This window comes from Maribacter spongiicola (assembly GCF_052119685.1).
Lineage (GTDB): Bacteria > Bacteroidota > Bacteroidia > Flavobacteriales > Flavobacteriaceae > Maribacter > Maribacter spongiicola_A.
In genome coordinates this window covers 57,672-115,342 of record NZ_JBGQOO010000004.1, presented here as the reverse complement: position 1 = coordinate 115,342, position 57,671 = coordinate 57,672, and the positions used below count along the sequence as shown (strand labels likewise).

General features: G+C 34.5%; 50 protein-coding genes and 1 tRNA gene (1 of these 51 only partly in view). 33 read left to right on the top strand and 18 right to left on the bottom strand.

Annotation, left to right across the window (positions count from 1 at the left end; translation table 11 throughout):
* The first annotated feature begins 35 nt into the window (after positions 1-35).
* Complete coding sequence (locus ACEN2N_RS08610; RefSeq protein WP_286813589.1) at positions 36-1,052, top strand: LacI family DNA-binding transcriptional regulator; 1,017 nt, start codon at positions 36-38, stop codon at positions 1,050-1,052.
* 1 nt (position 1,053) lies between these two features.
* Here ACEN2N_RS08610 and ACEN2N_RS08605 read toward each other — a convergent pair whose 3' ends face one another.
* Positions 1,054-2,427, bottom strand: a complete 1,374-nt coding sequence (locus ACEN2N_RS08605) for a Gfo/Idh/MocA family protein (RefSeq protein WP_441823945.1) — start codon at positions 2,425-2,427, stop codon at positions 1,054-1,056.
* A 136-nt stretch (positions 2,428-2,563) separates the two neighbouring features.
* Between ACEN2N_RS08605 and ACEN2N_RS08600 the strand changes: the two genes are divergently transcribed.
* From ACEN2N_RS08600 to ACEN2N_RS08585, 4 genes are all read left to right on the top strand, one after another.
* Entirely contained in the window at positions 2,564-3,946 is a 1,383-nt protein-coding gene (locus tag ACEN2N_RS08600; protein ID WP_441823944.1) for a sialate O-acetylesterase, read from the top strand.
* Between the two features lie 131 nt (positions 3,947-4,077).
* Positions 4,078-5,799: a GMC family oxidoreductase gene (locus ACEN2N_RS08595; RefSeq protein WP_424001070.1), complete on the top strand. Its 1,722-nt coding sequence runs from the start codon at positions 4,078-4,080 to the stop codon at positions 5,797-5,799.
* 3 nt (positions 5,800-5,802) lie between these two features.
* On the top strand, positions 5,803-6,525 hold the full coding sequence (locus ACEN2N_RS08590; RefSeq protein WP_441823943.1) for a gluconate 2-dehydrogenase subunit 3 family protein: 723 nt from the start codon (positions 5,803-5,805) through the stop codon (positions 6,523-6,525).
* A gap of 11 nt (positions 6,526-6,536) precedes the next feature.
* The gene (locus ACEN2N_RS08585; protein ID WP_441823942.1) at positions 6,537-7,361 is read left to right on the top strand and encodes a sugar phosphate isomerase/epimerase family protein; all 825 of its coding nucleotides are present in this window, start codon (positions 6,537-6,539) and stop codon (positions 7,359-7,361) included.
* 84 nt (positions 7,362-7,445) lie between these two features.
* On the opposite strand, the gene ACEN2N_RS08580 is transcribed toward ACEN2N_RS08585, so the two are convergent.
* On the bottom strand, positions 7,446-8,570 hold the full coding sequence (locus tag ACEN2N_RS08580; RefSeq protein WP_441823941.1) for a glycoside hydrolase family 130 protein: 1,125 nt from the start codon (positions 8,568-8,570) through the stop codon (positions 7,446-7,448).
* A gap of 108 nt (positions 8,571-8,678) precedes the next feature.
* Between ACEN2N_RS08580 and ACEN2N_RS08575 the strand changes: the two genes are divergently transcribed.
* The 5 genes from ACEN2N_RS08575 to ACEN2N_RS08555 all read left to right on the top strand — a co-directional run bounded on the left by ACEN2N_RS08575 (position 8,679) and on the right by ACEN2N_RS08555 (position 14,013).
* Positions 8,679-9,446, top strand: a complete 768-nt coding sequence (locus ACEN2N_RS08575; RefSeq protein ID WP_441823940.1) for a M15 family metallopeptidase — start codon at positions 8,679-8,681, stop codon at positions 9,444-9,446.
* Positions 9,447-9,461: 15 nt separating this feature from the next.
* Positions 9,462-10,373, top strand: a complete 912-nt coding sequence (locus tag ACEN2N_RS08570) for an alpha/beta hydrolase (RefSeq protein WP_441823939.1) — start codon at positions 9,462-9,464, stop codon at positions 10,371-10,373.
* Positions 10,374-10,546: 173 nt separating this feature from the next.
* Positions 10,547-10,620: transfer RNA gene (locus ACEN2N_RS08565), tRNA-Pro, on the top strand.
* A 957-nt stretch (positions 10,621-11,577) separates the two neighbouring features.
* Positions 11,578-11,754 (top strand): hypothetical protein, encoded by a 177-nt coding sequence (locus ACEN2N_RS08560; protein ID WP_441823938.1) that lies wholly within the window; start codon positions 11,578-11,580, stop codon positions 11,752-11,754.
* Positions 11,755-11,931: 177 nt separating this feature from the next.
* A complete protein-coding gene (locus ACEN2N_RS08555; protein WP_441823937.1) occupies positions 11,932-14,013 on the top strand; it encodes a tetratricopeptide repeat-containing sensor histidine kinase in 2,082 nt (693 codons plus the stop codon).
* Positions 14,014-14,371: 358 nt separating this feature from the next.
* Here ACEN2N_RS08555 and ACEN2N_RS08550 read toward each other — a convergent pair whose 3' ends face one another.
* The 4 genes from ACEN2N_RS08550 to ACEN2N_RS08535 form a co-directional block, all read right to left on the bottom strand.
* Positions 14,372-15,643, bottom strand: a complete 1,272-nt coding sequence (locus tag ACEN2N_RS08550) for an MgtC/SapB family protein (RefSeq protein WP_441823936.1) — start codon at positions 15,641-15,643, stop codon at positions 14,372-14,374.
* A gap of 11 nt (positions 15,644-15,654) precedes the next feature.
* Positions 15,655-17,337: an ABC1 kinase family protein gene (locus ACEN2N_RS08545; protein WP_441823935.1), complete on the bottom strand. Its 1,683-nt coding sequence runs from the start codon at positions 17,335-17,337 to the stop codon at positions 15,655-15,657.
* A 90-nt stretch (positions 17,338-17,427) separates the two neighbouring features.
* On the bottom strand, positions 17,428-17,646 hold the full coding sequence (locus ACEN2N_RS08540; RefSeq protein WP_441823934.1) for a hypothetical protein: 219 nt from the start codon (positions 17,644-17,646) through the stop codon (positions 17,428-17,430).
* A gap of 26 nt (positions 17,647-17,672) precedes the next feature.
* A complete protein-coding gene (locus ACEN2N_RS08535) occupies positions 17,673-18,128 on the bottom strand; it encodes a hypothetical protein (RefSeq protein WP_441823933.1) in 456 nt (151 codons plus the stop codon).
* A gap of 191 nt (positions 18,129-18,319) precedes the next feature.
* Between ACEN2N_RS08535 and ACEN2N_RS08530 the strand changes: the two genes are divergently transcribed.
* The 5 genes from ACEN2N_RS08530 to cls all read left to right on the top strand — a co-directional run bounded on the left by ACEN2N_RS08530 (position 18,320) and on the right by cls (position 23,233).
* Positions 18,320-18,478: a hypothetical protein gene (locus tag ACEN2N_RS08530; RefSeq protein WP_441823932.1), complete on the top strand. Its 159-nt coding sequence runs from the start codon at positions 18,320-18,322 to the stop codon at positions 18,476-18,478.
* Positions 18,479-18,712: 234 nt separating this feature from the next.
* Entirely contained in the window at positions 18,713-19,795 is a 1,083-nt protein-coding gene (locus tag ACEN2N_RS08525; protein ID WP_441823931.1) for an efflux RND transporter periplasmic adaptor subunit, read from the top strand.
* Positions 19,792-21,054 carry an ABC transporter permease gene (locus ACEN2N_RS08520; RefSeq protein ID WP_441824131.1) on the top strand — a complete coding sequence of 421 codons (1,263 nt, stop codon included), beginning with the start codon at positions 19,792-19,794 and terminating at the stop codon, positions 21,052-21,054. The genes ACEN2N_RS08525 and ACEN2N_RS08520 overlap by 4 nt, the downstream gene beginning before the upstream one ends.
* 10 nt (positions 21,055-21,064) lie before the next feature.
* Positions 21,065-21,754 carry an ABC transporter ATP-binding protein gene (locus ACEN2N_RS08515; protein ID WP_441823930.1) on the top strand — a complete coding sequence of 230 codons (690 nt, stop codon included), beginning with the start codon at positions 21,065-21,067 and terminating at the stop codon, positions 21,752-21,754.
* Positions 21,755-21,823: 69 nt separating this feature from the next.
* A complete protein-coding gene (gene cls / locus ACEN2N_RS08510; protein WP_441823929.1) occupies positions 21,824-23,233 on the top strand; it encodes a cardiolipin synthase in 1,410 nt (469 codons plus the stop codon).
* A gap of 9 nt (positions 23,234-23,242) precedes the next feature.
* Here cls and ACEN2N_RS08505 read toward each other — a convergent pair whose 3' ends face one another.
* The 7 genes from ACEN2N_RS08505 to ACEN2N_RS08475 all read right to left on the bottom strand — a co-directional run bounded on the left by ACEN2N_RS08505 (position 23,243) and on the right by ACEN2N_RS08475 (position 29,831).
* On the bottom strand, positions 23,243-23,881 hold the full coding sequence (locus ACEN2N_RS08505; protein WP_441823928.1) for a hypothetical protein: 639 nt from the start codon (positions 23,879-23,881) through the stop codon (positions 23,243-23,245).
* 109 nt (positions 23,882-23,990) lie between these two features.
* Entirely contained in the window at positions 23,991-25,361 is a 1,371-nt protein-coding gene (locus ACEN2N_RS08500; RefSeq protein ID WP_441823927.1) for an MBL fold metallo-hydrolase RNA specificity domain-containing protein, read from the bottom strand.
* 1 nt (position 25,362) lies between these two features.
* Complete coding sequence (locus tag ACEN2N_RS08495; RefSeq protein WP_441823926.1) at positions 25,363-26,208, bottom strand: ATP cone domain-containing protein; 846 nt, start codon at positions 26,206-26,208, stop codon at positions 25,363-25,365.
* 1 nt (position 26,209) lies between these two features.
* Positions 26,210-27,109, bottom strand: a complete 900-nt coding sequence (locus ACEN2N_RS08490; RefSeq protein ID WP_441823925.1) for a mechanosensitive ion channel family protein — start codon at positions 27,107-27,109, stop codon at positions 26,210-26,212.
* A 130-nt stretch (positions 27,110-27,239) separates the two neighbouring features.
* Positions 27,240-28,079: a universal stress protein gene (locus tag ACEN2N_RS08485; RefSeq protein ID WP_441823924.1), complete on the bottom strand. Its 840-nt coding sequence runs from the start codon at positions 28,077-28,079 to the stop codon at positions 27,240-27,242.
* A gap of 64 nt (positions 28,080-28,143) precedes the next feature.
* A complete protein-coding gene (locus ACEN2N_RS08480; protein WP_441823923.1) occupies positions 28,144-28,992 on the bottom strand; it encodes a universal stress protein in 849 nt (282 codons plus the stop codon).
* Between the two features lie 5 nt (positions 28,993-28,997).
* Complete coding sequence (locus ACEN2N_RS08475) at positions 28,998-29,831, bottom strand: universal stress protein (protein ID WP_441823922.1); 834 nt, start codon at positions 29,829-29,831, stop codon at positions 28,998-29,000.
* 109 nt (positions 29,832-29,940) lie between these two features.
* Here ACEN2N_RS08475 and ACEN2N_RS08470 point away from each other — a divergent pair, with 109 nt between their 5' ends.
* Complete coding sequence (locus ACEN2N_RS08470) at positions 29,941-30,240, top strand: thioredoxin family protein (protein WP_441823921.1); 300 nt, start codon at positions 29,941-29,943, stop codon at positions 30,238-30,240.
* Positions 30,241-30,272: 32 nt separating this feature from the next.
* Here the strand turns inward: ACEN2N_RS08470 and ACEN2N_RS08465 are convergent, their stop codons facing one another.
* The 3 genes from ACEN2N_RS08465 to ACEN2N_RS08455 are packed head-to-tail and all read right to left on the bottom strand — an operon-like array spanning position 30,273 to position 32,850.
* Complete coding sequence (locus ACEN2N_RS08465; RefSeq protein WP_441823920.1) at positions 30,273-31,112, bottom strand: universal stress protein; 840 nt, start codon at positions 31,110-31,112, stop codon at positions 30,273-30,275.
* Positions 31,113-31,145: 33 nt separating this feature from the next.
* Entirely contained in the window at positions 31,146-31,988 is an 843-nt protein-coding gene (locus ACEN2N_RS08460) for a universal stress protein (RefSeq protein ID WP_441823919.1), read from the bottom strand.
* Positions 31,989-32,004: 16 nt separating this feature from the next.
* Positions 32,005-32,850: a universal stress protein gene (locus ACEN2N_RS08455; protein ID WP_441823918.1), complete on the bottom strand. Its 846-nt coding sequence runs from the start codon at positions 32,848-32,850 to the stop codon at positions 32,005-32,007.
* A 315-nt stretch (positions 32,851-33,165) separates the two neighbouring features.
* On the opposite strand from ACEN2N_RS08455, the gene ACEN2N_RS08450 reads away from it, so the two are divergent.
* Positions 33,166-33,927, top strand: coding sequence for an SDR family NAD(P)-dependent oxidoreductase (locus ACEN2N_RS08450; protein WP_441823917.1), 762 nt, complete (start codon positions 33,166-33,168; stop codon positions 33,925-33,927).
* Between the two features lie 110 nt (positions 33,928-34,037).
* The gene (gene upp, locus ACEN2N_RS08445; RefSeq protein WP_441823916.1) at positions 34,038-34,691 is read left to right on the top strand and encodes a uracil phosphoribosyltransferase; all 654 of its coding nucleotides are present in this window, start codon (positions 34,038-34,040) and stop codon (positions 34,689-34,691) included.
* Here the strand turns inward: upp and ACEN2N_RS08440 are convergent.
* On the bottom strand, positions 34,686-37,199 hold the full coding sequence (locus tag ACEN2N_RS08440) for a cation-translocating P-type ATPase (protein ID WP_441823915.1): 2,514 nt from the start codon (positions 37,197-37,199) through the stop codon (positions 34,686-34,688). The genes upp and ACEN2N_RS08440 overlap by 6 nt on opposite strands.
* Positions 37,200-37,369: 170 nt before the next feature.
* On the opposite strand from ACEN2N_RS08440, the gene ACEN2N_RS08435 reads away from it, so the two are divergent.
* Positions 37,370-38,095 (top strand): RNA polymerase sigma factor, encoded by a 726-nt coding sequence (locus ACEN2N_RS08435; protein WP_441823914.1) that lies wholly within the window; start codon positions 37,370-37,372, stop codon positions 38,093-38,095.
* 65 nt (positions 38,096-38,160) lie between these two features.
* Here ACEN2N_RS08435 and ACEN2N_RS08430 read toward each other — a convergent pair whose 3' ends face one another.
* Positions 38,161-38,622 (bottom strand): pyridoxamine 5'-phosphate oxidase family protein, encoded by a 462-nt coding sequence (locus ACEN2N_RS08430; RefSeq protein WP_441823913.1) that lies wholly within the window; start codon positions 38,620-38,622, stop codon positions 38,161-38,163.
* A 269-nt stretch (positions 38,623-38,891) separates the two neighbouring features.
* On the opposite strand from ACEN2N_RS08430, the gene ACEN2N_RS08425 reads away from it, so the two are divergent.
* From ACEN2N_RS08425 to ACEN2N_RS08360, 14 genes are all read left to right on the top strand, one after another.
* The gene (locus ACEN2N_RS08425; RefSeq protein ID WP_441823912.1) at positions 38,892-41,156 is read left to right on the top strand and encodes an alpha-L-fucosidase; all 2,265 of its coding nucleotides are present in this window, start codon (positions 38,892-38,894) and stop codon (positions 41,154-41,156) included.
* A 287-nt stretch (positions 41,157-41,443) separates the two neighbouring features.
* The gene (locus tag ACEN2N_RS08420; RefSeq protein WP_441823911.1) at positions 41,444-43,591 is read left to right on the top strand and encodes a VIT and vWA domain-containing protein; all 2,148 of its coding nucleotides are present in this window, start codon (positions 41,444-41,446) and stop codon (positions 43,589-43,591) included.
* A 293-nt stretch (positions 43,592-43,884) separates the two neighbouring features.
* Complete coding sequence (locus ACEN2N_RS08415) at positions 43,885-44,448, top strand: hypothetical protein (protein ID WP_441823910.1); 564 nt, start codon at positions 43,885-43,887, stop codon at positions 44,446-44,448.
* 21 nt (positions 44,449-44,469) lie between these two features.
* Entirely contained in the window at positions 44,470-45,363 is an 894-nt protein-coding gene (locus ACEN2N_RS08410) for an SH3 domain-containing protein (RefSeq protein WP_441823909.1), read from the top strand.
* A gap of 9 nt (positions 45,364-45,372) precedes the next feature.
* Positions 45,373-46,404: a hypothetical protein gene (locus tag ACEN2N_RS08405; protein WP_441823908.1), complete on the top strand. Its 1,032-nt coding sequence runs from the start codon at positions 45,373-45,375 to the stop codon at positions 46,402-46,404.
* A gap of 51 nt (positions 46,405-46,455) precedes the next feature.
* Positions 46,456-49,488, top strand: coding sequence for a ligand-binding sensor domain-containing protein (locus ACEN2N_RS08400; protein ID WP_441823907.1), 3,033 nt, complete (start codon positions 46,456-46,458; stop codon positions 49,486-49,488).
* 6 nt (positions 49,489-49,494) lie between these two features.
* Positions 49,495-50,244: a LytR/AlgR family response regulator transcription factor gene (locus ACEN2N_RS08395; protein ID WP_441823906.1), complete on the top strand. Its 750-nt coding sequence runs from the start codon at positions 49,495-49,497 to the stop codon at positions 50,242-50,244.
* 111 nt (positions 50,245-50,355) lie between these two features.
* Positions 50,356-50,979, top strand: a complete 624-nt coding sequence (locus tag ACEN2N_RS08390) for a hypothetical protein (RefSeq protein WP_441823905.1) — start codon at positions 50,356-50,358, stop codon at positions 50,977-50,979.
* 322 nt (positions 50,980-51,301) lie between these two features.
* On the top strand, positions 51,302-52,942 hold the full coding sequence (locus ACEN2N_RS08385; RefSeq protein WP_441823904.1) for a TldD/PmbA family protein: 1,641 nt from the start codon (positions 51,302-51,304) through the stop codon (positions 52,940-52,942).
* A gap of 29 nt (positions 52,943-52,971) precedes the next feature.
* A complete protein-coding gene (locus ACEN2N_RS08380) occupies positions 52,972-54,288 on the top strand; it encodes a TldD/PmbA family protein (RefSeq protein ID WP_441823903.1) in 1,317 nt (438 codons plus the stop codon).
* A gap of 91 nt (positions 54,289-54,379) precedes the next feature.
* Positions 54,380-55,000, top strand: coding sequence for a DUF4159 domain-containing protein (locus ACEN2N_RS08375; protein WP_282075636.1), 621 nt, complete (start codon positions 54,380-54,382; stop codon positions 54,998-55,000).
* Positions 55,001-55,012: 12 nt separating this feature from the next.
* Positions 55,013-56,017, top strand: coding sequence for an AAA family ATPase (locus ACEN2N_RS08370; RefSeq protein WP_441823902.1), 1,005 nt, complete (start codon positions 55,013-55,015; stop codon positions 56,015-56,017).
* Positions 56,018-56,039: 22 nt separating this feature from the next.
* Positions 56,040-56,939: a DUF58 domain-containing protein gene (locus ACEN2N_RS08365; RefSeq protein ID WP_441823901.1), complete on the top strand. Its 900-nt coding sequence runs from the start codon at positions 56,040-56,042 to the stop codon at positions 56,937-56,939.
* Position 56,940: 1 nt separating this feature from the next.
* A protein-coding gene (locus tag ACEN2N_RS08360) for a BatA domain-containing protein (RefSeq protein WP_441823900.1) crosses the window boundary here: on the top strand, positions 56,941-57,671 show its 5' portion. Its footprint extends 574 nt past the window's final position; the window shows 731 of its 1,305 coding nt (coding positions 1-731); the start codon lies at positions 56,941-56,943; the stop codon falls past the right edge of the window.

Here is a 57,671-nt window from a genome sequence, read left to right as displayed (position 1 = left end):
GTCAATTTAAATCTGTTCTTTTGTAGTTATAAATTATGAAAAAAGTAACTCTAAAGGATATTGCCGGACATTTTAAGGTGTCTATTTCAACCGTTTCTAAAGCGATTAATGACAGTCATGAAATTAGTAGTGACCTTAAGCTTAAGATACAGACATATGCAAAAGAAAAGCACTATAAGCCCAATAGACTTGCACTTAATTTATTGAACCGAAGTACCAAAACTATTGGTGTGGTTGTGCCTAACATATTAAATTACTTCTTTGTCCAAGTACTGTATGGTATAGAGAAAGTAGCCAATGAAAGTGGCTATAATATCATTAGCTGTATTAGTAACGAATCTAAAGCGAAAGAAACAAAAACGCTTGAATTTTTTGACGCAGGTACTGTAGATGGCGTTATCATGTCTTTAGCGGAAGAAAGCCAGAACGAAGACAAACACGATGCATTAATAGATGTTATTAATAACGATATTCCCGTAGTTCTTTTTGATAGGGTTTCAGACAACGTACAATGCGATAAAGTTGTGGTTGATGATCTTGAGGCAGGATATAAAATTACCAAATACCTAATTAATATTGGCTGTAAAAATATCGCGGTAGTTAACCCTATATCTAGTTCAAGTGTAGGGAAATTAAGGCTTTTAGGCTATAAGAAAGCGCTAGAGGAATTTGAGATGCCTTTTGATCCTAAATTGATTATTAATCTTACGGTTAAAGATGATTTAGATTTGTTAATGTCATTTTTACTTAATTATAAAACTATAGAAGGTATTATCGGTATAGATGAACTTATTGCTGTTCAAGTATTAGAAGTAGTAAAAGCAAGAGGGTATAATGTGCCTAATGATATTTCAATTATTGGCTTTACCAACGGACAGTTGTCAAAATACGTAACTCCGTCTTTGACTATGGTAAGTCAGCATGGCAAATATATAGGTGAACTTACAGCTAAGTTGTTGATAAACAGAATTAAAAACCCCGGTTTACCATACGAAACTAAAATCGTTAAAACGAGTTTACTTGTTAGGGACTCTACTAAAAAACTACAGTAATTTATACCGTATCTGGGTGCGGGTGTTTCCATTGCCCACGATAATCGCGTTGCAATAGAGCGGTAGCTTCTGGGTCGCTCAATACTGTTCTGCTTTGTGGGTCATAGATTAAAGGTCTTTTCAAATCCATCGATAAATTTGCCAAAATACAGCTAGCTGTAGAAATATGGCCGTTTTCAATATCGGCCACTGGTGTAGTGTTGTTTTGTATGGCATTCAAGAAATCTATCATATGCCTTCGCGTAGCAGGTGCCGCATGCAGTTCAATGTCTTTTTCGGTGAGATCTTCAGGATATTTATCTTTCTCATAAACCACATCAAATCGAATAGAATCGCTGCCATCTACGGGAATAAATTCCGCTTTCATCACATCACCTTTTAGAACACCTTTTTCACCATAGATTTTAAAAGCCCACGGATAATCTGTGTCATCTGGGTTTCCCCATGTTCTATGCTGCCAATTACAATTATGGTCCTCATACTCAAATACGGCAGATTGTGTGTCAGATATGTTCGATTTTCCATCTTTTTGAACAAAAATTCCACCTTCAGAACTAATACGTTTGGGCCATCCTAAGTCAAGCATCCAACGAACGGTATCTAGCATGTGTACACACATATCACCTGTAATTCCGTTTCCATATTCTCGAAACGTACGCCACCATCTTTTGTGGGGCAGACCATCGTAAGGTCTCATAGGTGCGGGACCTGTCCACATTTCATAATCAAAGAAATTAGGCACTTCTTGCTCTGGCGGATTACCATTTGCGCGCATGTGGTAATAGCAACTCATATCTACATGACCAATAGTGCCTAGCATTCCGGTATCAATAATTTGTTTTTTAGCGGCTACAAGATGCGGAGTACTTTTTCGCTGTGTACCCACTTGAACCACTTTGTTATATTTTCTAGCAGCAGCGACCATTGCTTCACCTTCCATAACATCTACGCTAATCGGTTTTTGAACATAAACGTGAGCTCCAGATTTTAGTGCTTCAATACACGTTAATGCATGCCAATGATCTGGCGTACCAATAAGTACAATATCTAGACTATTGCTTTCTAGCATGGTTCTATAGTCAGTGTAGAGTTTAGGCTTCTTTTTATTTTTTTGCCGCTCAGAAACTAATTGTGCCGCAGTGTTTAGTTGATTTGTATCAACATCACAAAGTGAAACCACTTCTACATTTGCTACTTGTATAAGACGTAATAAATCGCTCGTACCATACCAACCAGTGCCAATAAGAGCTACTTTTTTAGGCTTTTCGTTTGCGAAAAACTGGATTCCGAAGGCGGGTAAAGAAGTAAATAGTAGCGATGCCGATGCTGCTTTAATAAAATTTCGACGCTTTAGTAATGTTGGTTGGTTAGACATGTTGGTTTTTAGGGGCTAATGAATATGGTAATTATAAGAGTCAAGATAGTAAATCCTTTAAAAATAAAACTCAATGTTTGTGAATTTGTTAATGTGAGGCATATTTAGTTATATTTAAATCAAAATTTTATCAATTATGATGAATTTACGTTTTAACCTGATGATACTGTGCCTATTGGTAACAACTTTTGCCAAAGCTGAGATTACACTACCTAAGATATTTTCAAATGAAATGGTATTGCAACGAGAGAGTGATGTGTTGTTGTATGGTTGGGCAGATCCCAACGAAGAATTTACGATTTATACAAGTTGGAACGATGAAAGCCTTGCCGTCAAAACAGGCAATGATGCAAAATGGGAAATCAATGTAAAAACACCTGCTGCAGGCGGACCGTTTCAAATAATCTTTAAAGGAAAACAAAACGAAATTACCTTGAAAGATATTTTGATAGGTGAGGTGTGGCTTTGCTCTGGGCAAAGTAATATGGAGTGGAGTGCAAACAGCAAAATTGCGAACAGAGATTTTGAAGTCGATAATGCCAATTACCCAAATATCCGATTGTTTACGGTAGCGAAGAGAACTGCAGAATATCCACAAGAAGATGTGGCAGGTACTTGGGTTGCTTGTTCACCTGAAACCATGCAAGATTTTAGTGCAGTTGCGTATTTTTTTGCAAGAAAAGTTCAAAAAGAATTGAATATTCCGATAGGATTAATAGATAACGCATGGGGAGCTTCAAGTGCTGAAGTGTGGACACCAGAGTCTGTTTTTGAAGCACACCCTGAATTGGTCGAAGCTCACAAAAAAATAGAGCCTAACAAATGGGTATCGGTAGAGAAGTCATCTTTGTATAACGGTATGGTAGCCCCGTTGACGAAGTTTAAAATAGGCGGCACGATTTGGTATCAAGGAGAATCAAATACTGCGAATGCCAAAAGCTACCAAAAGCTTTTTACGAATATGATTACTTCTTGGCGAGCAGAATGGAAAGATGATTTTCCATTTTATTATGTTCAAATAGCGCCATTTAAATATGATCACGAATTTGCTGGCGGCATAGTTCGAGATCAGCAACGAAAGGCAATGTCACTAGAAAATACAGCCATGGCAATGACGAGTGATATTTGTACAATCGAAGATATTCACCCATTAAACAAACAAGATGTAGGTTTGAGATTAGCGAATATTGCACTTAAAAATCACTACAGGTTATTACAAGATCAAGAAGTTTATGGTCCGTTATACGATTCTTTTGAAGTAGACGGCAATCAATTAAAAGTGAAGTTCAGCAATGCTGACGGATTAAATAATAAAGGAAAGAAAATAACACTTTTTGAAGTTTCGAATGCTGTGGGAGAATGGTTTCCTGCGAAAGCAAAATTGAAGAATAATGAAATAGTAGTAAGCTCAAAGGAAGCAAAAAATCCGACTGGGGTACGATATGCTTTTAAAAGTACAGATGTAGGTACTTTGTTCAATGCCGCAGGTTTGCCGGCTTCAACTTTTGTAAGCGAATAACAATATTGCTAAAAACGGACTATTGTGCTTATAAAGTGTCCGTCCGTCCAGTAACGATGGTTATTCAGCTAAAAACACAGGTTCTTATTTTAATAAATAGTTAAATTGTAATCAATAACTAATTTCAAATTATGCAGATAAAGGAATCCTCAGAAATCTTTGATGTAATCATTGTAGGTTCAGGAGCTGGTGGTGGTATGGCTACCAAACAATTGGCAGATGCAGGTTTAAACGTAGCTGTTGTTGAAGCGGGTCCGTTTTTTGACCCAGCTGATCCAAAGACCATGACGCAATTAAAACAACCATATGATTCTCCAAGAAGAGGGGCAGGTACAGATAGAGCTTTTGGTGAATGGGATATGTCATGGGGAGATTGGGAAGTAGAAGGAGAACCATATACACATGCAGAAGGAACTGAGTTTAAGTGGTGGCGTGCAAGAATGCTCGGAGGACGAACTAATCATTGGGGGCGTATTTCTTTACGTTTCGGACCAAAAGATTTTAAAGGGAAAACCCGTGATGGCCATGGAGATGACTGGCCAATAGGATACGAAGATGTTAAACCATATTACGATAAATTAGACAAGTTAATTGGTGTTTTTGGCACCAATGAAGGCAGAGAAAACGATCCTGACGGATTCTTTCTTCCTCCCCCGAAACCAAGATTGCACGAATTATTTTATATCAATGGCGCAAAGAAGTCAAACATACCGGTGATACCAGGTAGACTTTCGATGTTGACCAAAAGAATAAATGAAGATCGTGGGGTTTGTTTCTATTGCGGGCAATGTGGCAGATCATGTCAAATATATGCCGATTTCTCATCAGGTAGTTGTTTGATCTTTCCGGCACAAAAAAGTGGTGGTAAAGTAAAACTATTTGTAAATGCCATGGTGCGTGAAGTTACCACCAATGCTGAAGGTAAGGCAACAGGCGTATCGTACATCAACAAAGAAGATAGAAAAGAATATAAGCTTAGAGGTAAAGTAGTAGTATTAGCAGCATCTGCATGTAGTTCTGCACGAATACTTTTAAACTCTAAAAGTAAGCAACACCCTAACGGACTAGGTAATAGTAGTAATCTAGTAGGTAGGTATTTACATGATTCTACAGGATCTGGAGCTGCAGGTGTAATACCGGGCTTATTAAATAGAAAGACCTCTTACAACGAAGATGGTGTAGGTGGTATGCACGTATACTCACCATGGTGGGGCGATAATTCTAAACTGAATTTTCCAAGAGGATATCATATAGAGGTATGGGGCGGCATGAGTCAGCCAAACTACGGTTTTGGTTGGGATCCAAATGCATTGAACCAGTACTTCGGATTAAAATCTGGAGGATATGGAGAAAGCTTACGTGATGATGTAAAGAAGTACTACGGTGCCGTAATAGGTTTTGGTGGTCGTGGAGAAGCAATCGCTTACAAAGATAATTACTGTGAAATTGACCCTACAACGGTAGATCAATTCGGTATACCAGTTTTGAAGTTCAACTATAAGCATTCAGAATACGAAGTGAATCAGGCGAAGCATATGCAAGATTCTTTTGAGGAGATTATTCATAATATGGGTGGTCATTACTTAGGTGAAAAGCCAGGTAAGGATAAAGATTACGGATTGAACAAACCAGGTGAGATTATTCACGAAGTAGGTACCACTAGAATGGGAGATGATCCTAAAACATCGGTGACCAATAAGTTTCAGCAGTTACATGATGCCGACAATGTATTTATAGTAGATGCAGGTGTTTTTGTATCTCAAGCAGATAAAAACTGTACTTGGACGATTATGGCCCTTTCATGGAGAGCATCAGATTATATCATTGAACAATTAAAGGCACAAAATATTTAGATTATGGATAGAAGAAAGAGTTTACAAACTTTAATACTCGGTGGTGCTGCGGCAACTTCTGGGCTAGTCTTCAATTCATGTAAGACTGAAAATGGTGAATCTGTAGATGAGGTGATTTCAACCAGCAGCGATAAGTTTTTTGGTAGAACGCCAGAAGAATTGAATCGTATAGAAAAATTAAATGCAGAGCAATTGTTTAACGAGCATGAAATGGAAACTATTGCAGCTTTAAGTGTAGTGATACTTCCACCAAAAGAGCCACATGGTGGTCCTATAGAGGCAGAAGTGCCAGCGCTTGTAGAATTTATGGGTAAAGATATTCCAGAAATGGCTCCTACACTTTTAGGTGGTTTAATGTGGTTAGATCATAAAAGTAATACGGAGTTTGGTACTGAATTTAAGTCGGCTACTTTAGAGCAGAAAAAACAGATTTGCGATGAAATCTGCTGGCATGATATCGAGAAACCACTAAGCGAGCAACCATTAGAAATTCAATTTTTCTATACCATGCGTGGCTTGACCGTTACGGGGTATTATACTTCTAAAGTTGGTATTGCAGATTTAGGATATAAAGGAAATTCACCTAATGTTTGGGATGGTGTACCGCAAGATGTACTTGACCAGCATGGTGTTGCCTATGACCCAGAATGGATTGCAAAATGCGTAGACCAAAGTCAACGTAACGTTATGGCAGAGTGGGATGACGAAGGAAATTTACTTACATAATTAATATCTCGATGATAAAAAAAGTAATGATTGCCACTATCTTTTTGGGTAGTAGTTTTTTAGCGCAAGCCCAAGAGGTAGGTTTACAGTTATATAGTCTTAGAAATCAATTTAAAATGGATGTTTCTAACACCCTAGGATTGATCAATGAATGGGGATTAACCAAAATCGAAGGTGGCGAAACTTATGATATGCCATTGGAAGATTTTAAAGCTTTATTAGCAGAAAATGATCTAGAGATGGTCAGTGTAGGTGCAGGCTTTGACGATTTAGAAAATGATGTAGATAAGGTTATAAAAAATGCCAAAGATTTCGGTGCTACATATGTAATGTGCGCATGGGTACCTCACGATGATAACAAATGGGATCTAGAAGAAACAAAACACGCCACAGAAGTTTTCAATAAGGCAGGAAAGAAGCTGAAAGAAAACGGACTCGTACTGGCGTATCACCCACATGGGTATGAATTTAGACCTTATGAAAATGGTACTTTATTCGATTACATGGCTAACAATGCAACTCATTTTACATTTGAATTAGATGTTTTTTGGGCACAACATGGAGGTGCAGATCCGCTAGCGCTAATGAAGAAATATCCAAAGAAAATTACATTATTACATCTAAAGGATATGGAAAAAGGTATTGAAGGAAATAATACCGGTCATGAAGAAGATGATACCAATGTTGTTTTAGGAACAGGGCAAATAGATATTGCCGGAGTAGTTGCTGAAGCTAAGAAATTAGGCATTGAATATATGTTCATAGAAGATGAGTCTAAGAATGTAGTCACTCAAGTACCTAAAAGCTTAGTTTATCTAAGTCAACTTGAAGAATAGAACCAATTACCAATACCAACCATTAGTCCCTATTTCATTTTTGAAGCAGGGGCTTTTTTTATTTAAATAAGTAGTATAATTTATTTATTCCTTAACTGCTAAGCCAACCATAGAATCTGCTGTTCCATAATACAGAAACCATTTGTCATTGAAATATACCAAGCCTTCAATAAAAGTTGTTCCAGCTTTATATTGACCACTTATTTCGTGCGGTAGACTAGGACAGATGAAAGGAGTATCTAATCGCTTTATCAATTTTGTAGGATCATTTTTATCAAATAAAGCTTGACCACCACAATATGTACCTTCTGGGAACTTACTTGTTGCTCCCTCACCACTTAAGTTTTTTCCGTTATATAATAATAAAATACCATGTTCTGTATATAAAGCAGGTGGTCCAGGTTCGGTTAAGTGACTATCGAATTCATTTAAAGATGGCGTAAAACTATGTAGTAATTCATCTTTTTCATTTAATGTAGGTTCCCAATCCACACCATTTATAGAAGTAGCAAGGTTCACAAACAATTCGCCCCAATACATTAAATACTTACCATTTATTTTTTTTGCAATTAGTCTGCCATTAATCAACTCGGTAACAATTGATCCAGATTTGCTCCATTCGTCCAAAAACTTACCGTCGTAAGCATCTTCAAACACAGGACCTTGTTTTGTCCATTCTTTAAGGTCGGTAGATGTAGCGCTAGATAAACGGGCAATATCTTTGTTCCAACTTGTATAGAGCATAATATACGTACCGTCAGGTGTTTCTATAATGCGTGGGTCTTCAATACCACCAGGTTGATCATATTGAGAAAATTCGTCATTGTCAGGGAAAAGTACAGGAGTAGGGTGTTTGGTGAAATTTATACCATCAACACTATAGGCTAAACCTATTCGAGAAGTTCTATGCCCTAAAATAGCTTTAGGATTATCTTCTGCCCTAAATAGCAGAAATACAGTGTCGTTTTTTACTATTGCACCCGGATTAAAAACATCGGCTTTTTGCCATTGAACCTCTTTTTTAGAAATAGGATCTAAGAAAGTATAAGAAGAATCTGCTTGCATTATAGGGTTCTTATCTGTTTTTTCAAAACCTAATAACCAAGGCGATTCTACTGCTTCGGTTGTTGTAGTAAATGATTTCTTTTCATTTTTACAGGAGACACAAAAAATAGCAAGGGTTAAAATTAGGAATAGGTTGTTGTTCATGGTTTTTAGTTAAATTGCTGTAATTAAAGGTTTAAGTAAGGTAGACAAATTTCTATCAGAATGAACACTATTTAGTATAATATATTGAACACCAAAAGAGTATAGAAAATGAGTTCGTTGATTATTTTAAAATACAACTATTTAAGCTATAAGTGCTTGCTTATTATCATCATCAGTTTCTTATTCTTACAATCTTGTAAGGACAATGCTAAATCTGTAAAAGCAGAAACGGCAACTACTGATGTAGAAATTAACGAAGATTCTATTTCCAAAATAGAACCAATAGCCATAAAAATTGAGAAGCAAGTTACACCGTTGACTTCTTTAAAAGATACAACATTTGTACGCTTAGCAGATTATAGCAATGGTTTTGCCTATGATTTACGATACGCAACCGATAATAATTTTTTAAAGGAAAAAGTATACGATTGTGCAGAATGCTATACAAGAGTAAAAACTGTAAAGGCTTTATTAAAAGCTAATGAAGAGTTTAAAAAGAGCGGAGTAAAAATAAAGTTTTATGATTGCTACAGACCTAATTCTGTACAATACAAAATGTGGAAAATAGTACCTAATCCGCAATATGTTGCCAACCCCGTAAAAGGTTCTATACATAATAAAGGTGGTGCGGTAGATATAACTTTGGTTACTTTAGAAGGGGAGGAGCTGGATATGGGAACTGATTTTGATTTTTTTGGAAAAAGGGCCTATCACGATAATTTTGACTTACCAAAAGAAATTCTTGATAATAGGAAACTATTAAAAAGCACCATGGAAAAATATGGGTTTTGGTCTACCAGAACAGAATGGTGGCACTATAACTTACAAGGAGCATCGCATGACCCTATCGCTAATTTTAAATGGAATTGTGAATAGTATAAATTATATGATATGAAAAACACACTATTGCTGTTATTGTTGCTAATGGTAAACAGCTTCTTTGCTCAAGATACTATTATGCAGTTATGGCCTAAAGATAAAATACCTAATCACTTAAAAAGTGTGGAAAAAGAAATGCATGAGCAAAATGAAATTTTGCGAATTAGTAAAGTTCAAGTCCCAACAATTGAGGTGTATTTACCATCAAAACGAGATGCTACAGGAGAGGCGGTTTTAATTTTTCCTGGCGGAGGGTATGGAATATTAGCCTATGATTGGGAAGGTACAGATATTGCAAAATTTTTGAACAGTAAGGGTATTGCAGGTATAGTGGTAAAATATCGTTTACCATCAGATATTTCGCAAACCGAAAAAAAGTACGTACCACTTTTAGATGCTCAAAGAGCGGTAAGGCTTGTTCGCGGTAATGCTGAAAAGTTTAATATAGAGCCGAATAAAATAGGAATTATTGGATTTTCAGCTGGCGGTCATTTAGCATCTACATTGGGAACGCATTTTAACGAAAAAGTGTATAAAGATGTTGATGATATTGATAAAGAAAGTGCACGTCCAGATTTTATGGCATTGATGTATCCTGTAATATCATTTGGCGAAATGACACATCAAGGTTCAAAGAAGAATTTGATAGGGGAAAACCCAACCACCGAATTAGTCAATTATTTCTCAAATGAAAAACAAGTTACAGAGCAAACGCCACCAACTTTTTTACTCCACGCTACAGATGACACCGTAGTACCTGTAGAAAATAGCTTGTTATTCTATAAAGCAGTAAAGAATAAAGGAGTTTCTGCAACGATGCATATTTACCCAAAAGGCGGTCACGGCTTCGGGTTAGGCTTGCATGATGAGCATTTGAAAGATTGGGGTGAGCGAATGATAGACTGGATGATTTCTTTGAGATAGTATTTCAAGTTTTGATAAAAGATCGATTCTAATCTTCAAAACTTCTCTATTTTTGCAATCAGAATTTTCGGGATGTAGCCCTTCGACTTCGCTCAGGATAAACTGCACTACAGTTCATTTTAAGGTGTTGAAAAACTACGTAATATTTTGGAGATTAATTTCCATTTAAATTTCGGGATGTAGCGCAGTCCGGTAGCGCACTCGGCTGGGGGTCGAGTGGTCGCAGGTTCAAATCCTGTCATCCCGACTGAATAAGAAAATGAACTGTGATAACAGTTCATTTTTTGTTTCCAAAAACGTCATAAACATAGTTTATGAAAGTGGTTAGGAACAAAAAATGAAAAGGCGATAGCCTTTATTTTGTTATTTGCAACGAGGGTTCATTAGGATTATCTAAAATTCAATTCTGTCTAGTTTTTGTAAACGATTGGGAACAAAAAATGAAAAGGCGATAGCCTTTATTTTGTTATTTGCAACGAGGGTTCATTAGGATTATCTAAATCCTTTTCTGTCTTGTTTTTGTAAAAGATTGGGAACAAAAAATGAAAAGGAGGTAACATTCATTTTGTTATTTGCAACGAAGGTTTATTAGGATTATCTAAATCCAATTCTGTCTAGTTTTTGTAAACGATTGGGAACAAAAAATGAAAAGGCGATACTAGTTTTTTAATATTTCAAATAAAAAGACAATTACAACAACATGAGGTGTACTCAATTATAATTGATTCTATTTTAAAATAGTTTGTGTAACGTAGTATTTAGGTTACGTTTTAGGGAAAGTGAAAAACAGGATACCAATAGCCAATAAGAAGTATTCTACCTAATTTGGATATGAATATGAGCTTAATAAAGTATAAACAGGGGTTGAAGGAAAATACATTTTAATATGTGATATTATTATGGAGTCTCGCTTTATTTATATAAGCGATAATTACAAAAAGTGAGTAGGGGAATTTTGTTGCTTAATTAATTGTTTATAAGGTAATTAAGTTATTTTATTTAAGGATGAAAGTGCTGTGAAAATCAATAATGATATATAACATATAGGTATTCCTTAATCAGTTTTAGGGCATTTTGCTTTAACTATAAACTGCCGTACCGATGCCACTAAAACAATTAGTATTGCACTACCAGTAAATATGAAGAAAATGAGATTCGATTTTTAAGCAAATGCGAAATAAAGGGAAGTATAAAACATATTAGGATGATTAAACAGGCGGGCACAGCCCCAAATTTGGGGCACCCATTAGGTATGTCAGGTACAAGAATTTTACAAGTGACTATTAATGAATTGATTCGGTCTGGTGGACGGTATGCATTAGCTACCTTGTGTGTTGTTATGGGTTATGTGACTATTCTTGAAAACTGTTTTAAAAAATAGAATTAAATTTAATGATCTTATAATTTAAAATCAATATTAGTTAAACTACATAAATGTAGTATTTAACCTACAGAAAAGGTTTAATGGACAACTATAATTAGTATAGGCAATGATGAATGATAACTTTGTATAAAGTATAAAGTATAAAGTATAAAGTAAAAAAAGAAAACACCATTCATGCTACTAGGTAAAAGTTCAATTGAAATAAATTATTTAGGTTTAAAGATTATACTGATGCTATGTTTGTGGCTTCCGTCTATAAATTCAAATGCCCAAATTGTTTCAAATGATAGTACAAGCACTAAACTGAAAGCTTTTAGAGCAACTCCAAATTATAAACAGGATACCCTCTACATAGATTTTTTATATGAACTAGCGAGAAAAAGTGCAATCTATGATTTAGACAGTCTGTCCAAGTTGGCAAAGGAGACTATTGATCTAAGCAAATCTATAAATTATACAAAGGGAGAGGCGATAGGCTATCTAAGCATGGGGTCATATTATTCAGAAACTGGGCAACGCGAAAAGGCCATTGAAAGTTTCTCAAAGGCTCTTGATAAAGCTAAATCCATAAATGAAATAACACATATATTGAGGGCTAAAAACCTTCTAGCTATTGAATATGAATACAATGAAGAATATGCAAAGGCTTTACGGGAGTATTTAGAAGGTATTGAGCTAGCAAAACAAACCAAATCTTATAACAATCTTTCTACTTTATATGTAAATATTTCCAATTTATACAGCAGTCAAAAAGAAATGCAGCAATGTATCTATTTTTTGAAACTAGCACAGGAAAACAATAAATTAGTAAATGACGATTATATTAAAGGTTTGACCTTGGCTAATTTGGCAGCAAGCTATATTGATATCAATGATTTGGAAACCGCTGGTAGTTACGTTGATGAAAGTATTTCCATTTTTGATAAAATTAATTTAGAAAGTTGGCAAATGTATGCTTATGAATTAAAAGCTATAATTTATAACCAACAAAACCAACCCAGTTTAGCATTACAGTGGTTTAAGAAAAGTGAAAAAATTCATGAGTCCATAGATCAAACCAGATATAAAATACCACTATATAATGGTATTGCTAAAGCTTATTACAAATTAGAAGATTTTAAAACTTCTGAAGGTTATGCCTTAAAGGCGTTAGAAATATCAAAAACCATGAATCTTCTAGAGGATCGTGATATAACTCTTCAAATTCTATATGATATTAATAAGACGGTTAATGCGCCAATAAAGGCATTGACCTATTTAGAAGACTTGAAAACATTATCTGACACACTAAACATCAAAAAGAACGAAAGGGAGCTACGTATATTAAAATCCAATCTTGAATTTGACCAAGAAAAAGAAAGATATATTATAGAAAACGAAAAGAAAGTTGCCCAACAAAAATATTATTTCTATGCTGCTCTTTTTGTTCTTTTATCTGCATTGGTAATCATCTTTATTCTTAGAAGAAATAATACTGTTCAAAATCGATTAAATAATAAACTTACCCAACAATCTATTCAATTAAAGAAAAAAGAAACCTTCTTAAGAAATTCTAACAATACAAAAAGTAGATTATTCTCGATTATTGCCCATGACTTAAAAGGACCTATAAACTCATTTAAATCTATGTTTGATTTGGTGAATTCTGGTGATATGAGTTCTTCTGATTTTATGAATTTTGCACCATCGATGTCGAAAAACATAAACAATATTTCATTTACGCTTGATAATTTACTTTCCTGGGGTCAATCTCAAATGGATGGTATGGTAACCAAACAAGAAGTTACAAATATCAAATCTATAGTTGATGAAAACATTGGGTTACTTTCAAAAAGTTTTAGTCAAAAATCAATAATAGTCGAAAGTAAAATTGATAATCACGTTTTGACATGGTCAGATAAAAATCAAATAGGAATTGTCATTAGAAATATTCTTAGTAATGCCTTAAAATTCACCCCTGAAAATGGTACGATTAAGATTGGAGCTAATGATAAGAATGAATTTTGGGAAATTTGGTTTCAAGATACTGGGGTGGGTTTAACTAAAGAATCACTTGAGAAAATATTCTTCAAGGAAGAAACATTTACCACTTACGGCACTAATAACGAGAAAGGTACCGGCTTAGGGCTAATGTTATGTAAAGAAATGGTTGAAAAAAATGAAGGGAGCCTTAGGGCTGAAAGCATTGTGGGTAAGGGCACTTGCTTTTACTGTACTATTCCAAAAGCCATCGATAAATTAAAAGATTTAACCTAGTGGAATTTCCGATTAAGTTTTTATCTAGCGTTTCATTATTCATTTCTTATTTAGTAAAACGTTAGAAAGCATGGGTAGCGTACCAGCACATCTCCAGGTCAAAACTTTCTGTATAGATAAATTCAGAATCAATATATTTCTTCTTCTAATTAATTGGTTTAGTGAATTATGATTATTATTCAGCATGGTATTATTAATTCTAATATTTATGACGATTAAATATTCATACGATCACTTAAGCCAATATTAGTTTTTTAAAAAACTTCGTAAATAAAATTTGGCAGAACATTAATGTACTCTATCTACTATTTCTTTCTTGTAGTGAAACCTGAAAAGGTACTTCCGTAATTAAATTACCTCAATTAGCAATCACAGCATATAAAACGCCAATTACTATAATACCTGTAAAAGTATAGCCCACTAATTTACCGGCGACTTTTGAACCTTTAAATATCGTAATGCCCAACTTAACAAGCATGTTACTCATGACGGCGGTGACAATAACAGAAGATGCTAGCTTTATTTTTTCTGAGTCAGATGCAAATTTCGTAAGGCTAATAGTTATAGCATCGGTATCTGCCAAACCAGCAATTAGGGCTGAATAATACAGTCCGCTTTCTCCAAAGAATTGATTACTGTAAAAAACTGCAAAAAGAATGACAACATAAATAAAACCGAACCCGATTGCATTAAGAAGGTTCATTGGGTTGCCAAGGTTAATATTCGTGTCCGGTTTATTGGTATCCTCTTTGATTAGAACAAGAGATATTACAAAGCAAATTACAGAGAATACAGCAAAAGGTATGGCTACGTACATGAAGAGTGCACTATTGAATATGAAGGTCAATAATGCGAGTCGCGGAAACATAATTGCCGAGGCAATGATGATACCGGCGGCATATTTTTTAGACAGTTCAGGAGATTCAATGCTTCGCGATGCATAGCTCCAAGTTACCGCGGTACTTGAAATGAGTCCGCCGAGAATAGCGGTTAATAGAATTCCCTTTTTAGAACCTACAAATTTGACCAGAAAATAACCAATGAAGTTTAAGAAAGATACAATCACTATAATAGACCCAATTTCAAACGGATTAATCAATTCATTAGAGCCGTAATTATAATTGGGTAAAAAGGGTAAAATCAATAAAGCGATAATAGAAAATTTTATTAAGGCAAAAAGTTCGTCTGATGTAATATTTCTAATAACGGTATGAAAACGTGTTTTAAGAGAAAGTAATGTCACAATAATTACAGCAGTAGCAACCGCATTTCTATAATATTCTGCAGATACCATTAACCCTAATATAAGGGTTGCAATCAAAGCTATGTTGGTGGTAAAACTTCTTTCGTATGCTGCAGTCTCTTTATTTAAATGATTGAATCCTAAAAAGAAAATGAAGGCACCTAAACCAATAATAGGCAACCAAGTTGTGTAGATTTCGGTAAGGCTACCTAATGTAAAACCTAAAATAGCCACAATAGGGAATGCTCGTATACCTGCAAAGCCCTTATCTTCTTTTAGGTTATTATATTCTCGCTCGAGTCCGAGAATAAGACCTATGCCCAAACTAATAAGCACCCCTAGAATATACGGGTCTAATACTTTTATTATTTTATCAACTTCATCCATGTATTTACCGTTTAAAATTGATCATTTCTGAAAATAGAAATGATAATATAAAAACCTAATATAGCAGATAGCACAAACCCAATAGCACCCAAAAGGGGTATTCCATTGATTAACGGTGGCATTTTTGCCATTACCAATAATGATGAACCTATTGAAAGTGCAGCGATGATCACTGAGAATACCAAACGGTTTACAGCCTTACTTGTAGCAGTCTGAAATTCTTTAAGACCTTTATGTTCGTGTACAATTTCTAACTTGCCATCTTTTATTTTTTTTATGATGGTGTTTATATCGTCGGGCAGTGTATCTGCTAAGGCATTTATATCTTTTAAACGGTTCAGGTTCTTTTTAAACAGGTATTTTAAACTAAATCTTTTTCTTAAAATCTTTGCGGTATAAGGTTCTAGATTTTTGGTGATATTAAATTCGGGATCAAGTTTAAGACCGACACCTTCAATAAGAACAATACCTCTTATGAGCATATATAGATAGTGGGGAATTATAATTTTATTCTCATATAGCACAATTTTAAACTGCGATAAGGTATCGCCGAGTTTAATATTTTGAATGGCAGTATTGCTAATACCTTCTAATAATTGATAAAGGTCTTGTTCTAGTTTTTTATAATCGGGTATGTTAGTTCTAATAGCAATTTTCTCAAGTAAAGTGATTATTTTTTTAACGTCTTTACTTAAGAAATAGAGTAAAAGGTCATTTATAGATTCTTTTTCGTTAGATAGAATAGTACCCATCATTCCGAAATCTAAAAAGCATATTTGTCCGCTTTCCGGAAGTATAAATATATTACCAGGATGCGGGTCTGCGTGAAAAAAACCAAAATCTAATATCTGTTCAATATAAAGGTCTACACCAATTTTAGCAACCGCTTTTGGGTTTATATTAGCTGCAATCAATGCTTCAACATTAGATACTTTAATGCCATCTATAAACTCCATACAAATAATTTTATCTGTAGAAAGTTCTTTATAAACTTCTGGAACATGAATAAACTCGTTACCCGCAAAATTTTGGGCAAAACGTTTTGTGTTATCTATTTCTCTTGCAAACTGAAGTTCTTCTTTAATACTGCGTTCAAAAGATTCTATAATACGAATAGGTTGTAAAGCTTTTGCCTGTGTGCTGTATTTTTCAAGACTATCTGCGACCTGCTTCATTACCATAAGATCAGCTTCAATAATCTCGGTGATATTTGGTCTTTGAATTTTTAAAATTACCTCATTACCATTTACGAGTTGCGCTAGATGTACCTGTGCCAATGATGCTGCTGCTAAAGGCTCTAATTCAATTGTAGTAAAATACTTGAATTTTTCAATACCTAATTCTTCTTCAATAGTAGTTACAACATCGAAGTCTTTAAGTTTGGGTACATGATCTTGTAATTTTTCTAGCTCTTCTATCAACTCAATAGGAAGCATGTCTTCGCGAGTACTAAAAATTTGTCCGAGTTTTACATAGGTGGGTCCTAGTTCCTCTAGTACCATTCTTATACGTTCATATTTAGAAAAGGAAAGATTTGTTTTCGTCTCCGGATGTTTTTCTAAATATGAATTGGGAATTATTTTTAGGATAGGACTATGTGATAGCACATCTTCAAACCCATATTTAACCAATACGTTAAATAGGGTAGCATAGCGCTTTATTTCTTGTTGAGTAGGAATTCTTAAAATGGCCATGGTATTTGGTATATTACGCTGTTTTATTTCAAATTAAGCATTTGGAATAATAGGAATTTTAGCTGTAGAAAACTTTTAAGAATAAGATAATTAGTATATCGAACTCTTATGCTCGTCTAAATAATGATATAACATTTGTTTCAAGCTTTCTAAATATTCTTGCATAACAACCTTATTCATATGTGGATGTTGACTCACAGGCAAGGTCATAGGGTTTTCATCTAATGAACGATATAGTTCTGGATAGTTGGTTTCTATATTGGTAGTTAGCGCTGTAATTTCATTTAATACTTTGTGTAATTGCTTCATCTTTTATTTATTTAGAAAATATATTTTTAAGTTACCAGACCTAATCGTTTTACCATTTCTTCACCATTAATAACATGTTCGGTGATAGCGAAAACTTCTTTTCGATTTGCCCTGAATTGTTTTACGAATAGTGTTAGGTCATCTTCGAGTTGCTCATGTTCAGTTCTAAAAGTATGAGAATCATAAGCAAAAGGGTTATCTATTAACTCAGCTAAATGATGTAGGTGTCTATCGATTTGTTTTGCCAAAGTATCACATTTCTTATCTGTATCAATAAGGCTTACTTCAATTTCTCGAACCATATCAATATTATCTTTCTTGGCGATCCACATAAAGTATTTATCTATTAAATGATGTAAAAACTTTAAGTCTTCATTGTAGAAAGCCATATCTGATTTCCAATGTTCGGTCAATGCATAGAGCGATTTCCAGTCAGATTCATGTATATAATTGTCTTTAGGTCTATTTCTATAATTGCTCATGTTTTCACGTATTAGTTTATCTATAAAGTTATAATCCTATTGGTTGAAAATTTATGACCAAAATCATGAATGGTTAAAGCATGCATGATTGTTACGCTATAAAGAAAAAATCTAAGAAAAAGGCAAGTTCTGTAAAGAAGAAAGAAATAAAGAGAAAGACTAACTCAAGTAATTTTAAATTAGGTCAAAAGATGAAAGCAGCGATTAAACAAGTTACAAAATCAGCTAAAAAAATAGATGATTTAAAGTACAAGTTGAAGAAAGCTAAAAAGAAAAATGCAAATAAAAGTACAATCAAAAGAATAAAAAGCAAGCTAAGCGTCTCTGTTAAAAAACGAAAAGTAAGCTGAAAAAACTTAGAAAATTTTTTACATCATATAGAAAAACCGAAATGGAAATTTTGGTTTTTTTATGCTCTGTATTTAATAGTTTCCTTTAAATATATAGTAAACGATACTAAAGTATTAGAGAACTTCATTTACAAAACACTAACGTATTTATGAGATGATTCTTCTACGCATGATTTTACTCATATTATACCTGAAAGATTTCCTGTTATTTTGAATTGTAATAATCTATAATTCATGCGATATCTGAACATTAGTGTACTGTTTCTTCTATTTCTTTCTTGCGGAGAGAAACAAGAAAAGGTGCTTCCGCAAAAATCTCAATTGATATCTTCAGTATATGCGTCAGCCACTATTCAACCAGATAGCATATATCAAGTTTACGCCGTTGTGGCCGGTATTTTAGATGATAACCTAGTAGAAGAAGGAGATTTGGTTAAGAAAGGAGACGCTATTTTACAGGTGAATAACCGCACTCCTCTATTAAATTCAGAAAATGCGTATTTAACCTTACAGCAGTCCAAAGAAAATTTTCAAGGAAATGCTGCTATTTTAAAAAGTATTGAAGACGATATTTATGCTGCACAACTTAAATTCAATAATGATTCTATCAATTTTGCTAGGCAGAAACGACTTTGGGATCAACATATAGGTTCAAAAGCAGAGTTTGATACCCAAAAGTTAGCCTATGAGCTTTCAAGAAATCAATTACGTCATCAAAAGTCTACTTACGCAAGAACAAAGAATGATTTAGAAACAGCTTTGCAACAGGCTAAGAACAGCTATTCGTCCTCAAAAATCATAGCAGAAGATTATACCATTAATAGCAAGATCAACGGTAAGGTTTATGCCTTGTTTAAAGAGCCTGGTGAGTTAATTAATACGCTAGAACCGTTAGGGGCAATAGGCAGCGCTACCGACTTTAAAATAGAAATGTTGATAGATGAGGTAGATATCATTAAAATTAAATTAGGTCAGAAAACATTAATAATCTTAGATGCATACCCAATGGAAGTGTTTACGGCTTCGGTGAGTAAAATATATCCACAAAAAGACGAAACATCACAAACATTCAAGGTTGAGGCACTATTTAAGAGCCAGCCCCAAGTATTATATCCTGGTCTTGCCGGCGAGGGTAATATTGTAATTTCAGAGAAAGAAGATGCACTTACCATACCTAGAGAATATTTAGTCGATGGTAATAAAGTAATAACAGAAGATGGTACGGTAACCGTAGAAGTCGGAGCGGAAAACTTAGAAAGGGTCGAAATTATTTCAGGTATTACCGAAAATGATATGATTTTAAAGCCAGTTAAATAATGAATTGGCCCGTTATACTAAATATCGCCAAAACACATCTTCTGACCAAGATGAAATCTACCGCAACGGCAGCGTTGGGGGTTACTTTCGGTATAGGTGCTTACATTACCATGGTAAGTTTTATGACCGGTCTAAACGATATGTTAGATGACTTGGTATTGAACCAAACTCCACATATTCATTTGTATAATGAAATAGAACCGACCATTGATCAGCCAGTTTCGCTGTATGAGCAGTTTAATAACTCTGTTCAAATGATCAGTTCTATAAAACCAAAAAGCGGGCAAAAAAAGATTCATAATGCGCTTCCTATTTTAGACCATTTAAAACAAATGGGAGAGGTAAAAGGAGCTACGGCACAAGTACGTGCACAAATATTTTATTTATCCGGTTCTATAGAATTGTCTGGTAATTTAATAGGTGTTGACATTATGGAGGAAACACGGCTTTCTAATATGCGCGATTATATCATTGAAGGTACCCCGGAAGCTTTGAATACTATGGATAACGGAATTTTATTGGGCTCAGGTCTTGCCAGTAAAATGTCATTGAAAATTGGCGATAGAGTGCAGATTGGTACTGCAAGAGGAGCTGTTTTTCCATTGAAAATAGTAGGTATTTATCAAAGCGGAGTGGCAGATATCGATAACGCTCAAAGCTATTGTAATTTAAAAACGGTACAGCGAATTTTAGGGGAGGCACAAAACTATATCACAGATATAAATATAAAACTAAACAATATTGAAAATGCCCCAATATTGGCAAAGGGTTTCGAAAAACAATTTGGTGTCACAGCGACCGATATAAACGAGGCAAATGCCCAATTTGAGACCGGTACCAATATTCGTAATTTAATTACCTACGCGGTTTCAATTACGCTTTTAATTGTAGCAGGCTTCGGAATATATAATATTCTTAACATGCTTATTTATGAAAAGATGAAGGATATAGCCATCTTAAAAGCTACCGGTTTTTCTGGTAAAGATGTACAATACATTTTTATGAGTCAAGCAATGATAATAGGCATGGTAGGAGGTGTTTTGGGCTTGGTTTTAGGTTTTGTTTTATCAGTTATTATAGATGGAGTTCCTTTTGAAACGGATGCATTACCAACTATCACTACCTATCCGGTTAATTTTAATTTTATGTATTATGTTATAGGTATTGTCTTCGCGTTGATTTCAACTTTTATAGCAGGGTGGCTTCCATCGAATAAAGCAAAGCATATTGATCCGGTAAAAATAATTAGAGGTACTTAAGCAGTAGTAAATGGATATAGTATTAGAAGCAAAAAATATCAATAAGCATTTTCATAAACCTAAAGATTTTCATGTTTTAAAAGATATTTCCTTTAAAATATTCAATGGGGAATTTGCTTCTATCATGGGTAAATCTGGTTCTGGAAAATCTACGTTGCTTTATATATTGTCAACGATGGATACCGAGTATACCGGCGAATTATTATTGAATAACAAGTTGGTAACCGGTTTGTCTGCAACTAAATTGTCGCTTTTAAGAAATGAAAATATTGGCTTTGTATTTCAGTTTCATTATTTGTTATCTGAATTTAGTGTTATTGAAAATATAATGTTGCCTGCAAAAAAATTAGCTCGAAAAAGTCACCAAGAGATTGAGCATGACGCTTTTCAGAAATTGAAAATGTTAGGTATAGAGTCGTTGGCAAAACAGAAGGCTTCGCGTATTTCAGGTGGCGAAAAACAGCGTGTAGCTATTGCTAGGGCACTAATTAACAATCCATCAATACTTATGGGAGATGAACCGACTGGAAATTTGGATAGTTATAATGCTGACAATGTTTTTAATATTTTTAAGCAACTAAAAGAAGAAGAAGGCTTGTCGTTGCTTGTTGTTACGCATGATGAGGACTTTGCCAAACGAACAGATTACATCATTCAAATGGAAGATGGGCGTATTGTTGGTAAATCGAGTAACTTGTAACAATTCACCTATAACATCTTTTCATTTAATAGCACTAGAATTTAAGGTGATTTCTAGAACAAGAACTTTATGTGGACTTCAATTTTTATTGGTATTTACGTTGTAATAGCATTGTCAATTGTGTTGTCGATTTTGTTATACGGTGCTAAGCCAACTAAAAGTCTGGCATGGCTTTTAACCATTTTTGCATTACCCGTGGGTGGTATTTTTCTTTATTTATTATTGGGTAGAAATAGAAGAAAGTATAAGCTTATTCAGCATCAAAAAGATTTATTCAGTAAACTACCGAAGCCAAATACTGAGCAGATAAACGTTTTTGACGGCAAGTATGGTAAATTAATGACGCTTAGTTATAAAAATTCTCATTTTCCGCCAACATCAGGTAATGATCTTAAAATATTGAAAGATGGTAAAACAACTTTTGAGACCATATTTCATGCCTTGAAAGTTGCAACCAATCGTATTCATATTCAATATTATATTTTTGAAGACGGTGACTTAGCTACTAGGTTACTAAAACTATTTGAGGAAAAAATAGCTCACGGTGTTGTTATTAGATTAATTTATGATGGTATCGGTAGTTTTTCACTAAGTAAAAAATATCTAAAGAAACTTATAGAAATTGGTGTAGAAGTATATTCATTTCTGCCATTTAAGTTTGGTAGGTATTTTTCTTCCTTAAATTTTAGAAACCACCGCAAAATCATCGTTGTAGATGGAAAAGTTGCTTTCACCGGCGGCATTAATGTATCAGATAAATATCTAAAAGGGCAAGTTGGTTTGGGTAAATGGCATGATATGCATTTAAGACTAATAGGTGATGCTGCTACACAACTGGATCAGGTTTTTATGACAGATTGGTACTTGGTCAGTACACAATTATTAGAAGCTATAAAATTACCTCTGAAAACTGCACCAGATCCTAATGCAAATGAATTGGTACAAATAGTTGCCGGTGGTCCAGATGATGATTTTCCGGTGCTAGAACAAACTTATTTTTCTATGATAAATATGGCCAAGAACTATATTTATATCACCAACCCATATATTATACCAGGGCAGGCATTGGTAAGGGCGTTACAGACTGCAGCATTGAGTGGAGTAGATGTTAGGCTGCTTGTATCAGAAAAGGCAGATAACCAGGTGGTAAGTTGGTCAGTTCATTCTTATTTTGAGCTGTTCTTGAAATCAGGTATTAAAATATATCTTTTCCCAGACGGCTTTCTACATAGTAAAATAATGGTGAGCGACGACGCCATATCTTCTATAGGTACAGCAAATTTAGACGACCGTAGTTTTGAACAAAACTATGAGGTAAATGCCATTATGTATCACAAACAAATTGCCAAACAATTAAAAGAAGACTTTTTAAACGATTGTCTTATTAGCAACGAATTGACTTATGATGAATTTATAAAAAGACCTTGGAGTAAAAAGCTGAAAGAAGGTGTCGGCAAAGTGCTAAGTCCGTTGTTTTAGAATCTTGTTTTATTCTACCTGAGAGGTAAATACCAGATCTTGATCTTCCATAGCAACAATGATCATTTTTATGTAATCTTTAATGGCTTTGTTAACATTGTCAGGTTCGGTTATTTCAATGATTCCCCTCCAAATCATAGCTCTTTCTTTACCTTCGCAAATGCAGTATAATGTAGTCTCTGCATGATATATGGTATACTTATCGTAGTAGTTGTCATCGTAATAAATGCCTTGGTGCTCTAAATAATCATCGTTGAATCTAGATTGGTGATCATCCCATCTAGAGATAGATTTTACAAAGCTTTCACGATTTTCAGACCCTATTATTTTAGTAAGTAAAATAGCATCAAAATCTTTATCTAAAAGGCTTTGTTCAACATCGTCAAGTTCTTGTTCGGTCTTGCGAGAATCGGTTAGCGAAATATCGAAAATATCTATACTACGCCATGCTTCAACATCTCTATTTGTAAATTCTTTTTGCAGTTTACTTTCAAAATTTTCTCGTGTATCATCATTTTGTGCCATACCAACGATAAGAACTTTATTTGCGTTGAAAATAACGATATCGGGGTTTTTCCAGTTTTCTACTAAACTAATAGAAGAACAACCCATTAACATTAATGATAAGACTACAATTAACTTTTTCATAAGGCAGGTATATTTAGTACTAATATATGTTGAAGATACTATTTTGAAAAAGTTAGAGATATGACTATTGTCAGTCCATAAACATAACAAACCATATTAATAATGCCTGTTATATCAGTAAATCTATCGTTTCTTCTAACTTCGGTATATGACAGTTCCACCCTTTGGTATCTCTTATTTTTACTTTAAAAGCATCTAAAGCACCTGGTTCTCCATGAATTAGAAAAACATTTTCTGGGGTATTTTTAATACCATCAATAAAATGAAGAAGCTCAGCTTGGTCTGCATGTGCAGAAAGACTCTCAATAAAATGAATACTAGCTTTTACCGGATAATATTTGCCGAATAACTTAAGCTCATGCGTGCCCTCTAACAATTGTCTGCCTCGTGTGCCTTCTGCTTGGTAGCCGACTAATAAAATTCTAGTTTTTGGCTCATCTATTAATTGTTTTAAATAGGTGAGTACACGCCCGCCCGTAACCATACCACTACCGGCAATTACAATTTTAGGCCTTGGATCATCTATAGTTTTCCAAGTATCGGCGTATGATGATGTAATTGTGAAGTGATTGCACATAGCTTTAAAATCGCTTTGGCTAAGCTTATGCCAATCTGTATAATGTTCAAATACATCTAAAACATTACTGCCCATTGGGCTGTCTATAAATATGGGTATGTTAGGTATTTTGTTCTTTTTATATAAATCCCAAAACAAGAACATTAGCAATTGTAATCTTTCAACGGCAAAAGAAGGTATAATCAACGTACCACGGTCATTAATGGTTTTTTGAACCAAATCACTTAAAATTTCAGTGATATTTTCTTTAGGATGTAGTTTGTTGCCATAGGTACTTTCTAAAAACAAATAGTCTGCCCATTCAGGTCTTTCTGGTGGCATTAAAAGTTCATCGTTCAACCTACCAACATCACCTGAGAAAACGAATATTTTTCCGAATATTTCCAATTCAATAAAAGTAGAACCAATGATATGACCGTTATATCTGAATTTAAATCGGATGTTCTCTGAAAGCCGAACCCACTCATCTTTTTTTCTTGCTGAGAATAATTTAGTGGTTTTTTCAGCTTCTAAAATAGTATAAAAAGGAAGTGCTTTAGGGTGTTTAGAAAAGCCTTCTTCATTTGCCTTTTTTGCTTGCTCTTCTTGAATTTTAGCACTATCAAGTAAAATAACACGAGCAACAGATAAAGTAGGGATGGTGCCTATAATGTCACCGTTAAAACCTTCTTTTACCAAACGTGGTAAGTAACCGGTGTGGTCTAGGTGACCATGTGTTAACAACACGACATCTATTTTACTAGCGTCTATAGATAAGGGCACCCAATTTTTTTCACGTAACTCTTTAAGACCTTGAAACATGCCACAATCTATCATAATATTCAGTTCAGGAGTTTCTAAATAAAACTTAGAACCGGTAACCGTACCAGAGGCACCTAAAAATTTTAAACTTACCTTTTTCATCTTAATGATTATTACATAGTTGTGATATTTCGTCTAGAATTTTTGTTTTACGTGTGTTAGAAAAACCAAGATGATCTAGGTAAAACTTGTCTTTTATGAGTTGTCTGCACAGAACTACATTTCTACTTAAAAGAAATTGTTTTTCTCTATTAGAGAGTAAGCTAGAGACCGTAATAGGGTAGAGCCCAAGCCGATCTATTCTATCTTTTAGTCCGTCGTCTTTTGGGAAATCCCAACTTAAAAGATAGAGGTCTGCACATTTACCATAATCTATGGCATCTTGAGTAAATCTAGTATTGGTTACCACCCAACCTATATTTAATGGTCTATTATTTTTATTTGTTACCCAATGCGCTTTTACATCATTATATCTCGAATGTATATAAAGCGGGATTTTAACATTGCAATTACGCCCTTCTTCGTTGTGAAATTTACATTCTATAATAGTAACGGTATCATTTTTTTCTGCTACAACATCAATTTCATGGGTAACACAGTCACCGTTTAAAATAACACCAACTTTTACCCCGTAACCTGAGTATTTTAGTATTTCGGCAATAAAACGTTCGAATGGAAAACCGGTTGGACCCAATTCGTAGATTGCCTTTTTAAGTTTGTATTTAGAGGCGAATACGGTTTTGTGTTTTTTAAGTAAAGCATACGCTCTATTATAGATTTCATTAGTGGTAATACCTTCAAAAAGCTCATCATTTACCTTACTTACAATATCTTCAACCACTTCATGATTTGCTCCACTATGCTTCAATGAATTACGAAGTTTGTCTAACGAGAACTTCATTTTCTGCCCAGAAGATTTTATTATGTCAATAGATTCTATCGTATCCATATTACTTTTTTAAATTAACCTCAATAGGTGGTATTTCTAATAATTGTAGGGTGGTAGAAGCTAAGTTTACTTTACCATTGGTTTTCGAAATTGCTTGTACTATATGTTGAAATAGGGTATGTTTTGTATTTCTTCTTCTTTTATAATCTGTAATATAACGTAGGTTTAACTGAACCCAATTATCAGTTAGGTTCATCGCTATAGTTGGTTCAATGGTAGCGTCTTCAATGTAATAATGCGCCACCATTTCTTCCCACTTCGCTTTAGATTTTTTAGTATAGTCGCAAAGCAGCTCATTGGCACTGTCCATGATTATGGTTTTAGCTAACTCAGCGTCTGATGTATAGGTGATAAGTATATTGAGTTCATCCCAAACGAAAGGAAAATCCATTGAGTAATTTTTTATAGGACCTTTAAAAACAAATGCGTTACTGATTTTTACTATTCTACCAGAATAATTATCACTGCTTACCCATTCTCCAATTTCCATGATAGTAGTGTAAATACTGTCAATATCAATTACATCACCTTTTATATTATTGATTTCGATACGATCGCCAGGTTTGTATACCCGAACAAAAAAAATATAGAAAGAGCCTGCGATACTTAGAATCAATTCTTGTAGTGTAAAGGTGATACCAGCGGTAAATAAGCCAATTATTATGGTATAATCTTTTATACTGTCAACAGTAAAAGCCATTAGAACTAAGAATATTATAAGTACGTAACCTATAAGTTCAACACCCTTTTGAGCTTTGTATCTAATTGAAATATCTTCAATTCTCTTTTTAAGAGTTTTTCTTATAAAGCTGATAATGAAGATGATAAAAAATATCCAAGCAATTAGCTTAACTGCTTTAATTAGCGTGGTATTTTCTAATAAGTTCGAAAATGTATCCATTTAATTTATTTAAAAAAACCGCCAATGAAGCGAATTCTTTGACGGTTTAACTTTAGACATCAACCAACCAAAGATGTCTAAAATGTTTTATGAATTTTATCTGTTGGTACCTGTCAATTCTATTAATATATTAATGTAATGCTAGAATAGGTACATCGCTATCATAGCCAATTTCTTTAATTAATGGTCTAGAGAAAACATTACCAAAAAAGAAATGTTTGCGATTTATGAAAGACACCATATCACTTTCTCTACTTTCAATGAAGCTCTGTATACCTTTGCCCAAATTCTTTTCGGTAAGTGTGTGAAATTGGTGTGCAGTCTCACTCAATATAGATGCTAATAATTGCTTATTGCTTAATTGAGTTTCGGTAAGTTCTTTATTTTTTTCAAGATGTAAAATGGCAATTTCGGCATTGTGCATTTTTGCCAATTCTATGAGGTATCTAAATTCTGATCGTTTATAGGCATCTTTAAAATCTGTCGGAAAAACAATTTCTTTCGGTGACATAAAAGAAACATGTTCAGGTATAGCGAGTACAGGGCACTCTCTTATTTTTTCCATAGCCATAACCGTGTTACTACCAAATAGAACACCTTTTGATCCTGTAGCACCTTTGGTACCCATGGCAACTAAATCGATATCTTTTTCGGCTATCAGGTTTTTAATAGCTTCTGAAAGATAATTAGAGGAAGATACGGTGTAATAATTATGTTTAGGGTTGTCTATATGTAAAGCCAAAGTATCAATTAACTTAACAAAGTTCTTTTCAGAATCTTGTTTTGCCTGTTCAAATTCAGCACTGCCCTCTTCGGGTATATTTAGACTATTAGTAGTGTATTTTTCAAAACTGAAAACATTTAAAAGATAGAAGTCGCAGTTTAATTTAGCGTATAAATCAATAGTATATCTAATTGCGTTTAAGGCATTTTTAGAAAAATCGGTAGGTATTAGAATACGCTTATTCATTGTAAAATGATTTAGATTGTTCTATAAAAATATAATCTTGGCAATTAAATTACTATGATAAATATCAGTCTTGTACCGGTAGAATAAGAAACGGAACAGTTGCGTAGATACTTAAATCCATAATTACGGGTTCGTGTAAAAAACGCTCAAAGAATTTTCTTCTATGATAAGACATGGCCAGCATACTTATCTCTCGTTCGGCTATAAAATCTTGTATAACATTTGCCTTGTCGGCATAGTTCCAAATCTCATCATAGCTATGCGGTGTATTTAGTAAGCAGGTATCTAATAGTTTTTGGTTAGACACTTGTTTAGATGTCATTAGTTCTTCTTCATTAATGTGCAGAACAGCAACAGATGCGTCTGAAATTTCTGCGATATTTAGCAGCATTGAAATCGAACTTTTAGTACATCCTTTTTTATAATCGGTAACAAAAGCGATTTCTTCAATAGGCTTAAAAGCAATTTCTCTCGGTATAGCCAGAATCGGGCAGGTTGTAATAGTATTTGCAATTTGTATGGTGTTGCTGCCCATAAATAACTCTTTGGCGCCCGTTTTACCTTTGTTGCCCATGACCACCAAATCAATATCATGACTTTCTATTGTTTTTGAGATAACACTAGCAAGACTACCTTTACTTGAAATGGTATTGAATTGATGTATCGTATTACCAGTATCAAGTATTATTTTATGTTCTGTTTTTGTTAAATTTTCTTGAGATAGGTTTTGTAAATTATCCATCTCTTTCTGCCCTTTTAATAGCGCATTTTTTGCACTCAGTACAAGATCATCATAAGCATGAACTATATGAAAATTACATTTGGTAGATGCAAATATTTTGGTGGCGTAAAAAAGTGCATTGTAGGCTTCATTAGAAAAATCTGTGGCTACAAGTATGTTTTTAATGTTCATAGTTTTTATTGAGGAATTACTAAAAATGGTATTGTTACATGAAAGCCGATTTTCTTAATTACCGGCTCAATAAACAAGCGTTCTAAAAAGGTATGCTTGTTTTGTACCATGACTAATAAGTTTATTTTTTGCTTCATCTGAAATTCATTAATTGCCGCTATAATCTCATTACTACTTACATCATGAAAAAATCCGCTTTCAGATAATACTTTAGCTAGTTGTTTTTTATTTTTTTCTTGAACAGGAGTAAGGTCGTCACCAGTATATACATGCATAACGTTTACCTGAGATACATGAGAATTGGTAATCTTTAGCAATTGAGCCAAGCTTTTTTTATCTAGTGCTACTTCAAAATCATTAGGAAAAAGTATTTGTTCGGGTACTTCAAATTCAAAACCAGATGGTATGACCAAAACTGGGCATTTGGCATTTTTAATTACATGAACCGTATTAGTACCCAATAAAATTTCTTTTGCACCAGTTGCGCCTTGCGTGCCCATTACTACTATATCAATGCCTTCAGCCTCAACAGTTCTAGTAACTTCGCTAGAAAGTACATTTAGAGCAGAATGTGTAATGAAAGTATGTAAAGGATTATCAAATTCTTTTAGTAATTTCTCTTTGAGGTTTTCAAGATTTTCTTGCGAGTTTTGCTGTACAATATCTCCAAGACCTATTTGCGCCGGACTCCCCATTAAATATTCTGTATGGTATACGGGTGGCATGTAGCTATTTAATAGATAAAAAGTACATTTTAAATCTTTGTACAATTTAAGTGCGTAACTTATTGCTGTAAAAGAATTTTCAGAAAAATCTGTGGGTAGTAGAATTCGGGTCATAAGACTATAATTTTATACTTTAAAATTAAGTACGCTGAGTAATTAATAGTATGACATTCGTCATCTCGGATTTATTAATTATTTATTATTATGTAATAAAAGTATATCTATGAAGAAGAAATTTAAAAAGAGCATAGCCTCAGATACTCCTACATTGGTTTACTTTTATGCGCCATGGTGTGCACCTTGCAAATTATTGAGACCTGTTATAGAACAGGTAATAGAAGAGTTTGTAGATGTAATAAAAAGCATTGAAATAGATGTAGAGGTGAAACTAGGAATAGTTAAAAGATATAAAATTAAAGGAGTGCCGACTTTAATACTTTTTAAAAACGGTACGCCTCTTTGGAGGCATACCGGTGTAATGCCGATCGAAGATATAAGAACAGTTATAAAAGAGCATATTTAAGACAATACTCAATTTTAAATGACTTTTAAATTTTATTCATGAATGACCAAGAATGGCACTTTTGTATGATAGCTAATTTTCTCGACAGTAGGTCTAAATAGAATACGCTCTAAAAAATTAAGGTTTTTGGCGACCATTATCAGCATATCTAGATCTCTACTTTCTGTAAAACATTGAACAGATTCATCTATATGTTTCCCTGTAACTTCGTGAAAGGTGCATTCCATATCCTTATAATAATCAAGTAATAAATTTTTAATTTTTAATTGATTGGTACTTAGTTCTTCTCCCTTGCTAGAAACATATAACAATCGTAAAGCAGATTTTTTTAGTAGTATAATATCCTTAATGGTGTCTAGTATTCTTACATCATAGAATAAATTTAAATCAGACGGAAAACCTATTTCCGATATTTTTGAATATGTAGCATCTTCGGGTACGGCCAATAACGTGCAAGGTACTTTTGTTATTACATTACCGGTATTACTACCAATAGACACAGATTTAAGACCAGATGCCCCTTTTGTACCCATTATTATGAGCTCAATATTCTTTTCTTTGACCAAATCTTTAAGTTGATCTGTTAAAAAACCATAGATAGCTTTAAAATGAAATTTGTGCTTAACGTTTAATGGTAGTTGTTCTATTTTTTTACTAAGTACTTTAAGTTGTTGTTTACTCTCAGCTAATATAGTATCCTCAAGAATATCTGGTGCAATGTACATTGCGGCTTCACCACTAACATTGGTATCTATCGCATTAACATGAACAATATGAAAGGTGCAGTGCGTTTTCTGGTAAAAAGAAATTCCGTACACCAATGCATTCCAAGCGTTATCTGAGAAATCTGTAGGTATTAGTATATTTTTCATTGTAATAATTTAAATATTAGAAAAGATGATATTTTATTGGGGTAAGAATAGTACCGGAATTTTAGAATGAAAAGCTATTTTTTTAACGACAGGTTCGCCAATAACATTTTCCCAAAAGGTATGTTGATGTCTTATAATACTTAATAAGCTAGACTCTTTGTCTTTGGCATACAGGTCAATACTCTTAGAAATATTGTTTTCAAAAGGTATATTCTTAAATTTAATATCGAACCCAGATAAGCGTTCTTTTAATATTTCTTTATGAGCATCTTGGTTATCGTTCAAATTAAACTCTATAGCCACATGTACTATTTCAATATTGGCATTCCAAAGCTTATTAAGCTCGATAATAGGGTCAAATAAATTTTTGGTGTAGGGTGCGCTAAAATCAGTTGCGAAAAGTATTGACTTTAAGCTTTGAAAATTAAAACCGGTCGGTACCACAAGAATGGGAATGCTTTTTATTAGATTTAATACTTTTACCGTGTTACTACCTAAGAAAACTTCTTTGGCACCAGTGGCACCTTGTGTACCCATAATTAGCATGTCGATATCATTTTCGTTCAGTACAGACTCCACTGCATCTTCTAAATTTCCTGGTTTTGATAACGTCGTAAATTGGTGCTTTGCGTTTTTGTGGTTTATTTTAAGGTATGAAAGCATTTCTTCTAACTCTTTTTCCGAGTATTTAGAAAGCGAATCATATATAACACCAAGTCTCTGTTGGGTTTTAGAACCCATCAGGTTTACTGGCGAAGGTTCAAAAGCGTGCAATAGGTAAAAGTGACACTCTACATCTGTGTATATTTTTAAGGCCGTAAAAATGGCGTTCCAAGCATTATCTGAGAAATCTGTAGTAATGAGTATCTTTTTCATAGCAGTATAATTTTAGTTAGCGGGGTAAGTTTTGCATGACCATAAACGGTATGGTAGGTGCAAGACCAATTTCATCAATAGTAGACTGGTACAACATATCTTCTAAAAATGAATGTCTAGAGTTGACCATTACAAGCAAATCGATATCGTTCTCTTTAATATATTCAGTAATCGCATTTGCCCTATTATGAACACCAGTTCTTACAAATGATAATCTAGCATTTGGTAAAGATTCTTCTAAGAATTTTTTGTTATCTAGTTGTCTAAGGCTCAAATCTTCAAAATCAGAAATATATAGACTATGAATTTCTGCCTTGAATTCTGCAGCCATATTATCTAGCAGTTTCAATTCTCGACGTTTATAGGGAAGCATATAGTTGCTTGGAAAAAGTATTTTTTTGGGCTGATTGTAGTCATATTGGTCCGGAACCGCCAAAACCGGACATTTTACATATTTAAAAACTTGTACCGTGTTGCTGCCAAAAGTAATTTTAGAATTAGCGGTTTTACCTTTGGTGCCCATTATTATTAAATCAATATTTTTTGAGTCTGCAAAGTCATTAATGGCATCTACTAAAGATTCAAATGAGGATACAGCTTCGTATGTGTGTAGCGGATTATGAGTTTTTGTTTGTGTATCTGATATAAGCTTGTTTAATTTATTCTCAGAATCTTTGGCAATACTATTCTTTTGTTTATCAAAAGTTTCTTTATCCACATTATGATAAGGACCATATACTTCATCTGCATATGCATGCACAAAGAAAAAATTGGAACGCTCACATTTAAATACATTTAGGGCGTATGATATAGCGTGGTCTGCATTTTCTGAAAAGTCAGTAGGTATGAGAATATTTTTCATGGCTTATCTTTTTAATCACTCTAAATGTATTTGACCATGTAAAAAATTCCTATGATAAATATCATGCGGTAAATAGACAAGTGCTGTTTATCTAGTTAAATCTTGAAGTAAAGACTTAGAGTAGAGGCGAATAGGACATTAAACACTTCAGTTTTATTTATTTGTCCAATAAGAAGTGTTTTTTGGTCTATCTCTTTGAATGAGCTCACAGCAAAACTCTTCAATACTGATATTCGTCATAGCCATTGTTTTTTACGGAGCGTACATTAGTGAAGGATTTTAATATAGTATCTAAAAACAGTAAAATATCAAGCAATGAATAGATTAGAAAATAAAGTTTCAGTTATTACCGGAGGAACCGGAGGAATTGGTATTGCAACGGCCCACCTTTTTTTAGAACAAGGGGCAAAGGTTGTTTTAGTTGATATTGATGCCAAAGCCATTGATAAAGCCCGCACTAAATTTAATGACAAGAATATATCTTTTTTTCAAGCCGATGTTTCAAAGAAAGAGGATACTATAAACTTTTTAAATCATGCCTTAAAAACTTTTGGTAAAATAGATATCTTCTTTGCCAATGCCGGTATAGAGGGTACATCAAGTCCTATTTCAGAGTATCCAGAGGATATTTTCGATAAGGTAATAGCGGTAAACTTGAAAGGGGTATGGTTGGGCTGTCAATATATTCTTCCGAAGATGGAAGTTGGCGGTAGTGTCATCATTACTTCATCGGTTGCAGGCTTAAAAGGTTTTGCAGGGTTGGGAGCATATGTTGCTACAAAACATGCCGTTGTTGGGATAATGAAAGTTGCCGCTATAGAGAACGCAGCACGAAAAATTCGTGTAAATACCATACATCCCGGTCCTGTTGACAATGAAATGATGCGTAGAATAGAAAGTGATATGTCACCAGATAGTCCTCAAGAGGTTAAAGATGGTTTTATTGCGAAAGTACCTTTTGATCGTTATGCTACCTCAAAAGAAATAGGTGAACTTGCCTTGTTTTTAGCTTCAGATGAAAGTAAATTCATTACAGGTTGTACACATGTTGTTGATGGAGGTATGGTAAATGCATAATTTGTATTAGAATATTATTTTTTTGTAAAACTTGATATTGTAAATGACAACCTTTATAATTTCAGGTTTTATTTTTGAAAACAGTACCTTAGAAAATAAAACAAGTATAGATGACTATTCATAATTTAGGCGACGAAAATTCAATTCTCAATCAGTTTATTTCAGAAATACGAGACTCACAGATTCAAAAAGATTCTATGCGTTTTCGTAGAAATATAGAACGGATAGGGGAGGTATTAGGTTATGAATTTAGTAAAGCGCTTTCATACAATTCTAAAAATGTAGAAACGCCGCTTGGTGTTAAGTCTATAGATTTGATTAAAGATCAAGTGGTTATATGTTCTATTTTAAGAGCAGGTTTACCTTTACATCAAGGACTTTTAAATTATTTTGACACTGCAGAAAACGGATTCATATCTGCATTTAGAAAGCATGAGGGCGATGAAGATGATTTTGAGGTAATCGTCAACTATTTTGCGGCACCATCGTTAGAAGGTAAGGTACTTGTACTTACAGATCCTATGTTAGCTACAGGCAGGACTTTAGAAAATGTTCTTGAGGGGTTAAAAAAGCACGGAATACCCAAACAAATTCATATCGTTTCGGTGATTGGATCGCAAGAAGGCATTGATTTTATTGAGAACATTTTCCCTCAGAATACACATTTATGGATCTCGGCAATAGACCCAGAATTAAATGCTCGAGGTTATATTATACCAGGTATCGGTGATGCCGGCGATTTGGCATATGGTCAAAAACTATGATGATATGTTCTTTTTAGAACGCTTTATCCATTTTACAAATTCATACCAAAGTACAGAAACTGCACCTATAAGAATAGTCATTCCCAATTGAGATATCGATAAATCTTCAAATTCAAAAAAGCGGGTTAATGCAGGTGCATATAACATTGCTAGTGCAAGTATGACAGTTAGACCTATCATTATCGGAACCAAATTATTTTTGTATTTCAGGGTGGTGAAAATGGAATAATAAAAAGAACGGTTCACCAAGGTCAAAAATATATTCGCAAATATTAAAACCATAAATACCATGGAGCGAGTAGTATTTTCAGAGAACCCAAGAGCTACTGTATATTGGTAAATAACTAATGCTCCAATCGTTATGGATAAACCTTGTATAACACTTGTAGTTAGTTCTTTAAAGTTAAAAAAAGTAGTAGAAAAAGGTCTTGGTTTTTTGAACATGAAATTCTTCTCTAGAGGTTCATTTTCAAAGATGATAGAACATGTAGGTCCCATAATCAATTCTAAAATTATGACATGAGATGGTGAGAAAATATTCGGATAAATCCACCGTAAAGCCAAGGGTATAAATACGGTAAGAATAATTGGTATGTGTATAGAAATGATATACTGAATTGCCTTTTTCAGGTTGGTATATATTTTTCGCCCCATGGCAACGGCATCAACCATTCTAGATAGATCATCATCAATCAAAATAAGAGAAGCCGCTTGCTTCGCTATTTCGGTTCCTTTTTTACCCATGGCGATACCAATATGCGATGCTTTTAAAGCAGGGCCGTCATTTACACCGTCGCCAGTCATTGCTACTACCTCATTGTTTTTCTTTAATGCATTTACGATTCTCAATTTCGCATCGGGGAACATTCTAGAGAATACGTTAATATGCTTTACTTTCTCTTGTAATTCGGCATCTGTAAGTTGCATTAACTCATCTCCAGAAATACATTTCTCGTATCCTTTAAAATTAATCTGTTTTGCTATTGCCATCGCTGTATTTGCATTATCACCTGTAACCAGTTTTACTTGTATACCGGCATTGTCAAAGTCCTGCAGTACTTGTGAGATGTTTTCTTTTGGTGGATCATAGAAAGCAATAATACCCTTAAAATCAAATTTAAAATCTTGCTGGGCTTTCGGGTAATTTTCCCCTTCGAATATCGCTCTACCTACCGCAAGCATTCTATAACCGTCTTTACCTAATTCTGTAAGTGTGTTTTGAATGATTTCAATTTCAGAAGTAGTAAGATTTGATACTGCTATAATAGCTTCGGGCGCACCTTTTGCGGCAATAATTTGGTGACCCTCTTTATTTTGAAAAACATGCGTCATCATTGGCGGCTTACCACCTAAAGGGTATTCATGAACCATTTTATAATTTGGGCGCTCATCGTTATCGGTTAGTTTTCCGTATTCATTATGTATGGCAATTTCCATTGGGTCGAATGGTATAGGCTCACTTGCCCACATAGAAGTTGTTATAAGCTCTTTCTCATTGATGCCTAATATATTTCTAGTGTTTACTATGGCACCGGTCTTTAAGGTAAACAGTTTGGCTAAAGCCATTTTATTCTGGGTAATGGTACCTGTTTTATCAGTGCAAATAACAGTCGCACTGCCTAAAGTTTCAACTGTCTTCATCTGTTTTACCACAATTCCCATTTTCATTAATCGCCATGCGCCTAATGCCATAAAAGTGGTAAATGCAACAGGAATTTCTTCTGGTAAAATACTCATGGCTAAGGTCAATGCCTTTAGTAAACTGTCGAGTACAATACCAGAACGCAGGTAATTTATTACCCAAACTAGTAGAAATATAACGCCGCCCCAGATGGACATTAATTTTACGAAGTTGAAAATTTTCAGTTCTAAAGGTGTTTTTTCTTCAGTGATATCTTCAAGGCTTTTCCCTATTTTTCCGAGTTTGGTTAAGTTTCCAATAGCCTTAATTTTGGCAATTGCCAATCCGCTAGCAACAGTGCTTCCTGTGAAAATTATATTATCTGTACTTGTAGCATCCTTATATACAGAAAGAGACTCACCGGTTAATATTGATTCATTCACAGAAAAATCATTTGAGTGAACTATAAAACCATCCGCAGAAATGGTAGTGCCTTCTTCAACCATAAGAAAATCACCAACAACAATATCTTGGCTATCAATTTCTATAACGGCACCATTGCGTATTACCTTGCTTTTTGGGTGGGTAAGATTTTCGAGATTTTCTAAAGCCTTTCTGCTTCTAGAGTCTTGATATAACGATATTGAACCAACAAGAACAATGGCAGACGCCAAGAAAACGCCGTCACCCCAATTACCGGTTATAAAATATATGGATGAAGCAATAAGTAACAATATAACCATGGGCTCTTTAGCGATGCTTTTTAGGGCATTTAAAAAGCTATTTTCTTTCTTATAATTAAAAGAATTTAAGCCGTGTTCTTTTTTAGAAGTATCAACCTGTTGGTCTGTGAGTCCGGTAATTCCAAAATCTTCAGGATTGATCATGGGCTAGTTTTAGTTCAATTTTAATTAAGTAGTACTAAAGTATCTGAAATCTTTAGGTATCTCACTGACATTTATCATATGATTTACACTTAGTAGTTTGCAATTTTATAGTGTAATAATCTTAAAAGTAAACTATAATGGAAGCTGCCATGAATGATATAAAGATAATAATGAAAGAAACATATTCTAGATTAGTTACTTACAAGCGTAAAGAAAATCGAGAATCGTTTAATAAAGAACTTTTAAAAGTGTTGCCTCAAATTTACAGGTACGTTTCTAAAAGATTGAATAGTGCTGTAGCCAATGGTAAGTTAAATAAAGGTATGTTCAACCCAAGCGATTTTACAGATCAACTGTTTATTGAGGTATATGATAATATAGATGATATAAAAAGTGAAAACGAGTTACATGTATTTCTATTTAAAAAAGTCGATGAGCTATTAGAAGATAGTTTGGTAGAGGAGGAGTTTGATCATGTCTTTTTTGATAATATAGATACCTATTCAAAACCAGAATGGGATGCTATGGAAGAAAATTACACCCAAGATGGCGATGGCGATTTTTTACTTTTAGAAGAGATGGATGATAAATCTTTAGATAAAAGCAACTATTCTCTTAACCACGTGTTTATAACCGAAGAAGAAAAGAAACTAGCAGATAAGTTAGACGCCAATTTAGACAAAGAACGGATATATAACCATATACAGTTGGTGTTAGATAAAATGAACTTACCCATGAGAACGGTATTTGAACTTTTTACGAACGAAGGTTTAACTACGGAAGAAATAGCCGATATACGAAAAACAACATTGGCAAAAGTAGAAGAATTATTGTCTTCGGCACGCCAGATTTTAAAGGATAGTTTTGAAAAACGGTTTCTCTATGAAAGTAACTAAACATGAAAAAGCTCTCATTAAAATGAGAGCTTTTTTTATACTATTTAAAGTGATTTCAATAATGACTAGTTATCGGTAATTCTAATTTTACCCGTTAGTTCGTTCATGTGAATTCGAAAAACAATAGGTGCATCTTCGGCATCAATTTTTGCAGAAAACTCACTAATGTATCTCGGGTGTTCTCCAAAATTATCGGAGAGCACTTTTTTAACTCCTTCCGAAAATTTATGTAACATGTGCTTGGCATCGATACGAGAAAGTTCTTCAAAATTACCTTGAACCAATACAGATTTCCAATTTGAAATGGAAGCAATCTCATCTATAGACAGACACACTGCCGTGTTTTTTCTCATTTCTTGAATCTTATGTCCTTCAGAAGAATAGCTTGTTATGGTATTGGTTTCTGAATCGTAGAAATACGTAATAGGTACAATATATGGGCATCCGCCAGATATATATGCCAGTCTGCCAATATAGTTTTGCTCTAACAAGACTTCACATTCTTTATTATCTAAATTTCTTCTCATGACCTATTGTTGTTTGTTGATGCGATAAAAGTATAAATCATTGAATTAGTGATACATGATATTCGTCAGTTATAATACAACTACCATTAAATCTTGATATCAGAGGACAATATCTATGGTTAAGCTTTATTTTTAATAATTACTTTTTTGAGAGAAATGTTAAGCTCTTTTAGAGTACTAGTAATAGATATAGCTTTCCAAAAAAAAGAATAGATTTGAAGTTGTTCTTACTTTGTAATTGTAATCAAAAGAAATCAAATACCAAACTAATGACCAAACCAACAACAAAGAGTTTTATCACCGTTTTACAAATTACCGTTCTGGTACTATTTTTTTCTTCATGTACCAATAATTTAAAGCAAGCTATATTGTTGCCAACAGCTAATACTATCCCAATTGATGACGATGATTCAAGAGATTCTGTTCTTCTAAAAGCAGCACATGTAATTCCATCAGAAAATCAAATGAATGCGCTTAAAGATGAATTTATAGCTTTTGTACATTTTGGACCAAACACTTTTACAAAACTGGAATGGGGAAATGGAATGGAAGACCCAGCGGTTTTTAATCTTAAAAATTTAGATACTGACCAGTGGTGCAGAGCAATGAAGGATGCCGGTATGAAAAAGGTGATAATAACTGCAAAACATCACGATGGTTTTGTGTTATGGCAAAGTAGGTATACCAAACATGGGGTGATGTCTTCACCTTTTGAAGATGGTAAAGGAGATATTTTAAAAGAGCTCTCTCTTTCTTGTAAAAAGGTTGGTATGAAATTAGGGGTTTATTTGTCGCCTGCAGATTTATTTCAAATAGAGAGTATAGGGGGGTTATATGGTAATTTAAGTAAGTATACCAAACGAACAATTCCTAGAGAGGTTGAAGGTCGTCCATTTGAAAATAAAACAACGTTTGAATTTGAAGTCGATGACTACAATGAGTATTTCTTAAACCAATTATTTGAATTACTTACCGAATATGGTCCTATTGACGAAGTTTGGTTTGATGGTGCCCATCCCAAGAGAAAAGGCGGGCAACAGTACAAATATAGAGACTGGAAGAAGTTGATTACAGCTTTGGCACCTAACGCGATTGTTTTTGGTAAAGAAGGCACAAGATGGTGTGGTAATGAGGCTGGAGCTACCAGAGATACGGAGTGGAATGCGATACCATATAACGAAGATCCAAGAACAATGAACTTGTTCGCCGATATTACTGGTGAAGATGTTGCTAGTATAGATAAACTAATGGAAGGGAAGTATTTGCATTACCAACCTGCAGAAACAAACACGTCTATTAGAGAGGGTTGGTTTTATAGAAACGATGATGAACAGCAGGTAAGAAACACAGATGATGTTTTTGATATCTACGAAAGGTCTGTTGGTGGCAACTCAATTTTCTTGTTGAACATTCCGCCAAATAGAGAAGGTAGATTTTCTGAGAAAGATGTTAAGGTTTTGCAAGAAACGGGTAAGCGTATTAAGGAAACCTATGGTACTGACTTATTGGAAAAAGCCAAAGGTCCTGTAGAATTATTGGATGCCAATGAGGATACATTTATGGTTTTAGATAATGATAAATTAAAACTTGAGTTTAAACTACCAAAAGAGGCTAAGATCAATAGGTTTGTCATTCAAGAAGATGTTAAACGACATGGTGAGCGTGTATCTAAACATGCATTAGATGTCTGGATAAATGGAGACTGGCAAGAGGTAGTTTCTAGCACAAATATTGGGTATAAAAGAATACTTAGATTTCCTGAGGTGACAACAAATAAATTTCGATTACGCATTTTAGATTATAGGGCTATTCCGGTTCTACAAAATGTTTCAGCGCATTTCTATAAAAGTAGACCGCCCGTTTTAGAGATGCATAGAACAAAATTAGGATTAGTGGAAATAGCACCTAAAATGGCTGATTTTAAATGGAATCCTCATGGTGAAAATGCAAGTAGTAATCTTACTAGGGGAATGAAAATTGTTTATACCACAAACGGTGAGTTACCTTCAGAAAGTTCTACTGAATATAAGGATCCATTCGCATTTGCAAATGGTACGGTAAAGGCTTTTGCAATTATGAACGGTGAAGTAGGCAGTATGTCTGAACACAACTTTGGCTTACTTAAAAATAAGTGGAAAGTAATTGATGATAACGGTTCAGTAACAGAACATAATGGCGATATGCTAATTGATGAAAATAAAGATACTTTTTGGCAGTCTGAAAAGAACCGTATAAATAAACAGTATGTTACTTTAGATTTAGGGGAGAAGACCGATATTAGTGCTTTTAAGTATACACCACCAACGACTGTTTCTACAGGAATGATTCAAAAAGGAATCATTTATGGTAGTTTTGATGGGGAAAATTGGAAAGCAATAGAAAATTTCAAGTTTGGTAATCTTATTAATGATCCTACCCCTAGAATGCATAAGTTTAAAAATTCATTTTCAACACGGTATATTAAGCTAATGGCTTTAGAAATTGCGGGGGCAAGTGATTCTGCAGCCATTGCCGAATTAGATTTTTACAAATAAATTTTATTGACTTTATTTATTGGATTCTACCTTATTTACATGGAGGTAGAATCCATTTTTTTTGCTCCAATTTTTGGCTAATTATTACTTTGTCAGCGCACTACAAGTATCTCTACGTTTCATCTGCACCCAGGCTAAAAATGTATTTTAAAGATTGAATAGTATTTAGACTCTTATTACAATCAACGAATTCTAGTTCAACTCCAACGAATACTAAAAGGCACCCATTTTAAGAGTAGTTCACATTTAGATTTGACTTCAAATAATAATAATCTAAAACTACGATCATGAAACTACTTTACACCTTTTTACTGTGTTGCACCATCTTCACAGGCTTTTCTCAAGATAATGACAGTCCGTATTTATTGGTATCTACAGAAGATGCCGTAATACCTTTAAAGTCTTCAAAAACAGAAGTTGAAATATCTGGTACTATTGCTCATGTTCGGGTAACACAGGTATATCAAAACAAAGGGGCAGGGGCAATAGAAGCTATATATGTATTTCCGCTTTCTACACAATCAGCGGTTCATAAAATGCAGATGACCATTGGCAATAGAATTGTCAATGCCAAAATATTTGAAAAGCAAGAAGCTCAAAAAGTATATGAAACGGCTTTAAGCGAAGGCAAACGAGCAGCGAAGCTAGATCAAGACAGACCCAATGTGTTTAAAATGAATGTGGGTAATATTATGCCTGGTGATGAAATTGCCATAGATATCTATTACACAGAAATATTGGTACCTGTAAATGGGGAATATCAGTTTGTGGCACCAGGTGTTGTGGGTCCCAGGTTTACGGGAGAAAGTGCTCAAAACGAAGAAAGTTTCAATATGCCTTATACGGCAAAGGGTATTGCAGATAGTTTTGATTTTGATATGACAGTAACCCTAAATGCGGCTATGATTATTCAGAATATAAATAGTACAAGTCATAATGTAACTGTAAAGCATCCTAATGCAAAAACAGCAGAAGTCTTTTTATCCGAGGATAATATAAATCCGTCGAACAGAGATTTTATCTTGAATTATAACTTAAGAGGTAATCAAATACAAACAGGATTTTTGATGTATGAAGGGGAAGATGAGAATTTCTTTACCTATCAAATGGAGCCTAGTAAAAATGTACAGTTAGATGATATTCCGTCACGTGAGTACTTGTTTATTGTAGACGTATCAGGTTCTATGAATGGATACCCTTTAGAAGTCTCAAGACAATTAATGCGAAACCTACTTTGCAATTTACGAATGAGCGACACCTTCAATGTTCAGTTATTTGCTTCTAGTTCAACTGTTTTCAGTGCTACACCCGTAGAATCGACAGAGCAGAATATTGAAGCTGCCATTCGTTTTTTATCTGATGGTCAAGGCGGTGGTGGTACCCAATTATTAAGTGCATTACACGAAGCTTATAAATTACCAAGAAAAGATCTGGGTAGTGCGCGTTCAATGGTCATTATTACCGATGGCTATGTAAGTGTTGAAAAAGAAGCTTTTGAGCTGATCAGCACTAATCTAGATAAAGCCAATGTATTCACCTTCGGTATAGGATCTAGCGTGAATAGATATTTAATAGAGGGTATGGCTAAAGTGTCGAACAGCGAATCATTTATTGCAACGACATCAGAAGAAGCGGCAGAAGTTGCTAAAGACTTTGCTAAATACATTTCTACACCATTATTAACACGAGTAAAAATAGAATCAAAAGGTTTTGATATGTATGACCTTGCCCAAAAGAGCATACCAGATGTATTTGCTGCCAGACCAGTTATTGTTCACGGTAAATATAGAGGCAAGGCTGAGGGTAAAATTATTGTAACCGGGTATCAAGGTAAAAAACGATTTAGAGAAGTGTATAATGTATCTGACGGGCATTTAAGTAAGCAAAACAAAGCATTACGTTACTTATGGGCAAGAAAGAAAATAGGGGAGTTAGATGATTACAGCAACTTGTTTAATGAAGACGTAAAAGCAGAAGTAATTGCATTAGGATTGAAATACAACCTACTTACCAACTACACTTCTTTTGTAGCGGTAGATGAAGCCATAGTAAATGAAGATGGCACATTGACCAAAGTGAAGCAACCGTTGCCAATGCCTAATAATGTAAATAATTCAGCCGTTGGTGCAGAAGCTGAGGTAAAAGAAAGTAGCAAGTTCAAGCACACTTTTACCATAGATTTTGAAAACGAAATAGCGAAGAATGTAAAAAGACAATTGACGATGGAGTTCAAAGTAATGTATAGCAAGCTGGTAACAGAATACTTAGAAAAGTATGAAAGCTTGCGCATAAAATTCAATGCACAAGGTAAGGTGATACGTGTAGAGAAATTAGAAAATGGTAGCTGGTTGATAGATGAAACTATACAATCAGAAATGGAGAAAATCAGTTTAAGATCAGTTAATAAAGAAATGACAATAACTCTAAAAAAGTAGGTAGTACCAGTTTTCAGTAAGCAGTTTTAATAAAACGTCTTTGCGAGGCACGAAGCAATCTCTAACTAGTTGGTAGATTACTTCGTGCCTTTTTATAATATCTAATGTTTACTTTCTAAATGGTCTCGTTTCCTTTATAAAAATTCAATTACAAAAACAGATGTAAACTGAATAATTACAGCATGTTCAACGAATACTAGATGAGGTGCTACGAATACTAGAAGACCTCCTTAAAAGCCCTGTCTCTGCTGTAATTTAGTAGTGTAGAAAGAAAACAACTAAAAATAAACAGTATGAAAAATTTAATCCTATTAACCTTTTTATTCAGCATTTGTATTAGCAATGCACAAGAATTTCAATTAACAGATACGTATGATATCACGAACCAAAGAAGTAGTGTACAAGAAGACGAAGACACATGGTTGGTAGACGTAATCGAATCAAACCATCCAGAGAGTCTTGTGGCTACGATGTCCATTTCAGATTTCGGTTTACTAGATGAAATACGCATATCAGTTTTAAGCAATCCGGATCTAGAAGATATCAATGAAATTTTAAAAGTAACACTAGAATATAACGCTTGCTGTTCAAGCACAGTAGCCTTCTATTATTTGGTAAGTAATGACAATGATTTTATCGCGCTGCCAAGTATAAAAAATGAGTATGCCTACGAACCTATCTCAGACATACACTACATTTTTCCTAACCAATTATTCGGTAAAGAAGGAACCATACTAAGAGCAGCATTACAATACACAGAAACAGCTACTATTAAAGACATTAAAGTACTTAGAAGCATTGCCTGGAACGACGATGATTTTGATACTGAAGACGCTATAACAGCAATTAATTATTAATAACCCTTAAAATTTAGAATTATGAAAAATTTAAAGAAAAGTGCCTTATTCCTATGCTTATTTGCATTTGTAAACATGTTCGCCCAAAGTGTAGAACAAGTAGAATTTGAAGTGATGGACAAAGATATTCCTGCAGAAGAATTAACGTATGAGTATTTATTGGCTCACAAAGTATTTCTTCGTGAAAAGCCATCTGTTAGAAGTAAAAAAGTAACACTTCTAGATATTGGAACTAAAATGGTATTGTGGGAAAAAAGCATGTACTCTAAAGAAATAGATGGCATCAATAGTCACTGGTACCGAGTAACCACGGGCAATGAAACCGGATGGGTTTGGGGTGGCATGATCGCTCAAAAATCTTTTGGAAGTATTGCGGACAACCAAGTGAAGTTTGTTTATGGGTATGAAAGTAGTGCCAAAAACGAATCTGGAGTTACAGAAACAAAATACCAGTTACGTGCCTTTAAAAACGGACAACAATTAGATAAAATGGTATTAGATAGTCTTGCTGCGATTCCGGTTCATATAGAAAACCACGGTAGTTTAGGTTTGTTCAATGTAGAAGATGTAATCACAGTAGATTTAGCCGATGCAGATACGGGCTACCAGGTAGGTAAGAGCTATGTATTCTGGAATAATGGTAGATTTTTAAAAGTGGCAAGTTTAATAGACTATGCAGATACCAATTATTTAAAGACTGAGTCTTTTGTTTTTCCTTCGGATATGCAAGGCGTTAAGAGTACTATTTTGTTGAAAACGACCATTACAAAAAACATCAAAACACTTGATGATGCATTGGCACAAAACAACGTAGAATTCATTACCACTTCCTATGTATGGAACGGATCTAAGTTGACTAAAAAAGAAGAAGTTCGTAAGATCGAAGATGCTGCTGTAGTAAGTATAGACTTTTAAAAAATAGCTATGAATAAGTGTTTAATTATAGTATTGGTTTATGTACTAATGCTAGGTAGTAAGAAGCCGTTTTCGCAACTGTCGGGAGCGGCACTTGCTTCACCTACCAAAAAAGAAATAGTACAAGAAGCTATTGTTTTTATTGCTGGTTTTGATGAAGGTGATAACACCTATTACGGCAATGCCAAGCAGTATTTTGAAAAGCAAGGAATGCCAATTGTAGATAGCTTATATGCTATTGATGAGATTGTAAGTTATCTAAATAGTGCAGGAGAAAATCAAGTACGTTTTAAAGAAATACACATTGTAAGTCATAGTAATGCATGGTTGGGTATGTCTTTAAAGACCACAAAAACAGGAGAGCGAATTACCGTAAGCACATTACAAAATGCAGTACAAGATTATATAATAGAAACAATGTGTGATAACACTGCTAGTGGTTCTAAAATCATATTTCATTCGTGCGGATTAGGAGAAAATCAACCTTTGCTTCAAGAATTGAAAAATACGTTTAAAGCTTCGCAAGTAATCGCATCGTCCTATTTTAATGTATTCGGCGGTAAATATGCAGAACACTATTTAGCAAAACCATATTATGGATATTACCCAACAGCAGAATCTCTGGGTCCTGCGCATCTTGCTAAAGAATTTGAACAAGAATACCCTAATGTAAATATCGATTGGTTTACGGCACTGAAAACAAGACAAGAGTCTTCATTTGGCAAAGCCTATAGTTTCAAGTTTAATATTCCGGTAGATTGGGAATTTACTTTTGATTCGGTTAATGATATACCTACTTTAGAAGACAAAGAAGCAATTATGGATTGGATTTCAGAATCCCCAGAAATAGCTGAGGTATTATTTAAATTGAACATTCCGATAGAAAAATTTAGATGGAGAAGTACTGTAGAAGGCAACACATTATTAATAAAAGGGAAAACAACTGTACTCTGCGTATTGGCACCTATTTTGCAATCTAATGACCAAAATGAATATCAAAGCATAACCGTAAATGACCCTTCGCTGTATCAAATATTATAACGGTATCAGCGTTAAAATGATACTTGAAACCTTAAAATAGAAAACCTTTTTTTGAAACTGTATTTGAAATACGTGTCGATTGTGTTTTGTTTCTTCGGAACAATACAATTGTTTGCGCAAAACAGTCAGCTAAGACCCTATACAATTGCAGATGGTTTACCACAGTCTCAAGTATATGATGTGCTACAAGATGAAATGGGCTACCTGTGGTTAGGAACGCAGGGTGGCGGATTGGCAAATTTTGATGGAGAAACTTTTGAGGTATGGAATGAAAGTGACGGTTTGCTTTCTAATTACATTGATGCCTTATATACCGCAAACGATTCCCTTTTTGTGGGAACCAGAAAAGGACTATCTATAAAAGTCAAAAACAACTTCGTAAATTTTAATTCCCCACAAATTCTTCAATTCTACACTGCTGAAAATGTGTTGTATGTGGGTACTAAAAAAGGACTTTACAGCTACTCTAAAAATAGTAAATTCAGCAAGATTTCTTTAAATTCTGAAATAGATTCTAGTGAAATTAATTCCATTCTTTTTAATGGAAATTACTATTGGCTAGCTACAAATAATGGCTTATGGAAATTGAAAGCATTGAGTAATTCAGCTTCTGAAAAGACTAAGATTGAGGTGAATAACTTTAAAACTGTCATTCAACATAACAACAAAATACTGGCAGCGACTTTTGATGATGGTGTTTTTATAATGGATAGCGAGAATACTGATAATCAGTTTTTAATGCCAGAACCATCGCGCATCAATTCCATGTCAATTCAAAATGAAGATGAATTATGGCTAGCCACTGATAATGATGGTATTACGATTGTAGAGACCAAAAAATTTTCAGAGATAAAACGATTAAATACGGCTGGCGGATTAGCAACTCCGCATATAAGAAAAGTCATTAATGATGATAATGGTAACCTTTGGATTGCAACTTCTGGTGGCGGACTCTTCAAATACTTTCAAAACAATTTCAAGCACTACGACCAAAGAACCAGTTTAAAAGGAAATCGTATTTATGCGGTTCATAATGCCCCAGACGGATTATGGTTCTCTACTTCAGAAGCTGGATTATCAAAAATAGATTCTGCGGGTATTCATCCATTACCAAGCAAAGGTTCCTTTTTCGATGTAAAGATTAAAACGATTGATAGCGATTCAAAAGGTAATATTTGGGCAGGTTCAGATAATAGGGGATTGCTATTTCGAGAAACCAAAATGGTCGACAGTTTGGTGTTCTCGTCAAGCGAAACTTTTTTAATTCAGATAGATACGGTTTCCGTTGAAAGAACCGCCAATCATATTATTGATCAAAGCAAAGGCTTTCCGTCAGATTGGGTGCGTACCGTAATTGCCGATGATGATTTTATATGGGCAGCTACCTATGCTCATGGTATCGTAAAATTCAATTACTACTCTGACAATGACAGCCTGGTGGTTAGAAAAACCTTTTCTAAGCGAAATGGAATTACGGACATGCTGATAAAAGGCATGGTTAAAAGTCCAGATGGTAAGCTCTGGTATTCCACACAAAATGGTCATTTGGGCTATATAGAAAATAATAAGGTGACGAGTATTGAAACTGGTTTGGAACAGCAAACAGCTATTGGTACCATTTTTTTAGATGAAGAAACTATCTACTTAGGTACTTCTGGTAAAGGTATTTGGTATGCAAATAGTACCAATCCAGTAAATTTTCAACAATTAAAAGGAAGCAAGAATTTATCTTCAAATAATATCTATCAGCTCATTTTTGATGATCAAGGGTATCTGTGGGCAGGTTCTGAAAGGGGAGTAGATAAAATAGAGTTGAATCCTGATAACGAAATTTTAGACATTTATCACTTTGGTAGAAATGACGGATTTCTAGGGATAGAAACTTGTTTAAATGCGGTCGATAAAGATGAAGATGGCAATTTATGGTTTGGTGCTATTTATGGGCTAACAAAACATATACCAAGTGAAAGCAAAAAAGCATCGTTACCACCAACGGTATATTTTACGGGAGTAGAGGAACGTTATAAAAATATAGATTCTCTAGTTTTAAAAGACTGGACGAATAGTAACAAGGTACTGCAACTAACTCCGGAGCAGACACAACTAGGTTTTTCCTTTAGAACGGTAGATGTGGATCACCCAAATGAAATAGAATACAGAACAAAATTAGATGATACAGAGTGGAGTCCGTGGGTGAAAGAAAACAAACAGAATTTTGCCGGACTCGCATATGGTGCACATAGCTTTTCGGCGCAATCTAGAAATTACAGATGGCAAGAAAGTGACCCTATCAAATTCAGCTTTTTTATTGATAGTCCGTTATACAAAAAAGATTGGTTTCAATGGTCAGTTTTAGCATTGGCTATTTTAGTATTGTTGAGTCTTGGATTGTTTTACATCCGTAAGATTAAAGCAAAAAACAAAGCAGCTCAAGAGCATTTGATAACTCAGAATTACCTGCTTACTTTAGAACAGAAAGCATTGCAATTACAGATGAATCCGCATTTTATATTCAATGTGTTGAATGGTGTAAAAGCAATGGCAGGCAACAAGCCAGAAAAGATGGACGCCACCATCAACAGCTTTGCCATATTATTGAGAGAAACACTACAGAATTCTAGAAAAGAACATATTAGTTTAGACCAAGAAATAAAGGCATTACGACATTATGTAGAAGTAGAGCAGCTAATGGCTCAGCAACCTTTTGAGTGTTCTTTTAACATAGATACCAATCCTGATGCAGAAGAGATATTGATTCCGCCAATGTTGATTCAACCTTTTGTAGAAAATGCGATTAGACACGGAATATTAAAAGGAAATAAAGCGGGAAAATTAGAAATAGGATTCACGACCACAGAAACACATTTACAGTGTAGTATTATTGATAACGGATTAGGTATTTTTAAATCGCAAAGCGAAAAGCCAAATACGGACCATCAATCTATGGCATTGACCGTGACTAAAGAACGATTAGAATCTATTGCAGGTACAAATACCTTGCATGTCAGTGAAATCAAAAATGAAGACGGTAGTATTGATGGTACCAAGATTACCTTTAAAATACCTTTACTAACAGATTATTAGAGACCTATGCATACAGCGATTATAGTAGAAGACATGATTGACGCTTTAACCCTTTTAAAGAAGGATATAGAGACGCAACATGCAGATATTGAAATTATCGCCACAGCACAGAGTGTAGTAGAAGCCGCAAAAGTGTTGCGTAAAAATCAGCCCGACATTCTGTTTTTAGATATTATGCTGGGTGATGGTACAGGGTTCGATATTTTGGAAATTTTCCCCGATTTAAAATCGAAAATCATATTTGTAACCGCAAGTGATGAGTTTGCTATACGTGCCTTTAAATTTGCAGCAATCGACTATGTGTTAAAACCCTATTCGAACGAAGATTTAAGTTTAGCGATATCTAGAGCAAAAGAGCAATTGCAGCCTAATAAAGAACGTTTACAGATTTTAAAGGAGACTATTTCTGCACCCGAGAAAAAACCCAATAAAATATCATTACACACGCTAGACCAGATTATTATTGTTAGTCTAGATGATATTATACGGTGTGAATCTGATAGTAATAACACTATTTTTCATCTTAAAGACAAACGTAAGATATTCGTAACAAAGACCTTAAAGTACTTTGCGGACCTTTTAAGTAGTCACGATTTTGTACGCGTACACCAAAGTCATTTAGTGAATCTTCAATGCATCAGCGCCTATATAAAAACCGATGGTGGTTATTTAATGCTGAAGAATGGAGAGAATGTTCCGGTATCCGTCCGTAAGAAAACTGAGATTATGGAGATTTTAGATAAAATGCATCGGTAGCTTGTAAGTACTTTCTAAATTATAGCATAAAATCCTCCACTTTTCGAAGAACATTCTTGGGAATAAATTGTTGGCACCTAATTATATTTGGTCAACTCTTAAAATATGGATATGCAGAAAAATATTTTATTCTTCGTCTTTACTTTACTTACAACTTTATCTATCTATTCTCAGAATAACAATGCCTCTTATTTAGAATTTATGTTCGGCAGAAGTATTCATGGTTCAGGTGATACACCTGGTTATCATTACGGGTTCAATTACGGTAATGACCTATCTAATAAATTATACTGGCAACTGGGTTTTGAAGGTACCTTAAATGATACTCCCGATTTTTTATTGACTTATGAAGATTCACAGGGTAATGTTTATGATGGTTCTCTACATACAGTAACCGCAGGTTATCAATTAGTTTTGGGACTTAGATATAATTTCGTTGAAACTAATCGTCATAAATTCGGAATATCTATTCTTTCAGTATATAGATATCAAGCTACTTCGTTGAGTGATATTTATTCAACGCTGTATCCTGCCGCTACGAATTTACCAATACCAGTCAGGAATATTATAAGATTTGAATCAGGCCGTACCTTTGCTTTCGGTGGTTCTTTACGTTTACATTATAGTTATGAAATTGCAAATTCATATTCCTTGGGAATTGTAGCAGCATTTCAAGCTGATATTAATGAAGATACCATCCCACATTACTCCTTAAAAATTGGAAAAAGTTTTTGAGTTTGAAATAGCTATTTTGAAATAGTAGTTTCCTTCTTATCACTTCCGAAGAACAAAATATCACACCCCTATTTTTCCATTATTCCCAAAAACATCACTTTTCGTTATATTTTATGTTAAGGTTAACATAATTGTTAAGAAACCCTGTCTATTTTTAGAGAGCTGTAATTAATGTCACGAATTCTAAGAAAGATAATGTTAAGTCTCATCTTTAATTACAGTAGTACAGTTTTGCAAATATAACATTCATAATACCATAAATGTTGAGGTAAGATGTCCACTTAGAATATCTATCCTTAAAGAACCAATTTAAAACTAACACATGAAAAGAAGAGATTTTGTACAGTACGCCGGGTTGGGTGCCGGAGCATTAATGATGCCGTCATTATTGCTAGGAAAAGATATCCCGACGGAGGCTTTACTAGAACCAGGAATGGATGTCTTGATTAAAAAGAACATGGCAGATGTTGCCCTAAATACGGCAAAGTCCTTAGGGGCTACATACGCTGATGCTAGAATTGGAAGATACTTAAACCAATATGTGTTCACCAGAGAAGACAAAGTACAAAACGTAGTAAATACCGAATCTTTTGGTATTGGTATTCGTGTTATAGCAAATGGTACTTGGGGTTTTGCATCAACAAATAGTGTAACTGCAGATGGTATTAAAAAGGCAACAGAACAGGCAGTTGCTATTGCAAAAGCAAATTCAAAAATTCAAAAGGATCCAGTTAAACTAGCTCCTGTAAATGCATACGGTGAGGTTTCTTGGAAAACACCTATTAAAAAGGATTTCAAGGAAGTACCGGTATCAGAAAAGGTAGATTTATTACTGACTGCCAATGCAGCAGCATTAGATAATGGTGCAGATTATGTAAACTCTGCTTTGTTTATGATTAATGAGCAGAAGTATTTTGCTTCTACCGATGGTTCTTATATTGATCAAGACATTCACCGTTTATGGCCTACATTTAGAGTAACTGCAATTGATAAAGCTGCAGGTACATTTAAAACTCGTGAGAATATGAGTGCTCCTGTAGGTATGGGTTACGAGTATATGGACGGATTGGAATCTGAAAAGCTTGAAGGACCAGCAGGTTTACGTTTATATAGAAATAGCTATGATATGGTAGAAGATGCTACCATTGCGGCAAAACAGGCTAAAGAGAAATTAACCGCAAAATCGGTTGATGCCGGTAAGTATGATTTGGTTTTAGAACCTAATCACTTAGGACTAACAATTCACGAATCTGTAGGTCACCCATTAGAGTTAGATCGTGTGTTAGGTTATGAAGCTAATTACGCAGGTACAAGTTTTGCATCTTTAGATAAATTAAAATCTGGAAACTTCCAATACGGTAGTGATGTAGTAAATCTTGTTGCCGATAAAACTCAAGTAGGCTCTTTAGGAGCTGTTGGGTATGATGATGAGGGAGTGAAAACGAAGAAATGGGATTTAGTACGTAATGGTGTACTAACGAATTTCCAAGCAATACGCGACCAAGTGCATATGATCGATCAAAATGAATCTCACGGTTGTTGTTATGCACAAAGTTGGGACGATGTTCAGTTTCAACGTATGCCGAATGTTTCTTTAGAACCGGGTAAAGACAAGTATTCTATTTCTGAAATGATTAAAGATGTAGAAAAAGGAATTTACATAGCAGGTCGTGGATCATATTCAATTGATCAGCAACGTTATAATTTCCAATTTGGTGGTACGGTGTTTTATGAAATCAAGAACGGAGAAATTGTTGGCATGTTAGAAGATGTAGCATACCAATCTAACACGCAAGAATTCTGGAATTCTTGTGTTAAGATTTGTGATGAAAGCGATTACCGTTTGTTCGGTACTTTCTTTGATGGTAAAGGGCAACCTTCTCAATCTAGTGCGGTATCTCACGGTAGTTCTACCGCTAGGTTCAATGATGTAAACGTAATAAACACAGGTAGATCTATTTAAGTATAGGTTCACTCTAAAAAAGAACAACAATGGCAATTTATACAAAAGAAGAAGCAAGAAAAATATTGGAGAAAGCATTGAGTTTTTCCAAAGCCGATGCCTGTGAAATAAACTTAAGCGGCTATAATAGCGGCAATATCAGGTACGCAAGAAATACAGTGTCTACATCAGGTTTTAGTTCCAATCAAAGTTTAGCGGTACAGTCTAGTTTTGGTAAAAAATCAGGTACGGCAACAATTGATGAGTTCGATGACGCATCATTAGAAAAGGTAGTTAGAAGAGCAGAAGAGCTGGCGAATCTTTCACCAGAGAATCCTGAGTTTATGGAGCCTTTAGGTCCGCAGATGTATGACGAAGGTATTAGTTATAGCGATTCAACAGCAAAAATAACTCCTGAGTATAGAGCAGAGGTTGCAAAAAGTAGTATTGTACCTGCAGACGCAAAAGATGTTACCGCAGCAGGGTTTTTAAACGACTCTTCCGGTTTTAGTGCAATAATCAATTCAAAAGGTCTTTTTGCCTATAACGAGTCTACTAATTTAGAATTTACGGTAACCATGCGTACCAATGACGGTACGGGTTCAGGTTGGGTTTCTAGAGATTTTAATGATGTAACAAAGTTTGATGCTAATGAGGCGGCAAATACAGCTATTGATAAAGCAGTTTTGTCTAGAGAAGCAAAAGCAATTGAGCCAGGTAAATACACGGTTATCTTAGAACCTGCTGCGTCTTCAGATTTATTACGTAATATGTTTCGTTCTTTAGATGCACGTTCTGCTGATGAGGGTAGAAGTTTTATGTCTGCTGCTGATGGAGCAAATAAGCTTGGAGAAAAAATAGTTGATGAACGCGTAAATATCTGGTCAGATCCACTGAATGCAGAAGTACCAACATCTACATGGAACGGAGAAGGGCAACCTTTAAAGAAAACCTCTTGGATAGAAAACGGAGCAGTTAAAAACTTGGCATATGATCGTTTTTGGGCAAAGGAAAAAGGTGTTGATCCGGTTCCTTTTCCATCGAACGTAATTATGGCAGGTGGCGATGCAAGTTTAGAAGAGTTGATTAAGAGTACTAAAAAAGGAATTCTAGTAACTAGACTTTGGTACATACGTAGTGTAGATCCACAAACCTTATTGTATACGGGACTTACAAGAGATGGAACGTTCTATATCGAAAACGGAGAAATTAAATACCCTGTAAAAAACTTCAGGTTTAATGAGAGTCCGATAATCATGTTGAATAACTTAGAAACCCTTGGTAAGCAAGTGCGTATCGATGGTAATTTAATACCATATATGAAAGTTCGTGACTTTACGTTTACGAGTCTTTCAGATGCAGTATAAAAAATTTTAATACTATTTAAACTGGTTGTTTGTGTTGAAACACGACAACCAGTTTTCTTTTTTTCTACTGATTAAAATAAACTACTTGCCCTTGAGCAACGAATTTTTCTTTACGAGATTACAGTATGAGTCTGGCGATTGGGACGTTGACCAACGCATGCCCTCAAATCTGTTGAATTCATTGGTGGAGTATACCACGTTGAAAGTAGATACTCAAGAAAAGATTATTTCGCTGGCAAGCGATGATATTTTCAAGAGTCCGTTTTGCTATATATCCGGACATAAATTGGTGGAGTTTACCAAAAAGGAAAAAGAGAATTTTGAAAAATATGTGCGTAACGGAGGATTCGTTTTCGCAGATGATTGCAATCATGATATTGATGGTCTTTTTGCAAAGTCTTTTGAAAGGCAGATGGAAGAAATATTTGGTCCGTCCGAATTAAAAAAGATACCCAACGATCACGAAATCTATTCTATTTTCTTCGATTTTGAAGACGGTCCGCCGACCACATCACAAGAACTGAATGGATGGGGCGATGACTTGGTACACGAGTACCTTAAAGCTATCGTAATTAATGATAGAATTGGAGTACTGTACAGTAACAAAGATTATGGCTGTGAGTGGGATTATGATTTTAGAAATAAACGTTGGTATAAAATAGACAATACACGGTTTGGGGTCAATATAGTGTTGTACGCCCTTACCTCATAAATACATTTTTGAATGGATAAAGAATTACAACGTATTACAGATGAGGTAGAAATGCTTTCCGGTAAGTTGAAAGCCTTGAAACAAGAAATAGGAAAAGTAATTATAGGTCAAGAAGAGACAGTCTCTCAATTACTAATTACATTTTTGGCTGGTGGTCATGCTTTGTTAGAAGGTGTACCTGGCTTGGCAAAAACCTTAATGATCAGAACTTTGGCGAATGCCATTGATTTAAAGTTTAAGCGTATTCAGTTTACGCCCGATTTAATGCCTTCGGATATTATCGGAACCGAAATTTTAGAGGAAGACCATACTACAGGTAAAAAGTTCTTTAAGTTCAACAAAGGGCCTATTTTTTCTAATATTATTCTAGCGGATGAAATAAACCGTACACCACCAAAAACACAGGCAGCCTTGCTGGAAGCGATGCAAGAATTTGAGGTTACTTACGGAGATAAAACATATCCTTTAGATAAGCCGTTCTTTATTCTAGCAACTCAAAACCCTATAGAACAATCAGGAACCTTTGTATTACCAGAAGCACAACAAGATCGTTTTTTACTGTATATCAAAATAGGATATCCAACCAAGCAAGATGAAGAAGCAATCTTAAAAGCTACTACAGGGACCTTTAAAAAGAAATTGAATAAAGTAATTTCTGGAGAAGATATTGTTCGATTGCAACAACTTGTTCGTGAAATTTCTATTAGCGATGCACTGATCACTTATGTTAGTGATATCATTCGTGCTACGCGCCCAGAAACAACAACAGATGCTTATGTGAAAGACTGGGTAGATTGGGGAGCAGGTCCACGTGCAGGTCAAGCAATGATCTTAACGGCAAAGGCTAATGCCTTGTTAGAAGGTAGGTTAGCAGTAACCTTAAATGATATTAAAAGTGTGGCTTTGCCAGTACTTTGCCATAGAGTGTTGGTCAATTTTAGAGCAGAGGCAGAAGGTATTACTTCAGATAAAGTTGCTAGTCATTTATTGAATGCGATAGAAGTAAAAGGCAAGTAAATAACGCTCCATTATTCAGTACATGGCAAAACAAGACTATCACGATTTATTAAAACCAGAAATCATCAATACCGTTTCGGGGCTATCATTAATATCCAGAATTGTGGTTGAGAGGTTTACTTCTGGATTAAATAGAAGTGCCAGTGTTGGTCCCGGTATGGAGTTTAGTCAATACCGTGGCTATGAACCAGGAGATGATCTTCGGTTGCTAGATTGGAAAATGTTGGCGCGTTCCGGTAGATATTATATTAAGCAATCTGAAATTGAAAGTCAGGTAATCATAAAATTCATCGTAGATGCCAGCGCATCGATGTTGCATAAAGAAGATACCTTGTCCAAAATGGATTTTACCCGTGTGCTTATCGCAACACTTGCATATATGGCACAAAAGCAGGGCGACGCTGTCGGACTATTTGCGCTCAATGAAAGTGATGTGGTTAGTATTTACCCTAAAGCAGATAAAAAGCATTACAATCGTTTATTGCTAGAACTCATCAATCTTTCAAATACAGGAAAATGGCCAGAAACACATATTTCAACTAAACGCATACCGAATAGAGGGGGAAAAGAATTGATTTTTTTCTTGACGGATATGTATGAAACGGGTGAGGAGATTTCAAAGTTTATTAAAGGATTAAAATCTGCGAGAAATGAAGTGGTCGTACTTCAAATTATGGGTGCAGCAGAAATGGATTTCCATTACGGACCAAATATCACCTTTGAGGATTTGGAAACAGGAGCACGAGTAAAAGTAGATACTGAAAAAGCTAAAACAGAATATTTGGCTGCTCTTGAAAGTAGATTGAAAAAGGTGAAAGACGAATTGCTTTCGAATGGAATTGATCATTATGTCTTTCGTATGGATGCACATTTGGGCGAAGCATTACAATTATTTTTAAAACAACGTAAAAGACTCGGTTAATATGTCATTCGTACAACCTTCGTATTTATGGGCTTTATTGGGACTTTTGGTTCCAATAGCTATCCATTTATGGAGTAAAAAGGAAGCGAAAACTATAAAGATTGGTAGCGTTCAATTGTTATCAGAATCAAAATCGAGACAATCTAGTAGCATACAATTAAACGAATGGTGGTTGTTGCTTTTGCGTATGGCGATTATTTCGCTGATTACTTTGGTCATGGCAAAACCGCAATGGCAATCAAAGGTGAACAACAGCAAACTGACTTATATTATTGAACCTGAATTCGTAAAGAATGAAAAATTCATGGCTCGTTTTACTGATTTGCAGGCAGATCAGGAAATAAGACTTTTGCAATCTGGCTTACCCATAAACGATACTGAGTATACTAATTCAGATGATTTTAATAGTGCAGATTATTGGTCATTAGCATCAGAAATGGATGCCTTGCAAACAGATAGTATTATTGTTTTTACCAACGGATATGCAAAAGGATTAAAAGGTGCTAGACCCGAAACGAATCATGACATCAACTGGATTGTTTTGGATTCGGCACAAACTGTTGAAAAGCCTTTAATAGCATATCAGACAGAGAAAAATATAACATTATTTACAGCCAATAACAGTCCGGTAGCTTCAAAAATAGCAAAGGAGAATATTGAATTAGGTGATGTATACCAATTGACATCTAATGGCGATAGTTTACAGGTTTTAAGCTCAAACTCAAACTCAAA

Coding starts and splice junctions, on each gene's coding strand:
- ACEN2N_RS08610 (WP_286813589.1), top strand. CDS start 36: ATGAAAAAAGTAACTCTAAAGGATATTGCCGGACATTTTAAGGTGTCT.
- ACEN2N_RS08500 (WP_441823927.1), bottom strand. CDS start 25,361: ATGAAAAAGGTAAGTTTAAAATTTTTAGGTGCCTCTGGTACGGTTACC.
- ACEN2N_RS08570 (WP_441823939.1), top strand. CDS start 9,462: ATGAAAAACACACTATTGCTGTTATTGTTGCTAATGGTAAACAGCTTC.
- ACEN2N_RS08505 (WP_441823928.1), bottom strand. CDS start 23,881: ATGAAAAAGTTAATTGTAGTCTTATCATTAATGTTAATGGGTTGTTCT.
- ACEN2N_RS08580 (WP_441823941.1), bottom strand. CDS start 8,570: ATGAACAACAACCTATTCCTAATTTTAACCCTTGCTATTTTTTGTGTC.
- ACEN2N_RS08605 (WP_441823945.1), bottom strand. CDS start 2,427: ATGTCTAACCAACCAACATTACTAAAGCGTCGAAATTTTATTAAAGCA.
- ACEN2N_RS08450 (WP_441823917.1), top strand. CDS start 33,166: ATGAATAGATTAGAAAATAAAGTTTCAGTTATTACCGGAGGAACCGGA.
- ACEN2N_RS08590 (WP_441823943.1), top strand. CDS start 5,803: ATGGATAGAAGAAAGAGTTTACAAACTTTAATACTCGGTGGTGCTGCG.
- ACEN2N_RS08585 (WP_441823942.1), top strand. CDS start 6,537: ATGATAAAAAAAGTAATGATTGCCACTATCTTTTTGGGTAGTAGTTTT.
- ACEN2N_RS08410 (WP_441823909.1), top strand. CDS start 44,470: ATGAAAAATTTAAAGAAAAGTGCCTTATTCCTATGCTTATTTGCATTT.
- ACEN2N_RS08390 (WP_441823905.1), top strand. CDS start 50,356: ATGCAGAAAAATATTTTATTCTTCGTCTTTACTTTACTTACAACTTTA.
- ACEN2N_RS08485 (WP_441823924.1), bottom strand. CDS start 28,079: ATGAATAAGCGTATTCTAATACCTACCGATTTTTCTAAAAATGCCTTA.
- ACEN2N_RS08495 (WP_441823926.1), bottom strand. CDS start 26,208: ATGGATACGATAGAATCTATTGACATAATAAAATCTTCTGGGCAGAAA.
- ACEN2N_RS08470 (WP_441823921.1), top strand. CDS start 29,941: ATGAAGAAGAAATTTAAAAAGAGCATAGCCTCAGATACTCCTACATTG.
- ACEN2N_RS08455 (WP_441823918.1), bottom strand. CDS start 32,850: ATGAAAAATATTCTCATACCTACTGACTTTTCAGAAAATGCAGACCAC.
- ACEN2N_RS08440 (WP_441823915.1), bottom strand. CDS start 37,199: ATGATCAATCCTGAAGATTTTGGAATTACCGGACTCACAGACCAACAG.
- ACEN2N_RS08460 (WP_441823919.1), bottom strand. CDS start 31,988: ATGAAAAAGATACTCATTACTACAGATTTCTCAGATAATGCTTGGAAC.
- ACEN2N_RS08465 (WP_441823920.1), bottom strand. CDS start 31,112: ATGAAAAATATACTAATACCTACAGATTTCTCAGATAACGCTTGGAAT.
- ACEN2N_RS08365 (WP_441823901.1), top strand. CDS start 56,040: ATGGCAAAACAAGACTATCACGATTTATTAAAACCAGAAATCATCAAT.
- ACEN2N_RS08380 (WP_441823903.1), top strand. CDS start 52,972: ATGGCAATTTATACAAAAGAAGAAGCAAGAAAAATATTGGAGAAAGCA.
- ACEN2N_RS08480 (WP_441823923.1), bottom strand. CDS start 28,992: ATGAACATTAAAAACATACTTGTAGCCACAGATTTTTCTAATGAAGCC.
- ACEN2N_RS08370 (WP_441823902.1), top strand. CDS start 55,013: ATGGATAAAGAATTACAACGTATTACAGATGAGGTAGAAATGCTTTCC.
- ACEN2N_RS08595 (WP_424001070.1), top strand. CDS start 4,078: ATGCAGATAAAGGAATCCTCAGAAATCTTTGATGTAATCATTGTAGGT.
- ACEN2N_RS08540 (WP_441823934.1), bottom strand. CDS start 17,646: ATGAAGCAATTACACAAAGTATTAAATGAAATTACAGCGCTAACTACC.
- ACEN2N_RS08415 (WP_441823910.1), top strand. CDS start 43,885: ATGAAAAATTTAATCCTATTAACCTTTTTATTCAGCATTTGTATTAGC.
- ACEN2N_RS08525 (WP_441823931.1), top strand. CDS start 18,713: ATGCGATATCTGAACATTAGTGTACTGTTTCTTCTATTTCTTTCTTGC.
- ACEN2N_RS08430 (WP_441823913.1), bottom strand. CDS start 38,622: ATGAGAAGAAATTTAGATAATAAAGAATGTGAAGTCTTGTTAGAGCAA.
- ACEN2N_RS08385 (WP_441823904.1), top strand. CDS start 51,302: ATGAAAAGAAGAGATTTTGTACAGTACGCCGGGTTGGGTGCCGGAGCA.
- ACEN2N_RS08405 (WP_441823908.1), top strand. CDS start 45,373: ATGAATAAGTGTTTAATTATAGTATTGGTTTATGTACTAATGCTAGGT.
- ACEN2N_RS08515 (WP_441823930.1), top strand. CDS start 21,065: ATGGATATAGTATTAGAAGCAAAAAATATCAATAAGCATTTTCATAAA.
- ACEN2N_RS08420 (WP_441823911.1), top strand. CDS start 41,444: ATGAAACTACTTTACACCTTTTTACTGTGTTGCACCATCTTCACAGGC.
- ACEN2N_RS08535 (WP_441823933.1), bottom strand. CDS start 18,128: ATGAGCAATTATAGAAATAGACCTAAAGACAATTATATACATGAATCT.
- upp (WP_441823916.1), top strand. CDS start 34,038: ATGACTATTCATAATTTAGGCGACGAAAATTCAATTCTCAATCAGTTT.
- ACEN2N_RS08475 (WP_441823922.1), bottom strand. CDS start 29,831: ATGACCCGAATTCTACTACCCACAGATTTTTCTGAAAATTCTTTTACA.
- ACEN2N_RS08600 (WP_441823944.1), top strand. CDS start 2,564: ATGATGAATTTACGTTTTAACCTGATGATACTGTGCCTATTGGTAACA.
- ACEN2N_RS08530 (WP_441823932.1), top strand. CDS start 18,320: ATGAAAGCAGCGATTAAACAAGTTACAAAATCAGCTAAAAAAATAGAT.
- ACEN2N_RS08425 (WP_441823912.1), top strand. CDS start 38,892: ATGACCAAACCAACAACAAAGAGTTTTATCACCGTTTTACAAATTACC.
- ACEN2N_RS08490 (WP_441823925.1), bottom strand. CDS start 27,109: ATGGATACATTTTCGAACTTATTAGAAAATACCACGCTAATTAAAGCA.
- ACEN2N_RS08555 (WP_441823937.1), top strand. CDS start 11,932: ATGCTACTAGGTAAAAGTTCAATTGAAATAAATTATTTAGGTTTAAAG.
- ACEN2N_RS08395 (WP_441823906.1), top strand. CDS start 49,495: ATGCATACAGCGATTATAGTAGAAGACATGATTGACGCTTTAACCCTT.
- ACEN2N_RS08435 (WP_441823914.1), top strand. CDS start 37,370: ATGAAAGAAACATATTCTAGATTAGTTACTTACAAGCGTAAAGAAAAT.
- ACEN2N_RS08560 (WP_441823938.1), top strand. CDS start 11,578: ATGATTAAACAGGCGGGCACAGCCCCAAATTTGGGGCACCCATTAGGT.
- cls (WP_441823929.1), top strand. CDS start 21,824: ATGTGGACTTCAATTTTTATTGGTATTTACGTTGTAATAGCATTGTCA.
- ACEN2N_RS08550 (WP_441823936.1), bottom strand. CDS start 15,643: ATGGATGAAGTTGATAAAATAATAAAAGTATTAGACCCGTATATTCTA.
- ACEN2N_RS08575 (WP_441823940.1), top strand. CDS start 8,679: ATGAGTTCGTTGATTATTTTAAAATACAACTATTTAAGCTATAAGTGC.
- ACEN2N_RS08545 (WP_441823935.1), bottom strand. CDS start 17,337: ATGGCCATTTTAAGAATTCCTACTCAACAAGAAATAAAGCGCTATGCT.